The 56,597-nt window shown below is 71.8% G+C and carries 52 protein-coding genes (3 of these 52 only partly in view); 28 read left to right on the forward strand and 24 right to left on the reverse strand.

Features of this window, described 5'->3' with window-relative positions; genetic code table 11:
- Positions 1-17, forward strand: partial view of an ABC transporter permease gene (locus BLA60_RS02910; protein WP_075131073.1) — the 3' portion only. Its footprint begins 1,033 nt before the window's first position; the window shows 17 of its 1,050 coding nt (coding positions 1,034-1,050); its start codon lies off the left edge, out of view; it ends in the stop codon at positions 15-17.
- Positions 1-805, forward strand: partial view of an SMP-30/gluconolactonase/LRE family protein gene (locus tag BLA60_RS02915; RefSeq protein WP_075131074.1) — the 3' portion only. Its footprint begins 20 nt before the window's first position; the window shows 805 of its 825 coding nt (coding positions 21-825); the start codon falls outside the window, past its left edge; the stop codon is at positions 803-805. The genes BLA60_RS02910 and BLA60_RS02915 overlap by 37 nt, the downstream gene beginning before the upstream one ends.
- 25 nt (positions 806-830) lie before the next feature.
- Complete coding sequence (locus BLA60_RS02920) at positions 831-1,841, forward strand: LacI family DNA-binding transcriptional regulator (RefSeq protein ID WP_075131075.1); 1,011 nt, start codon at positions 831-833, stop codon at positions 1,839-1,841.
- A complete protein-coding gene (locus tag BLA60_RS02925) occupies positions 1,838-2,866 on the forward strand; it encodes a saccharopine dehydrogenase (protein ID WP_075131076.1) in 1,029 nt (342 codons plus the stop codon). Before BLA60_RS02920 ends, BLA60_RS02925 begins: the two co-directional genes overlap by 4 nt.
- The gene (locus BLA60_RS02930; RefSeq protein ID WP_075131077.1) at positions 2,859-4,022 is read left to right on the forward strand and encodes a saccharopine dehydrogenase C-terminal domain-containing protein; all 1,164 of its coding nucleotides are present in this window, start codon (positions 2,859-2,861) and stop codon (positions 4,020-4,022) included. The genes BLA60_RS02925 and BLA60_RS02930 overlap by 8 nt, the downstream gene beginning before the upstream one ends.
- Before the next feature lie 34 nt (positions 4,023-4,056).
- Positions 4,057-4,392: a cupin domain-containing protein gene (locus BLA60_RS02935; protein WP_075131078.1), complete on the forward strand. Its 336-nt coding sequence runs from the start codon at positions 4,057-4,059 to the stop codon at positions 4,390-4,392.
- A 729-nt stretch (positions 4,393-5,121) separates the two neighbouring features.
- On the forward strand, positions 5,122-6,510 hold the full coding sequence (locus tag BLA60_RS02940) for a S8 family serine peptidase (protein WP_084734572.1): 1,389 nt from the start codon (positions 5,122-5,124) through the stop codon (positions 6,508-6,510).
- 122 nt (positions 6,511-6,632) lie between these two features.
- Positions 6,633-7,022, forward strand: coding sequence for a tetratricopeptide repeat protein (locus BLA60_RS02945; RefSeq protein WP_075131080.1), 390 nt, complete (start codon positions 6,633-6,635; stop codon positions 7,020-7,022).
- On the opposite strand, the gene BLA60_RS02950 is transcribed toward BLA60_RS02945, so the two are convergent.
- The 11 genes from BLA60_RS02950 to BLA60_RS03000 form a co-directional block, all read right to left on the reverse strand.
- On the reverse strand, positions 7,019-9,037 hold the full coding sequence (locus BLA60_RS02950; RefSeq protein WP_075131081.1) for a cellulose binding domain-containing protein: 2,019 nt from the start codon (positions 9,035-9,037) through the stop codon (positions 7,019-7,021). The genes BLA60_RS02945 and BLA60_RS02950 overlap by 4 nt on opposite strands.
- Positions 9,038-9,319: 282 nt before the next feature.
- A complete protein-coding gene (locus tag BLA60_RS02955) occupies positions 9,320-10,021 on the reverse strand; it encodes a lytic polysaccharide monooxygenase auxiliary activity family 9 protein (RefSeq protein WP_245811793.1) in 702 nt (233 codons plus the stop codon).
- A gap of 111 nt (positions 10,022-10,132) precedes the next feature.
- Positions 10,133-10,723, reverse strand: coding sequence for a hypothetical protein (locus BLA60_RS02960; protein ID WP_075131083.1), 591 nt, complete (start codon positions 10,721-10,723; stop codon positions 10,133-10,135).
- Between the two features lie 81 nt (positions 10,724-10,804).
- The gene (locus tag BLA60_RS02965) at positions 10,805-11,827 is read right to left on the reverse strand and encodes an ABC transporter ATP-binding protein (protein ID WP_075131084.1); all 1,023 of its coding nucleotides are present in this window, start codon (positions 11,825-11,827) and stop codon (positions 10,805-10,807) included.
- Positions 11,805-12,785: an ABC transporter ATP-binding protein gene (locus tag BLA60_RS02970; protein WP_075131085.1), complete on the reverse strand. Its 981-nt coding sequence runs from the start codon at positions 12,783-12,785 to the stop codon at positions 11,805-11,807. Before BLA60_RS02970 ends, BLA60_RS02965 begins: the two co-directional genes overlap by 23 nt.
- Positions 12,782-13,642, reverse strand: coding sequence for an ABC transporter permease (locus BLA60_RS02975; RefSeq protein WP_075131086.1), 861 nt, complete (start codon positions 13,640-13,642; stop codon positions 12,782-12,784). The genes BLA60_RS02970 and BLA60_RS02975 overlap by 4 nt, the downstream gene beginning before the upstream one ends.
- Positions 13,639-14,565 (reverse strand): ABC transporter permease, encoded by a 927-nt coding sequence (locus tag BLA60_RS02980; RefSeq protein WP_075131087.1) that lies wholly within the window; start codon positions 14,563-14,565, stop codon positions 13,639-13,641. The genes BLA60_RS02975 and BLA60_RS02980 overlap by 4 nt, the downstream gene beginning before the upstream one ends.
- Complete coding sequence (locus tag BLA60_RS02985; protein WP_075131088.1) at positions 14,562-15,632, reverse strand: LacI family DNA-binding transcriptional regulator; 1,071 nt, start codon at positions 15,630-15,632, stop codon at positions 14,562-14,564. Before BLA60_RS02985 ends, BLA60_RS02980 begins: the two co-directional genes overlap by 4 nt.
- Positions 15,633-15,655: 23 nt before the next feature.
- Entirely contained in the window at positions 15,656-17,167 is a 1,512-nt protein-coding gene (locus tag BLA60_RS02990; protein ID WP_075131089.1) for an ABC transporter substrate-binding protein, read from the reverse strand.
- 18 nt (positions 17,168-17,185) lie between these two features.
- Positions 17,186-17,500 (reverse strand): hypothetical protein, encoded by a 315-nt coding sequence (locus BLA60_RS02995; RefSeq protein ID WP_245811794.1) that lies wholly within the window; start codon positions 17,498-17,500, stop codon positions 17,186-17,188.
- A 27-nt stretch (positions 17,501-17,527) separates the two neighbouring features.
- Positions 17,528-18,481, reverse strand: coding sequence for a DUF6772 family protein (locus BLA60_RS03000; protein ID WP_154814071.1), 954 nt, complete (start codon positions 18,479-18,481; stop codon positions 17,528-17,530).
- 316 nt (positions 18,482-18,797) lie between these two features.
- On the opposite strand from BLA60_RS03000, the gene BLA60_RS03005 reads away from it, so the two are divergent.
- Positions 18,798-19,967, forward strand: a complete 1,170-nt coding sequence (locus tag BLA60_RS03005) for a phospholipase D-like domain-containing protein (RefSeq protein ID WP_075131091.1) — start codon at positions 18,798-18,800, stop codon at positions 19,965-19,967.
- A 33-nt stretch (positions 19,968-20,000) separates the two neighbouring features.
- On the opposite strand, the gene BLA60_RS03010 is transcribed toward BLA60_RS03005, so the two are convergent.
- From BLA60_RS03010 to BLA60_RS03025, 4 genes are read right to left on the reverse strand one after another with little or no spacing between them, the layout of a single operon-like run.
- A complete protein-coding gene (locus BLA60_RS03010; protein ID WP_075131092.1) occupies positions 20,001-21,005 on the reverse strand; it encodes a 2-hydroxyacid dehydrogenase in 1,005 nt (334 codons plus the stop codon).
- Complete coding sequence (locus BLA60_RS03015; RefSeq protein ID WP_075131093.1) at positions 21,002-21,622, reverse strand: histidine phosphatase family protein; 621 nt, start codon at positions 21,620-21,622, stop codon at positions 21,002-21,004. The genes BLA60_RS03010 and BLA60_RS03015 overlap by 4 nt, the downstream gene beginning before the upstream one ends.
- A complete protein-coding gene (locus BLA60_RS03020) occupies positions 21,619-23,088 on the reverse strand; it encodes an FGGY-family carbohydrate kinase (protein ID WP_075131094.1) in 1,470 nt (489 codons plus the stop codon). The genes BLA60_RS03015 and BLA60_RS03020 overlap by 4 nt, the downstream gene beginning before the upstream one ends.
- Positions 23,085-24,569 (reverse strand): FGGY-family carbohydrate kinase, encoded by a 1,485-nt coding sequence (locus tag BLA60_RS03025; protein WP_075131095.1) that lies wholly within the window; start codon positions 24,567-24,569, stop codon positions 23,085-23,087. Before BLA60_RS03025 ends, BLA60_RS03020 begins: the two co-directional genes overlap by 4 nt.
- Before the next feature lie 181 nt (positions 24,570-24,750).
- Here BLA60_RS03025 and BLA60_RS03030 point away from each other — a divergent pair, with 181 nt between their 5' ends.
- Both BLA60_RS03030 and BLA60_RS03035 read left to right on the forward strand, forming a co-directional pair.
- Positions 24,751-25,542: a DeoR/GlpR family DNA-binding transcription regulator gene (locus tag BLA60_RS03030; protein ID WP_245811795.1), complete on the forward strand. Its 792-nt coding sequence runs from the start codon at positions 24,751-24,753 to the stop codon at positions 25,540-25,542.
- 93 nt (positions 25,543-25,635) lie between these two features.
- The gene (locus BLA60_RS03035) at positions 25,636-26,946 is read left to right on the forward strand and encodes a cytochrome P450 (protein WP_075131484.1); all 1,311 of its coding nucleotides are present in this window, start codon (positions 25,636-25,638) and stop codon (positions 26,944-26,946) included.
- Between the two features lie 10 nt (positions 26,947-26,956).
- Here the strand turns inward: BLA60_RS03035 and BLA60_RS46120 are convergent, their stop codons facing one another.
- Positions 26,957-30,274 (reverse strand): S8 family peptidase, encoded by a 3,318-nt coding sequence (locus tag BLA60_RS46120; RefSeq protein WP_084734574.1) that lies wholly within the window; start codon positions 30,272-30,274, stop codon positions 26,957-26,959.
- Positions 30,275-30,386: 112 nt separating this feature from the next.
- On the opposite strand from BLA60_RS46120, the gene BLA60_RS03045 reads away from it, so the two are divergent.
- Positions 30,387-31,931 (forward strand): N-acyl-D-amino-acid deacylase family protein, encoded by a 1,545-nt coding sequence (locus BLA60_RS03045; RefSeq protein ID WP_075131096.1) that lies wholly within the window; start codon positions 30,387-30,389, stop codon positions 31,929-31,931.
- Positions 31,932-31,983: 52 nt separating this feature from the next.
- On the opposite strand, the gene BLA60_RS03050 is transcribed toward BLA60_RS03045, so the two are convergent.
- The gene (locus BLA60_RS03050; protein WP_075131097.1) at positions 31,984-32,748 is read right to left on the reverse strand and encodes an alpha/beta fold hydrolase; all 765 of its coding nucleotides are present in this window, start codon (positions 32,746-32,748) and stop codon (positions 31,984-31,986) included.
- Between the two features lie 131 nt (positions 32,749-32,879).
- Between BLA60_RS03050 and BLA60_RS03055 the strand changes: the two genes are divergently transcribed.
- From BLA60_RS03055 to BLA60_RS46500, 9 genes are all read left to right on the forward strand, one after another.
- Positions 32,880-34,070, forward strand: coding sequence for an MFS transporter (locus BLA60_RS03055; protein ID WP_245811796.1), 1,191 nt, complete (start codon positions 32,880-32,882; stop codon positions 34,068-34,070).
- The gene (locus BLA60_RS03060) at positions 34,067-37,738 is read left to right on the forward strand and encodes a nitrate reductase subunit alpha (RefSeq protein ID WP_211288568.1); all 3,672 of its coding nucleotides are present in this window, start codon (positions 34,067-34,069) and stop codon (positions 37,736-37,738) included. Before BLA60_RS03055 ends, BLA60_RS03060 begins: the two co-directional genes overlap by 4 nt.
- Positions 37,738-39,354 carry a nitrate reductase subunit beta gene (narH, locus tag BLA60_RS03065; protein ID WP_075131099.1) on the forward strand — a complete coding sequence of 539 codons (1,617 nt, stop codon included), beginning with the start codon at positions 37,738-37,740 and terminating at the stop codon, positions 39,352-39,354. The genes BLA60_RS03060 and narH overlap by 1 nt, the downstream gene beginning before the upstream one ends.
- Positions 39,351-39,980 carry a nitrate reductase molybdenum cofactor assembly chaperone gene (gene narJ / locus BLA60_RS03070; protein WP_084734575.1) on the forward strand — a complete coding sequence of 210 codons (630 nt, stop codon included), beginning with the start codon at positions 39,351-39,353 and terminating at the stop codon, positions 39,978-39,980. Before narH ends, narJ begins: the two co-directional genes overlap by 4 nt.
- 17 nt (positions 39,981-39,997) lie before the next feature.
- Positions 39,998-40,708: a respiratory nitrate reductase subunit gamma gene (gene narI, locus BLA60_RS03075; RefSeq protein WP_075131487.1), complete on the forward strand. Its 711-nt coding sequence runs from the start codon at positions 39,998-40,000 to the stop codon at positions 40,706-40,708.
- Positions 40,709-40,838: 130 nt separating this feature from the next.
- Positions 40,839-41,159, forward strand: a complete 321-nt coding sequence (locus BLA60_RS03080) for a hypothetical protein (protein ID WP_075131100.1) — start codon at positions 40,839-40,841, stop codon at positions 41,157-41,159.
- A gap of 120 nt (positions 41,160-41,279) precedes the next feature.
- Entirely contained in the window at positions 41,280-41,450 is a 171-nt protein-coding gene (locus BLA60_RS03085) for a hypothetical protein (protein WP_211288569.1), read from the forward strand.
- Positions 41,451-41,651: 201 nt separating this feature from the next.
- On the forward strand, positions 41,652-44,456 hold the full coding sequence (locus tag BLA60_RS03090; RefSeq protein WP_075131101.1) for a carbohydrate-binding protein: 2,805 nt from the start codon (positions 41,652-41,654) through the stop codon (positions 44,454-44,456).
- 11 nt (positions 44,457-44,467) lie between these two features.
- Positions 44,468-45,631: a ThuA domain-containing protein gene (locus tag BLA60_RS46500; protein ID WP_154814072.1), complete on the forward strand. Its 1,164-nt coding sequence runs from the start codon at positions 44,468-44,470 to the stop codon at positions 45,629-45,631.
- A 41-nt stretch (positions 45,632-45,672) separates the two neighbouring features.
- On the opposite strand, the gene BLA60_RS03105 is transcribed toward BLA60_RS46500, so the two are convergent.
- From BLA60_RS03105 to BLA60_RS03115, 3 genes are all read right to left on the reverse strand, one after another.
- Positions 45,673-46,161, reverse strand: a complete 489-nt coding sequence (locus BLA60_RS03105; protein ID WP_075131102.1) for a TetR/AcrR family transcriptional regulator — start codon at positions 46,159-46,161, stop codon at positions 45,673-45,675.
- Positions 46,158-46,592, reverse strand: a complete 435-nt coding sequence (locus BLA60_RS03110) for an SRPBCC domain-containing protein (RefSeq protein WP_075131103.1) — start codon at positions 46,590-46,592, stop codon at positions 46,158-46,160. Before BLA60_RS03110 ends, BLA60_RS03105 begins: the two co-directional genes overlap by 4 nt.
- A 76-nt stretch (positions 46,593-46,668) precedes the next feature.
- Positions 46,669-47,565, reverse strand: coding sequence for an RNA polymerase sigma-70 factor (locus BLA60_RS03115; protein WP_211288570.1), 897 nt, complete (start codon positions 47,563-47,565; stop codon positions 46,669-46,671).
- A gap of 117 nt (positions 47,566-47,682) precedes the next feature.
- Between BLA60_RS03115 and BLA60_RS03120 the strand changes: the two genes are divergently transcribed.
- Positions 47,683-48,390, forward strand: a complete 708-nt coding sequence (locus BLA60_RS03120; protein ID WP_075131489.1) for an NAD(P)-dependent oxidoreductase — start codon at positions 47,683-47,685, stop codon at positions 48,388-48,390.
- Positions 48,391-48,404: 14 nt separating this feature from the next.
- On the opposite strand, the gene BLA60_RS03125 is transcribed toward BLA60_RS03120, so the two are convergent.
- Positions 48,405-48,851: a MarR family winged helix-turn-helix transcriptional regulator gene (locus BLA60_RS03125; RefSeq protein WP_075131105.1), complete on the reverse strand. Its 447-nt coding sequence runs from the start codon at positions 48,849-48,851 to the stop codon at positions 48,405-48,407.
- An 89-nt stretch (positions 48,852-48,940) separates the two neighbouring features.
- Here BLA60_RS03125 and BLA60_RS03130 point away from each other — a divergent pair, with 89 nt between their 5' ends.
- Positions 48,941-49,375 carry a nuclear transport factor 2 family protein gene (locus BLA60_RS03130; protein ID WP_075131106.1) on the forward strand — a complete coding sequence of 145 codons (435 nt, stop codon included), beginning with the start codon at positions 48,941-48,943 and terminating at the stop codon, positions 49,373-49,375.
- Here the strand turns inward: BLA60_RS03130 and BLA60_RS03135 are convergent.
- Positions 49,359-49,982 (reverse strand): DJ-1/PfpI family protein, encoded by a 624-nt coding sequence (locus BLA60_RS03135; protein WP_075131107.1) that lies wholly within the window; start codon positions 49,980-49,982, stop codon positions 49,359-49,361. The two genes, BLA60_RS03130 and BLA60_RS03135, sit on opposite strands and share 17 nt — an antisense overlap.
- An 81-nt stretch (positions 49,983-50,063) precedes the next feature.
- Between BLA60_RS03135 and BLA60_RS03140 the strand changes: the two genes are divergently transcribed.
- Positions 50,064-51,398 (forward strand): aminotransferase-like domain-containing protein, encoded by a 1,335-nt coding sequence (locus tag BLA60_RS03140; protein WP_075131108.1) that lies wholly within the window; start codon positions 50,064-50,066, stop codon positions 51,396-51,398.
- On the opposite strand, the gene BLA60_RS03145 is transcribed toward BLA60_RS03140, so the two are convergent.
- Positions 51,328-51,981 carry a hypothetical protein gene (locus tag BLA60_RS03145; protein WP_075131109.1) on the reverse strand — a complete coding sequence of 218 codons (654 nt, stop codon included), beginning with the start codon at positions 51,979-51,981 and terminating at the stop codon, positions 51,328-51,330. The genes BLA60_RS03140 and BLA60_RS03145 overlap by 71 nt on opposite strands.
- A 332-nt stretch (positions 51,982-52,313) precedes the next feature.
- Between BLA60_RS03145 and BLA60_RS03150 the strand changes: the two genes are divergently transcribed.
- Entirely contained in the window at positions 52,314-53,507 is a 1,194-nt protein-coding gene (locus BLA60_RS03150) for an NAD(P)/FAD-dependent oxidoreductase (protein WP_245811797.1), read from the forward strand.
- 58 nt (positions 53,508-53,565) lie between these two features.
- Positions 53,566-53,703, forward strand: coding sequence for a hypothetical protein (locus tag BLA60_RS42920; RefSeq protein WP_154814073.1), 138 nt, complete (start codon positions 53,566-53,568; stop codon positions 53,701-53,703).
- A gap of 4 nt (positions 53,704-53,707) precedes the next feature.
- Here the strand turns inward: BLA60_RS42920 and BLA60_RS03155 are convergent, their stop codons facing one another.
- A complete protein-coding gene (locus tag BLA60_RS03155; RefSeq protein WP_342744697.1) occupies positions 53,708-55,057 on the reverse strand; it encodes an MBL fold metallo-hydrolase in 1,350 nt (449 codons plus the stop codon).
- Between the two features lie 77 nt (positions 55,058-55,134).
- Between BLA60_RS03155 and BLA60_RS03160 the strand changes: the two genes are divergently transcribed.
- Entirely contained in the window at positions 55,135-55,923 is a 789-nt protein-coding gene (locus BLA60_RS03160) for a GntR family transcriptional regulator (RefSeq protein ID WP_075131111.1), read from the forward strand.
- A 16-nt stretch (positions 55,924-55,939) separates the two neighbouring features.
- Positions 55,940-56,597, forward strand: the 5' portion of a protein-coding gene (locus BLA60_RS03165; protein WP_075131112.1) for a sulfite exporter TauE/SafE family protein. Its footprint extends 134 nt past the window's final position; only the first 658 of its 792 coding nucleotides appear in the window; it begins with the start codon at positions 55,940-55,942; the stop codon falls past the right edge of the window.

A 56,597-nucleotide genomic window follows, 5' to 3' on the forward strand; every position in this document is an offset into this window, starting at 1 on the left:
CCACGACGGCACCCTGAGCGACCCCCGCCTCGACCACCCCGAGGGCGTCGCGATCCACCCCGACGGCAGCGTCTGGTGCGGCGGCGAGCGCGGACAGATCTACCGCGTCTCCGCCGACGGCACCACGCTGACGGAGGTGGCCAGTACCGGCGGGTTCGTCCTCGGGGTGGGGTTCGGGCCCGCCGGTCGGCTCTACGCCTGCGACCTCGCGCACCGCGCGGTGTTCGTGGTGGACACGGCGACCGGCGCCATCGAGCGGTTCACCGACGGCGGTCACCGGCCCTTCGTCGCGCCGAACTACCCGGCGGTGGCCGCCGACGGCACGGTCTACGTGTCGGACAGCAACGAGCAGGGCGTGCCGGGCGGCGGGGTGTACCGCTTCGCCCCCGACGGCACCGGCGGGCTGTGGACGACCGAGCCGCTGAACTTCGCCAACGGCCTGGCGCTGGCCCCGGACGGCTCGTCGGTCTACGTCGTCGAGTCGTTCCGGCCTGGGGTGAGCCGGATCCCGATCGGCGCCGACGGCTCGGCCGGTCCGGCGACGGTGGTGGCGACCCTGCCGGACACCGTCCCCGACGGCATCGCCTTCGGCCCGGACGGCGGGCTCTACGTCGGCTGCTACGAGCCGAGCCAGGTACTGCGGATCGATCTCGGCACCGGCGCGGTGACCACCGTGCTGGCCGACCCGACCGCGCACCTGCTCTGCCATCCGACGAACCTGGCGTTCCGGGGGACCGAGTTGTTCACCAGCAACCTCGGGCGGTGGCATCTCACGATCATCGAGGACTGGGACCCCGTAACCTAGCGCCCATCGTGGAGGGAGGCGGCGGTTGAGAGTCAGCATCACCGATGTCGCGAGACATGCCGGGGTGACCCCGGCCGTCGTCTCGCGGGTGCTCAACGGCGACCCGAAGCTCCAGGTCCGGGCCGAGACCAGGGACCGGGTGCTGGCCGCCGCCCGCGACCTGGACTACACCCCCAGCCACGCGGCACGGGCGTTGCGCCACAACCGGGCCGGCGCCCTGGGCTTGGCCGTGCACGACGTGGCGAACCCGCTGTACGGCGAGATCATCCTCGGCGCGCAGCGGGCCGCCGCCGAGGCCGGGCACGTGCTGCTGCTGGCCGACATCGACGGCCTCGCCCGAGGTGACGAGACCTTCCACCGGGCGGTGCACGGCGGCGCCATCGACGGCCTGCTGCTCCAGCGGGCCGGCACGCCCTCGGACCGCAAGGTGATCACCACGGCGAGCACCCGGATCCCGACCGTGCTGCTCAACGACCGCTCCGAGTCGCTGGCCAGTGTCGCGCTCGACGACGCCGGCGGCACCCGGCTGGCCACCCAGCACCTGGTCGACCTCGGCCACACCCGCGTCGCGCACCTGAAGGTCGGCGGCACCCAGCGGTCAGGGCAGCGCGTCCGGGGCTGGCGGGAGACCCTGACCAGGGCCGGCCTGTCGGCCGACCCGGGCTGGCTGGTGGCCGGCGGGCACACCGTGGACTCCGGCCTGGCCGGGATGCGGGAACTGCTCGCGGTGCGCCCGGCGCCGACCGGGGTCGTGGTGGGCAACGTGCTGGCCGCGATCGGCGCGCTCACCGCCGCCCGGGAGGCCGGCCTGCGGGTCCCCGAGGACCTGTCGGTGATCGCCTTCCACGACGTGACCTACGCCGGCCACCTGGTGCCGTCGCTGACGGCGGTGGCCATGCCGATGCGGGAGTTGGGCGCGGCGGCGGTGGCCCTGCTGCTGGAGCGCCTGGGCGGCGCCGACCCGCGCCACGTCGTGGTCCGGGACCCGGAGCCGATGCTGGTCGCGCGCGGTTCGACCGCCCCGCCGCCGGCATGAGCCGCCAGCTGTGGCTGCGGGCCGAGACCCGCGCCAGCGAACGCCGCGCGCCGATCACCCCCGGCGGCGTGGCCACCCTGATCGCCGACGGGCACACCGTGACCGTGGAGGACTCGCCGCGACGGGTCTTCCCGACCGACGCCTACGCCGAGGCCGGTGCCACGATCGCCGACGCCGGCAGCTGGGTCGGCGCCCCGGCCGACGCGGTGATCGTCGGCCTCAAGGAGCTGCCCGACGAGCCGGCTGAACTGCGCCACCGGCACGTGTTCTTCGGGCACGCCTTCAAGCACCAGCCGGACGCGGCGCGGCTGCTGGGCCGCTTCGCCGCCGGCGGCGGCACCCTGCTCGACCTGGAGTACCTGACCGACGAGGGCGGCCGGCGGCTGGCGGCGTTCGGCTACTGGGCCGGCTACGTCGGCGCGGCGGTCACCGTGCTGCTCCACCGGGGCCAGCTCGACGTCCCGCTGCGCCCGACCACCCGGCCCGAGTTGGACGCCCGCCTGGCGTCCACACCGGACGGCACGGGCGCGCTGGTGCTCGGCGCGCTGGGCCGGTGCGGTCGCGGCGCGACCGACGGGTTCCGTGCCGCCGGTCTGACCCCGACCCGCTGGGACCTGGCCGAGACCCGCGACCTGGACCGCGCGGCGCTGCTGGACCACGAGCTGCTGCTCAACGCCGTGCTGGCGACCGAACCGGGCACCCCGTTCCTCACCCCGGCCGACCTGGACCGGCCCCGGCGGCTGGCCGTGGTCTGTGACGTGACCTGTGACGTCGGGTCGCCGTGCAACCTGCTGCCGATCTACGACGCGGTGACCAGCTGGGAGGACCCGGCCGACCGGCTGCGGACCGACCCGCCGCTGGACCTGATCGCCGTGGACAACCTACCCTCGCTGCTGCCCGAGGAGTCCAGCGTCGCGTTCGCCGAGGACCTGCTTCCCCACCTGCGGGATCTCGACGGTGGGCCGTGGCGGCGCTGCGCCCGGCTGTTCACCGCCGCACTCGACGAGGAGTCCACGCATGGCTGAGCCCGTCCCGCCGACCGGCCGCGTCCACTGGCTTGGCGCCGGCCTGTCCACCGGCAGCGGCCTGCGGGTGCTGGCCGACCGGACGCCGGTGACGCTGTGGGGCCGCACCCGGGTCCGCGCCGAGCAGGGCGCCGAGCGCCTGGGCCTCACCGGTGGCCTGACCGTGCGCGGCCTGGACACCGAAGACCTGGACGACCAGCTGCGGCCGGGGGACGTGGTGGTGTCGATGCTGCCGGCCGGCGAGCACGCGGGGCTGCTGCGCCGCTGCCTGGACCGGGGCGCGCACTTCGCCTGCTCGAGCTACGTGTCCGACGAACTGGCCGCGCTGGCCGGGGACGCGGCCGCGCGCGGCCTGGTGGTGCTCGCCGAAGCGGGCCTGGACCCCGGGATCGACCACCTGCTGGCCCACCGGCTGGTCGCCGAGGCGGAGGCCGCCGTGGGCGCCGACACCGCCGCCACCGCGTCGTTCACCTCGTACTGCGGCGGGATCCCTGCGGTGCCCAACGAGTTCCGCTACCGGTTCAGCTGGGCGCCGCGCAGCGTGCTGACCGCGCTGCGCTCACCGGCCCGCTACGTCGAGGACGGCCACGAGCGGGTCGTCGACGAGCCGTGGACGGCCACCACCAGCCGGCTGGTCGGCGACGAGCGGTTCGAGGTGTACCCGAACCGGGACAGCGTGCCGTTCGTCGAGCAGTACCGGATGCCGCCGGCGTGGCGGCTGACGACGTTCGTGCGCGGCACCGTGCGGCTGGCGGGCTGGCTGGACGCGTGGGCCGAGGTGTTCCCGGTCCTGCGCGCCGGTGACCCGGCGGCCGTCGACGCCCTGGCCGCCCGGCTGGCGGCCGACCACCCGATGACCGCCGCCGACCGGGACCGCGTCATCCTGGCCGTCGGCCTGGACGTGCTGGCCGGCGACACGGCGTGGACGGGCGAGTACGTCCTGGACCTCGTCGGCGACGAGACCGAGACGGCGATGGCCAGGACGGTGTCGTTGCCGCTGGCCAGGGGAGTGCTCGACATCGTCGAGGGCCGGAGCGCACCCGGCCCGCACCGTGCCGTCGAATCCGGCGAGGACGTCGACCGGTGGCTGGAGTTCCTTGCCGGCCACGGCGTCACCGTCCGGGCCGGCGGGCGAGTGCCTACGAACGGTGATTGAATCGGTCACTGAGCCCGAGAGGGGAGCGAGTGCCGTGACCGATCACCCCCGCGTGACCCAGATCGAGACCCTGGGCGCGGAACTGCTGGACGAGGCCCGCCACAACCAGTCCCACCGCGCGGCCAGGACGATCATCAACGGCGTGGCGCAGCGCGCGACCCTGATCGCCTTCGCCCAGGACGCCGAGATGGCCGAACACGGCTCGCCGACCGCCGGCACCCTGCACGTTCTCGTTGGCCAGGTCCGCCTGCACACCCACGACGAGGAGTGGCTGCTCGACGAGGGCAGTCTGGCCAACCTCCCGCCGCAGCGCCACGGCCTGCGCGCCCTGGCCGACTCGGTGGTCCTGCTGACGATTGCCCTGCGCTGAGGATGTGCCGACCGGTGGTTCGGAGGTGGGTTGATGGCTTACCCCGTCCATCGACCAGGTGCGAACCCATGCGTGGTTCCCGCGTAGCTCTTTTTCCGGACCTCGTGCCAGTCCCCATGATCGGATTTGTCTCCCGGATTACCAGGAACGGTCAGGGCCTCGTCGATTTTCCGTGATCGTCCGGCATCGTCCTGGCATCGGACGGTCAGCGGGAAATCTGTCCGGGAGACACAAGAATGCGCCGACTGTCCACAGTGGTCACTTTCGGCGCCACCCGCCACGGCACGACGCTGTCGGGCATCGCCACCCTCGCCGACCGGTTCGGGCCGCTCGGTGTCGCCGGCCCGCTGATCGGCGACGCCGCCTCTCGGCTCGGCGTTGCTCACCGCCGCGACCGTCCGCAACCTCACGCTCCAGGACGACTGCCCGATCGACCTGTCCGCACCTGTCCATGTCGTACTGCCCCGGCCAGCGGGCACGTGCGCCGGGCACCCCGACCGGACCGTTCCGCGCCGCCCTGTCCGCCGACCCTGCCGGTCGTCTGAAAGCGACTGGTACGGGTGGCGGCGGTACATACGGCTGATCGGCCGTTGTCCTTCCCAGATCGTTGCCCATCGCCGCGCTATTCCGTTGGATTGAGAATTGGTGACCAACCGGTCGCCGGCCGAGTGCCCTTGACCACGAGCAGCGTCCGGGCTCGTGCCCTGCACACGAGGAGTTTTGTTCGGCATGAGAAGTTCATCAGTTCGTGCGGCCGGCAGATTCGCCGCCTCCGCATTCGTCGCCGTGGCCACCGCCGCGGTGAGCGTCGGCATCGCCGCGCCGGCCCAGGCCGCCGAGGGCCAGATCCTGGGCACCAACGCCGCCGGTGTCATCGCCGACAGCTACATCGTCGTGTTCAAGGACGATGTCGCCGTGTCGGCGTCCGCGACCGCCACCAAGTACGGCGCGAACGTCCAACACACCTACGACGCCGCCCTGAACGGCTACGCCGCGACCATGTCGGAGGCGGCGGCGAGGAAGACCGCGGCCGACCCGGCCGTGGCCTACGTCGAGCAGAACCGCGTCATCAGCGCGGTCGGCACGCAGCCCAACCCGCCGTCCTGGGGGCTGGACCGCATCGACCAGCGTGACCTGCCGCTGGACAACAGCCACACCTACCCGAACACCGCGCCGGGCGTGACCGCGTACATCATCGACACCGGTATCCGCACCACGCACAGCGACTTCGGTGGACGGGCCTCCTGGGGCACCAACACGGTCGACTCGAACAACACCGACTGCAACGGCCACGGCACGCACGTCGCCGGGACCGTCGCGGGCACCGCGCACGGCGTCGCCAAGGAGGCGAAGCTGGTCGCGGTGAAGGTGCTCAACTGCCAGGGTTCGGGCACCCTCGCCGGTGTCGCGGCGGGCATCGACTGGGTCACCGCGAACGCCGCCAAGCCGGCCGTGGCCAACATGAGCCTCGGCGCGTCGGGCACCAACGCGTCGCTGGAGAACGCGGTCCGCAACTCGATCAGCTCCGGCGTCGTCTACGCGATCGCCTCGGGCAACTCGAGCGCGGACGCGTGCAACTTCACCCCGGCCCGCACGCCGGAGGCGATCACCGTGAACTCGGTGGACAGCAACGACGCCCGTTCGTCGTTCTCGAACTTCGGCACGTGCACCGACATCTTCGCCCCGGGCCGGGACATCACCTCGGCCTGGAACACCAACGACACCGCCACCAACACCATCAGTGGCACGTCGATGGCGACCCCGCACGTCGCGGGTGTCGCGGCGCTGTACCTGGGCGCCAACCCGTCGGCCACCCCGGCGGCGGTCCAGACCGCGCTCAAGGACGGCGCCAGCAAGGGCAACGTCTCCAGCCCGGGCAGCGGCTCGCCGAACAACCTGCTCTTCAACGGCGAGGGCGTGGACCCCGACCCGGAGGACCCGGGCGAGGACCCCGACCCCGAGCCCTGTGAGGGCTACGAGGCCTGGAGTGCCACCGCCATCTACCTGCTGGGTGACACCGTGGGCCACAACGGCCACGCGTGGCTGCTCGCCAACTGGTTCTCCATCGGTGAGGCCCCCGGCAGCTCCACCTCCTGGCTCGACCTGGGTGCCTGCTAGCACCTGAACACCACCTCGGGGCCGGCGCGGACGTGCCGGCCCCGAGGTGTGTCCGAGGCGGGTCGGCGGAATGATCCGGGCCTCCCGGCGGTTGCACGGGGTGCCGTGAGAGGAGGCCCACGATGACCGACAACACCTACCCCAGCCAGGTCGCGGCGGATCGCTGGGCGAGCGCGCTGCACCTGTTCGACCAGGCGCACCCCGAGACCGCCGCCGAGCGCTGGGAGCGCGCGGAGCTGCTGTTCGAGGCCAGGGACTACACCGCCGCGGCCAAGGCGCTGGCCGAGGTCGTCGCCGAGTACCCCGACCAGACCGGGCCCCGGCTGCTGCTGGCCCGCGCCTACTACCACTCCGCGCAGCTCGGTCGGGCCGAGGAGCAGCTGCGGGAGATCGTCGAGCGCGATCCCGTCGAGCACTACGCCCATCTGATGCTCGGCCGCACCCTGCAGCGCAGGGGCCGCCACGACGAGGCGGCCCGCTGGCTGCGGATGGCCGAGGCGTTCGGCGCCTAGGAACAGAGCGTCCCGTTGAGGGTGAACGCCGCGGGCGGCACGTTCGGGCCCTGGTAGGCCCCGACGAAGCCGGCCGTGGTGCTCGCCCCGGGCGCCAGCACGTGGTTGCCCTCGACGCTGGCCACCTGGACGGTCGTGCCCTGCTGGGTCCACGTCCCGTTCCAGCCGCTGTCCACCCGCTGCCACGACGTCGGCCAGGTGAAGCTCAGTGCCCAGGTGTCGATCGGCGCAGTGCCGGTGTTGGTGACCGTGACGTCGGCGACGTAACCGTTGCCCCAGTTGGTGGTCTCGGCGAACCGGACCGCGCAGGACGACGTCGCCGGGGTGGTCGTGCGGAAGCTCAGTGGGGGAGATGCCCAGGACACCCGCCCGGCGCCGTCCCTGGCCAGGATGTTGACGGTGTAGCTGGTGGCCGGGTCCAGGTTGGTGACGGTGAAGCTGGTGGCGGTGGTCTCGCCCCACTGCTCGCTGGTGGTGCCGAACTGGCGGTGGATCTCGTACTTGACGCCCGCCGGGCCGGCCGGCCAGCTCAACGTCACGGCGTCGTCGGTGATCGTGCCGGCGCTCGGGCGTGCGGGCGCGGCCGGCGGGGTGGTGCTCGACCGGGGGCGCAGTACGAGCGTGGTCAGTGAGTAGGGCGCCAGGGTGACCTGGCCGGCGGTGCCGGTGGTGGTGGTGATGGCGTCGTCGCCGTTGCCGTAGGTCAGCACGGTGGCGCCGGCGGCGGGGGTGTAGCCGGCGTAGTCGAGCGTGACGTCCTTGGCCGAGTCGGGGTCCTCGTTGACCAGCAGCACCGACAGGCCGCCGTCGGTGCGCCGGGAGGCGTGCGCCTTCACGAGCGGGTCGGACGCGCTCGCGCCGACGAGCTGGTCGCCGGGGCCGGCGAAGCGGGAGAGCATCGCCAGTGCGTGGTAGGGCGCGAACGGCGTGTTGAGTGCCGGCTGGCAGGTCGTGCCGTCGGCGGTGCAGTTGCCGCTGGAGAGCAGGCCGAAGTCGTCGTAGTCGGTCTGGCCGGCGATCGTGCGCACCTGGCCGAGTCCGTTGTGGACGTTCCACCAGTCGGTGGTGAACACCCCGCCCGCCATCAGCGTGGCGTACGCGTCGGCGGCGAACAGCGCGCCGGGCTGGGTGTTGCGTCCGTAGGTGGTGTTCAGCTCGGTCATGGCGATGCCGATGTCCTTGCCGGCGTACTGGCGAGCCTGTTCGCGGACCATCCGCAGCGCGGGGGCCAGCCGGTCGGTCTTGGGCAGCACCTCGGCCCCGGAGTCGCCGGTGGGGTACCAGTGCACGATGCCGAAGTCGATCTCCGGTCCGGCGACGGAGAGCACGACCTCGTTCCACGGGCCGGCGTCACCCTCGGCGGTGATCCCGTCGGGCCACTCGCCGGGGGTGGTGAGCACCGCGCCGATCTTGATGGTCGGGTCGACGGCCTTCATCGCCCGCGCGTAGTCGCGGACCAGGGTGGCGTACTGGTTCGGGCTCTTGTCCGGGTGGTCGTCGGCCTCCCACTCGGAGCCGTAGTGGCCGTTGCCGTACAGCTCGTTGCCGATCTCCCAGTACTCGACGTCGTAGTCGTTGTCGATGTTGGCGTGGCGCACCCAGTCGGCGGCCTCCTGCGGGGTGGCGGTGCCGTAGTTGGCGGTCACGATCGGGCGTGCGCCCGCCCGTCGTACACCGGCCATGAAGTGGGCGAAGTCCGTGTTGGGGGCGACGTAGCCGCCGGGTGCGGTGTGGTCGTACCAGTGGTAGATGTCGGAGTAGGAGCCGCCGGGGTAGCGCATCGCCTGGACCCCGGCGTCGCGCATCAGGTCGGCGACGGCCGGGGTGCCGAGTTCGGCGTCCCAGATGGCGTGGTTCACGCCGAGGGCGAGGTCGCTGACGTGTTCCAGGCCGGCGCGGGTGTTGACCTCGACGTCGACGGTGTCCGCCTCGGCGAGTGCGGCCGGTGGTCCGGTGACCAGGGTGGCGGCGGCCAGGGCGCTGGCCAACAACGCGGCACGGTGCGATCTTTTCATGGTCACCTCGTCGACTACGGCGTCTGGGAGCGCTCCCAGAGTGGCGCCGGTTCGCCGGCCTTGTCAACGATCGGAGTGTTCTTTGGGGCAAACGGTGGAGTTCCGCTGCTCCCCGCGTGCCCGCCCACGGCGCCGGGTTCGCCAGCCCGCCGGGCGTGACCTGCCCACGCGCCGCACCCCGTCCCACGCCCTTGGCCGTTGGGCATCACAGGTCGCGGAACGGGGTGCGGCAACGTTCTTGGCGGACAATCTCCTGTCGGACGGTGGGAACGGCCGGGACGGCTAGAAGGTGACCTGCCCGTTGCCGCCGTCGAAGACGACGTCCGAGCAGCCGTAGAACGTCTCGGTGCTGTCCGAACGGGTCCACACGGAGTAGATGATGTGCCGCCCGGACAGGCCCGAGGGCAGTTGGGCGTTCCAGTAGTAGTGGCCCTCCTCGCTGCCGGTCGCGCCGGACTGCGGCGGGTTGACCACGCTGCTGAACGGTGTCGAGACCAGGTTGCTCCAGCGCAGCGGCTGGCTGGGGTTGTAGGAACTGTTGGTGATGTACAGGTCGAAGCGGCCGGGGTGGTGGGCCCACTTGTTGTAGCGCACCTGGATGGTGGCGCCGGAGGTCAGGTGGGTCACCGGCCAGTCGGCGCGGGCGATGTCGAACCCGTTGAAGTTGTAGATCTGCGCGGCCCCGCTGCACAGCCTGCCGTCGGGGATGAAGCCCTGGGTCCGTCCGGCGCCGTCGGAGCGGAGCACGGCGAACCAGTTGTAGAACGGCGTCGCGCCGCTCTGGTTGAACGCGGCCTGGCAGGCGGCGTTCTGCGGGATGATCTGGCCGGTGCTCGCCCGGCCGTCCTTGTAGCACAGGTAGGTGCGCGACCCGGGCATCAGCGCGGCGCCGTGCGCACTGGACACCCCGGCGCTCACCAGGCTCAGGAGCAGACCGGCCACCGAGGCGACGACGCCGGCCAGCGCGAACTTCCGTTTTCTCACCATGCCTCCTTCAGCGTTGAAAGAGCGGTGGGAGCGCTCCCAGTTCGACCTGTCGGATATTCAGTTGGGAACCGTGCGTGACGGTTTCGGGACCGCTCCCAAATTCCTTGATCAGTCCTCGACGAGATCCTGGAGATCCTGCGCCACGTCCGGGTCGACGTAGTCGCGGAAAGCCAGGGCGGCGTCGCGGAACGGCTGGGGGACAACCGATCGGATACGTTCGACGTAGTTCGCGTCGGGGTCGTCGAGCAGGGACCGCTCCGGCAGGACGAGCGTGTCCGGGATCCCGAGGCGCACCGCCACCGGACCGGTCTCGCGGATCGAGTCCGGCCACACCAGGCCGGGACCCACCGCCGCGCACATCCGGTGCGCGTACACCACGGTGACCTCCTCGACCGAGGTCGCGTCGACCGGCTCGTGCCCGAAAACCTCGGTGGCGCAACGCAGTTCGTGACCGTCGGGGCTGACCCGGCGGGTGGCGCCGGACGCCGGGTCGTGCCCGGCGTGCTGGTCGTCGCCGGCGTTCAGGTCGGCGTCCGGGCGTTCGAGGGCGGCGACCACCCGCCGGCCCAGTTGCTCGTCGAGCCCGTCCCGGGTCACCAGCAGCGCGCCACCGGCCGCGAGCACGACGGCCAGGACCGCGACCGCGGCGACGACCGCCCACCGCATCGCGGGGCGGCGCTGCGCGTCGACGGCGGCCATGTCCTCGATATTCGCACCTGACAGGCGCTTACCGCCAGTGTCGAAACTGTTTCGGAGGGTTGTCCGCAAGCGGCGCCGGACTCAGCGTGCCGGATCGGCGATCCCCAGTCCGTCCAACCCGGTCGCCACCGACGCGTAGTGACAGGCGACCGGATGGCCGACCCCGCGCTCCTCCAGCGCCGGCACCTCGGTGTCGCACCGTTGCTCCGCCCGCCAGCAACGGGTGTGGAACCGACACCCGGCCGGCGGCCGTGCCGGGGACGGCACGTCACCGCGCAGCACGATCTCCTCGCCGCCCCGGTCGCGCCAGTCGTCCACGCTCGGCGCGGCCGAGAGCAGCGCCTGCGTGTACGGGTGGGCGGGGGAGGAGTAGATCTGTTCGGTCGCCCCGGTCTCCACGACCGTCCCGAGATGCATCACCGCGACCCGGTCGGCGAAGTGCCGCACCACACCGAGGTCGTGGGTGATGAACAGGTACGCCACCCCCAGCTCGTCGCGCAGCTTTCCCAGCAGCGCCAGGATCTGCGCCTGGATCGACACGTCGAGCGCGGACACCGCCTCGTCGCACACGATCAGCCGGGGCCGCACCGACAACGCCCGCGCGATGCAGATCCGCTGCCGCTGCCCGCCGGAGAACTGGTGCGGGTGGCGCGCGGCGTGCGCCGGGTTGAGCCCCACCCGTTCCAACAGCTCCGCGACCTCGGCGTCCCACCGCTCGCGCGCCACGATCCCCGGGTGGATCCGCCACGCCTCGGTGATCAGCTCGCGCACCGTCATCCTCGGGTTGAGCGAGGCGTACGGGTCCTGGAAGACCAGCTGCACCTCGCGGCGCATCGCCCGCAGCTCCCGGCGGTCCATCGAGGCCAGCGACCGCCCGGCGAACCGGACCTCACCGGACACCGGCGCCAGCAGGTTCACCACCGACCTCGCCACCGTGGACTTCCCGCACCCGGACTCGCCGACCAGGCACACCGTCTCCCCGGCGCCGACGGTGAGGTTCACCCCGTCGACCGCGCGGATCAGGCCGCGCCGGCCGAACACCCCACGGCGGGTGCGGTAGCCGGCGACCAGGTCGACCAGCTCAAGCACCGGCTGCTCGGTCATGGGCCAGCACCTCCTCGGCGAAGTGGCAGGCGCTGGTCCGGCCCGAGGGCAGCGGGCGCAGCGCGGGGGTCTCGGTGCGGCAGCGCTCCCGCGCGAACGGGCAGCGCGGGTGGAAGGCGCACCCGCTGGGCAGGGCCGTGAGGTCCGGCGGGTTGCCGTCGATGGGCCGGATACCCCGCCGGCCGGTGCGCGCCGACGGGCTCGCCGCCATCAAACCCAGCGTGTACGGGTGGGCCGGCGTGCCGTAGACCTCGGCGACCGTCCCGGACTCGACGGCCTGCCCGGCGTACATCACCACCACCGACTGGGCCGTGCGGGCCACCACCCCGAGGTCGTGGCTGATGATGATCATCGCCAGCCCAGCCCGCTGCCGCTCACGCAGCAGCCGCAGGATCTGCGCCTGCACCGTCACGTCCAGGGCGGTCGTCGGCTCGTCGGCGATCAGCAGCCTCGGCTCCAGGGCCAGCGCCATCGCGATCATCACCCGCTGGCGCATGCCGCCGGAGAACTCGTGCGGATAGGCCTTCGCGCGTTCGGCCGCGTCCGGGATACCGACCTCGGCCATCGCCTCGACCGCCCGCCCGGTGGCCACCGCGCGGGACGCACCGCGCCGCCGGCGGAACACCTCGGCGATCTGGTACCCGACGGTCAGCGACGGGTTCAGCGCGGAGAGCGGGTCCTGGAAGATCATCGCCAGTTCCTCGCCGCGCAGCCGGCGCAGCTCCTCGGGAGCCAGGTCGAGCAGGTTCACCCCGTCCAGGCTGATCTCCCCCTCGACCACCCGGGCCTGCGCCGGCAGCAGCCCCATCACCGCCAGCGAGGTGATGCTCTTGCCGCTGCCGGACTCGCCGACCACCGCCAGCGTCTGTCCCTTCCCGACGGTCAGGGACACGCCCCGCACCGCCCGCAGCTCACCGAAGGCCACCTGGAGCCCGGACACCTCGAGCAACGCGCTCACCTGGCCGCCACCTCCTTCGCCGGGGCCGAACCGTCACCGGCGCGGTCACCGAGCAGGCCGATACAGATGACCACCAGCGTCAGCGCGATCCCGGGAACCGCGGCGATCCACCACGCGCTGGCCAGGTAGTCGCGGCCGTTGGCGATCGTCGACCCCCAGGACGCCTGGTCCAGCGGCACGCCGAGGCCGAGGAAGCTCAACGCCGCCTCGGCCACCATCGTCAGGCCGACCTGGACGGTCGAGGCGACCATCAGCGGCTGCACGCACGACGGCAGGATGTAGTGCACCAGGATCCGCAGGTCACTGGCCCCCATGACCTTCGCCGACTCGACGAACTCCCGCCCCCGGGTGGTCAGCGCCGAACCGCGCACCACCCGCGCGAAGATCACCCACCGGGTCACCGCCAGCGCGACGATCACGTTGGTCAGACTCGGGCCAAGCGCCCCGGCCAGCAGGATCGCCAGCAGGATGCTGGGGAACGCGAGCTGCATGTCGCCGATGCGCGAGATCACCGCGTCCAGCCAGCCACCGTAGTAGCCGGCGACCAGGCCAAGCACCAGGCCAACCAGACCGCCGACGACGACCACGGTGATCCCCACCAGCAGCGACACCCGCGAACCGGCGATCACCTGGCGCAGCACGTCCCGGCCGTTCTGGTCGGTGCCGAACAGCGCGAAGCTGCCGTCCGAGGCCGTGCTGAACGGCGGCAGCAGCCGGTCGCCGACGCGGGTCGCGACGCTGTCGTAGGGCAGCAGCAGCGGCCCGAGCACGGCGATCAGCACGAACAGCCCGAGCACGGTCGCGGCCACGGCCGGGCCGACGCCCAGGCGCCGGCGCACGGCGGACCTCTCGCTCATACCGTCTCCAGCGTGACTCGGGGGTCCAGGGCGAAGTAGAGCAGGTCGACCACGAGGTTGAGTCCGATGTAGAACACCGCGATCAGGATGATCGCCGCCTCGGCCACCGCGTAGTCCCGGTTCTGGATCGACTCGATCATCAGCGAACCGATGCCCGGCCAGGCGAACACCTGCTCGATGATCACCGCGTCGGCGATGAAGTTGCCCAGGATCAGTCCGAGCACGGTGATCACCGGCGTGAGCGTGTTGCGCAGCACGTGGATGTTGAACACCACCCGCTCGGACAGGCCCTTGGACCGCGCGGTGCGCACGTAGTCGCGTCCGAGCTCCTCCAGGGTGCCGTTGCGCACCAGCCTGGCCAGCCACCCCAGGAAGGGCAGGGCGAGGGTGAACGCCGGCAGCACCAGCGCCAGCGCCGAGCCGTCCGCGGTGGCCGGCAGGATGTTCAGCGTCCGGGAGAAGATCAGCACCAGCATGATGCCCACCCAGAACGCCGGCAGCGCCTGCCCGGTCAGCGAGAAGTACGACACCGCCCGGTCGGCCAACTTTCCCTTGTGCCGCGCGGCGTACACGCCCAGCGGGAAGCCCAGCGCCAGGGTGAACAGCAGCGCGAAGCCGGCCAGGGTGATGGTCGCCGGCAACCGGTCGAGCACCGCGGCGAACGCGTCGCCGCCCAGCCGCCACGAGTCGCCGAAGTCCAGCCGGACGATCTCGCCGAGGTGCCGCGCGTACTGCGCCAGCAGCGGGTCGCTCAAGCCCATCTCGTCACGCTTGGCCGCCAGTTCCTGCGCGGTGGCCTGGCTGCCGAGGATCAGCGCGGCGGGATCGCCGGGGATGACCCGCAGCACGAGGAACACGATGGTCACCGCGCCGAACAGCAGCAGCACGGCCTGCGCCAGCCGGCGCACGAGGTAGCCGATCACGTCACCAGCGCCTGTTCGTCCCGCCGGCTCGACGTGCGCACGACGAGCTCGGCCGGCAGCCGCCGCTTGTCCGCCCGGTCATGGTCGTCCTGTCCTCTCATCCGGCTGACCAGCAGGTCGACCGCCGACGTGCCGATCTCCGCCGCCGGCAGCGCGACGGTGGTCAGCGACGGGTTGAGGTAGGCGGCGAACGGGTGGTCGCCGAACCCGCCGACCAGCACGTCCTCGCCGACCCGCAGGCCAGCCTCGGTGAGCGCCCGGTACACCCCGAGCGCGAAGTAGTCGTTGCCGACCATGAACGCGTCCGGCAGGTCGCCGCCACGCACGATGTCCTGCGCCAGGTGGTAGGCGTCGGCCGGCTCCCAGGGCAGGGCCAGCGACGCGCGCCGCCGGGTCGGCACCGAACGCACCCGGTCGGCCCCGGCCGGCAGCCCGGCCTCGGTGAGCGCGCGCAGGAAACCGGCCGTCCGGTCGGCGACCGGGGAGATCGGCAGGTCCTCCTCCAGCAGGCACACCGTGCGCGCACCGGCCTCGACCAGGTGCCGCGCCGCGGTGTACGCGCCCAGTTCGTAGTCGACCCCGATGCAGTCCAGGTCCAGCCCCGGCAGGTCCCGGTTGAGGCACACCAGCGGGATGCCCGACTCGGGCAGCCGCTCCCAGTGCTCGCCGTCGCCCTGCACCGCCGGCACGATCAGCGCGCCGTCCACGCCCCAGCGCAGCAGCGTCTGGGCCGCGGTCTGGTCACCGTCCGGGCTCTCCTCGTTGACCAGCAGCATCAGCGAGTACCCGTAGCCCCGGCCACGGTGCTCGATCGCGCTGATCAGCCTGGCGTAGAACGGGTTGGACGGGTTGGTGATGACCAGACCGATGGTCATCGCCGAGCCGAGGACGAGGGAGCGTGCCATCGGGTTGGGCACGTACCCGAGGCGCTGGGCCTCGGCCTTGATCCGTGCCCTGGTGGCCTCGCTGACGCTGTCCTTGTCGGTCAGCGCGCGGGAGACCGTGTTCACGGACACCCCGAGCGAACGCGCGATGTCCTTGAGCGTGACCCGCCGAGAATCCACCATTGACCCTCCCTCGTCCCGGATGCTCAGCCGACGGTGACGCCACGCAGGTCGGGCTGGTTGCTCGGCGCCGGCTGGAAGTTCCGCACCGTACTGCGTAGCCCGTAGGTACTGATCAGCGCGGCCGGGAAGATCCCCACGGCGTCCTCCCAGATGATCTTGCACGCCTGCGCGTACAGGTCACCCCTCCTCGCCTGGTCGGAGTCCTCGTGGGCTTGGCGCAGGATGTCGTCCAGCGCCGGGTTGCGGTAGCCCATCCGGTCGGCGGCCGAGTCGTAGAGCCGGCCGAGGGTGAAGTCCGCGTCCCCCGTGGTGACCGTGTTGGTCTGGAGGTCCATGTCGAACTCCTTCTCGTTGAGCCGGCGCAGCCACTCCGCCTTCTCCACGTTCTGCGCCTCGACCGTGACGCCGATCTTGGCCCAGTCGGAGATCATCGCCTGGGCGAGCCCGTCGGCCAGCGGCCCGGTGTCGCTGAACCACATCAGCGACGTGCGGAAACCGTCGCCCAGCCCGGCCTCGGTCAGCGCGCGCTTGGCCGCCTCCGGGTCGTGGGCGTAGGGCTGCTGCTCGGCGTGGCCGAACGCGGTCGACGGGATCGGTGAGGTCATCACCTCGGCGCCGTCACCGAACAGGTTCTTCACGATCCCGGCGACGTCCACCGCCTGCCACATGGCCCGCCGGACCCGGGGGTCGTCGAACGGTGCCTTGCCGCAGTTGAACCAGTTGAAGTAGTAGACGTAGCTGGGGACGGTCTCCAGCGTGATGCCCTCGACGCCCTCCAGCTCCCGCAGCTGGTCGGGCGGCACCGGCCACAGGATGTCCAGGTCGCCGGTGCGCAGCGCGGTGATCTGGCTGGAGGTCTCCGGCAGGTAGGGCAGCGAGACCTCCTTGAGCTTGGGCTTGCCGCTCCAGTGCTCCACGGAGGTCAGCGCCAGCTCGTCGGCCGGGGTGAACGACTCGACCTTGAACGGTCCGCTGCCGACGGGCTTGGCGAAGAAGCCCTCGGTGTTCATCGTGGCCGCCGGCAGGATGAACATCAGCGACAGGTTGACCAGCATCGTGCCGAGCGGTCGCTCGGTGGTGATGGTGAGCGTGGTGTCGTCGCTCGCCTCGACCGAGGACACCGTGGCCCACAGCGCGGACTGGGCGGTGTTGGCCGCCTTCACCCGCTCCAGCGAGGCCTTGACGTCGGCCGCGGTCAGCGGGGTGCCGTCGTGGAACTTCACGTCGCCGCGCAGCGTGAACACCCACGTGTTGTCGTCCGGCTGCTCCCACGACTGCGCGACCGCCGGTTCCAGCTCCTCGCCGTTGCGGCGGATGAGCGTGTCGTAGATGAGCCGGCCGGCCAGCAGCGACGCCTCGTCCACACTGGACGGACCGTGCGGGTCGAGGTCGTTGATCGGCTGGCTGAACGCCGCCCGTAACGCTGTCTGGGCCGCGGTTTCGTCACCGCCGCCGACGCTGCAGGCGGCCAGGTAGGTGCCTGCCAGTCCGATACCGCTGATCTTGAGGAAGCTACGCCGGTTGTACCTGGTCACTGTGAGTCCTTCCACTGCTCAGTCCTTGAGCGTGAGGTAGATCAGCACCTTCGCTGATCGGTCTGCCCCCTCGACGGACCCCCGAATCCGCAACCACTGCCCGAACTCGCGCACCGGCCAGGACACCAGTCCCTCGCCCTGCGCGGTCTGCTCCTGGCCTTCGGCGTCGCACCAGTGCAGGCCGTCCGGGGACACCTGCGTGGTGAACACCACCTTCGTGTCCGGAGTGGACGACTCGAGCACCCTGACGAACCAGCGTGCCTCGGCGGCCCACCCGGTCTCGTACGGCTCGGTGGTGAAGTCCCCGGTCAGGACGGTGTAACGCTCGAGCACCGCTGCTTGCGACTGTCGCATGAGGACCTACCAATCCACCGAGACGAGCACCGAGTCCAGGAACAGGAAGTTCCGGACACCGGTGTGGGTACGGGCACTGACGTAGAAGTTGAGGAGGTTGTCCAGCGAGTCGTAGCGCTCCTCGTACACCGGCACCGGGACGTCGCGCAGGTCGTACACGCGGTCGTTGACCTGGAGCTCGATGTTCTTCCGCGCCTCGGTGTCGATCTGCCAGCGCAGGTAGTGCCAGTTGACCTTGGTCGGAACCTCGTTGTAGCAGAAGGACTGCGACTCGCCGATCTGGCGCCAGTCCTGCGGGTTGGGGGCGGTGAAGTCGTCGGTGGCGGCGAGCTTGGCCTTGCCCTCCAGGTGCTCGCGCGGGGTCGGCTCCGGTACCACCGGGTACATCCAGCGCCGGGTGAACTGGTTGTCCAGATCGGTGTTCTGGTACCGCATCACGGTGTGGTACCGCTCGCCCCGGTCGTCGCAGATGTCGGTGGCGATGGTGAACGCGCCGAACTGCTGCTCGGAGGGGTGGATGTTGCCGTCCCAGTCGCCGGCACCGGCCTGGGTGGACGCCCCGTTCTCCTCGGAGGCGGCCTCGGCCTTGTAGGTGAAGTAGGTCTCGAACTGGACGCGGCCCTTCTTGGCCATGGTGAGCCGGCGGATCGCGACCGCGGTGTGGCCGGTGACCGGCCGGGTGGCGACCTTGAGGGCGTAGGTGCCGGTCATGGCGCCGTGGGTGCCGACGTCGAAGAAGGTGCACGAGCTCAGCTGCGGGGGGCGGAAGTCACGCATGTGGTCGTCGACGGTGTCGAGGTTGCCCTCGCCGTCGTGGTTGCCGATCAGCTCGGTCCAGCCGTGGGTTCCGCTGTTGAACTGGTCGAACACGAGGATGCGGGACAGCGGGTTGTACCGGGACAGCACCGGGTCCGCGTCGAGCATCGCCCGGCGCAGGTGCCCGGCGATGGCCGTGTCCATCGTCGTGTCAGAGGTGGGACTACCCAAGGTGTCAGCTCCTGATGAAGATAGGGGCGCCACACGGGGATGAACGTTCACGTGAGCGCTAATTGAAGTGCCGTGAACGTTAACTGCGGATTGCCAGCCTGTCAAAGACCACTTCGGACTGAACCGGTACGGAGAAGCTACGCCCCCTTGACGACCTCGCGACAGCGCACGTAACGTGCTGACAATCACCTCAAGTAACGTTAACTTGAGGGCTCAACTATGCGCGCGTCGCGCGCTCGGCAACCCCACGTACCCCGGTGCGCTCCTGCCCGGACGAAAGGGAAAACTCATGCGTGTCACAGGTTTGCTGCTGTCCGCCGCCGTCGTCGCGACCCTCGCGGTCGTGCCGTCGGCCGGCTCGGCGGTCGCCGACAACACCGACCGCCCCTGCCGGGACGCCCCGGCGGTGCCGGTACGCACCGGCGCGGTGTTCAACGACCCGGTGGGCGGTGACCCGACGGCGATCGTGCGCCAGATCTGCACCCTGGTCCAGCAGGCGCCGGCCGGTTCACGGATCCGCATCGCCCACTTCGTCGTCTCCGGCGACGCCGGAGCCGACTTCGCCACCGAGCTGATCGCGGCCAAGCGCCGAGGTGTGGACGTCCAACTGGTACTCGACGGCTGGCAGGACGACACGCCGGCCGCGGAGTCCCTGCGCGCCGAACTCGGCACCGACGAGTCCCGGGCCTCGTGGCTGCACGTGTGCTCGCGGGTGTCACCGGAGGGCAACACGTCTTCGTGCATCGGGACCAAGGGACAGCACAACAAGTTCTACCTGTTCTCCCGGACCGGTGGGGCGTCGGACGTCGTCGTACAGTCCTCGGCGAACTTCACCGACCTGAACTCCCGGACGTACTGGAACAACGCGACCACGCTGGTGGGCAACAAGAAGCTCTACCGGGCGTACAACGAGTACTTCGAGGACCTGGCCGCCGAACGGGCCACCGACGACTACTACCGCACCGTCAGCTCCGGGATGGAGGGCGGAATGGTCCGCGCGTACTTCTTCCCGCGCGCCGAGGGCGACCACGTGACCGAGATCCTGGACAAGGTCGACTGCCGAGGCGGGACGAAGATCCAGATCGGCATGTCGGAGATCGACGCGTACCGGATCGGGATCGTGCGACGGCTGGTCGAGCTGTCCGGTCAGGGTTGTGTGGTCCGGGTGGTGCACGGGCTGGTCGACCAGGTCGTGCTGGACACGCTGGCGGCCGATCCGACCATCGAGGTCCGCGCGCTGGAGTCGTCCGACGAACTGCCGGGCCGCATCCACTCGAAGTACTTCCTGATCGACGGCCGGTACGACGGCAAGCCGGGACGCTGGGTGTTCACCGGCAGCCCGAACTGGAACCACACCTCGTTGCGCCGCAACGACGAGGCGATGATCCAGACCAACATCCGCGTCGTTCACGACGCCTACTCGGCGAACTTCGAGCACATGTTCGCCAGCGCCGTCTGATTCGTGGCGTGGTGGTGTCCACCGCCGGATCCGTCACACCGCGTTGACCACGGGCTCCCCCCGCAGAAACCGCGCCGCGTCAGCCGCGACCGTGTTCGCCGCGTTGTGCGCGGTCTGCCGGCTGGCGCCGGCGAGATGCGGTGTGACGACGAACCCGGGGGTACGCAACAACCGCGAGTCAGCGGGAACCGGCTCCCTCGGGAACACGTCAACCGCCACCGCGAACAGGTGACCGGAGTCCAGCGCATCGCAGGCGGCGTCGTAGTCGAGCAGCCCGCCCCGGGCACAGTTGACCAGAATCCCCCCAGCCGGCATCAGCGCGATCTCGGAGGCGCCGATCAGCCCACGGTTGTCCGCGGTCAGCCGCGCGTGCAGCGACACCACCTGGGACCGGCCCAGCAGTTCGGGCAGGGGAACGGACTCGACAGCCGGATCCGACAGGTACGGGTCGTGAACGAGAACCTCGGCGCCGAACCCCCTGAGGATCGCCGCGACGCGCCGGCCGATGGCGCCGTGACCGACCAGCCCCACCGTCGCCCCGGCGAGTTCCAGGCCGACCTGGTCGTAACGGTAGTAGTCCCCGCGCCAGACGCCGGTCCGGAGCTCCTCGTGGGTGGCGGGGATACGCCGTGCGGCCGCGAGGATCAGCGCGATGGTGTGCTCGGCGGTCGCCTCGGCGTTGCGGCCGGGGGCGTTGGTCACGGTGACGCCATGGCGCCGGGCGGCGTCGAGGTTGACGTTGACCGGGCCGCCCCGGCCGACGCCGAAGAAGCGGAGGTCGGGGCAGGCGGCGAGGACGCGTTCGGTGAGGGGGGCGAACTGGGTGACGCAGACGGCGACACCGTCGAGCGCGGCGATGAGGTGGTCCTCGTCGCCGCTGGCCTCGTCCACTTCGGCGATGGCGCGGAAGGGTTCCACGGGCCAGGGGAGTTCGAGGGAGGTGATCTCGTGGCCCGTGCCCAGGTGGCGGTGGAGTGCGTCGACGAACAGGGAGCTGCGGACGAACAGGTCGCCGGCGGCCAGGATGCGGACGGTCATGCACTCTCCTCGACGGGACGGTTGAGTTCGATGAGGGCCGCTGGGCGGCGGGATCCGTCCCAGCGCAGGGTGGTGAGGGCGCAGTTCCCGACGGCGGGGAACACCCTGCGGTAGTGGCGTAGGGGTAGGTCGAGCAGGTGACAGACCAGCAGCCGCAGGAGGGTGGAGTGGCTGATGACGAGGATCCGCCCGTCGGGGTGGATGGTGGCGAGTTCGGTGAGGCAGGCGGCGGCGCGGTGGGCGGCGTCGGTGGGGTGTTCGCCGTCGGGGAAGTGGTTGTCGACCGGGTTTTCCTCGAAAGCTGTTCTGATGTGGGGAAAACGGGCGGTCATGTCGGCGGCGGTGAGACCTTCGCCCTGGCCGAAGTCGATCTCGATGAGGCGGTCGTCGGTGTGCGGGGGCAGGCCGGTGGCGGTGGCGGCGGGGGCGCCGGTGTCGCGGCAGCGGGTGAGCGGTGAGGTGTGCAGGGCGGTGAGGCCGGCGGTGGCGGCCCAGCGTCCGAGCCGGCGGGCCTGGTGGTGGCCGTGTTCGGTGAGCGGGACGTCGGTGCGGCCGGCGTAGCGGTTGGTGGCGTGCCAGGTGGTTTCGCCGTGGCGGACGAGGACGAACTCGGTCACGGGTGGCTCCTCGCGGTGGCGTGGTCGGCCAGTTCGGTGGGGAGCCAGCCGTGGCGGTGGAGGGCGTCGACGAGGGTGCGGTAGCCCTGCGCGAGGACGTCCTGGTGGTCGGGGTTGGGCAGATAGGTGTCGTGGTGGTGGGTGTGGTGGCGGGCGGCGTCGGTCAGCGGGCGGCCGTTGGCGCGGGCGAGCAGGGCCATGCCGGCGGCGGGGTCGGCGTCGTGGGGGACGTGGACGGGCCGGCCGAGGGTGTCGGCGCGGAGCTGGTTCCAGTAGCGGCTGCGGGTGGCGCCGCCGGTGAGGCGCAGGGTGCCGTGGGTGGGGGCGCCGAGCAGGTCGAGGTAGTCGAAACAGAGCCGTTCGGTGAAGGCGACGCCGCGGAGGATGGCCAGGTAGTCGTCGAGGTGGTCGCGGGGTCGGCCGGTGGTGATGGCGTGCGCGTCGGGTGCGGCGAAGGGGAAGCGTTCACCGGGGGAGACGAGCGGGTAGGTGGCCAGGGTGGTGTGGGGGCGGGCGGCGGCCTGGGCGTCGAGTTGGGTGAGGTCGTGGTCGCCGAAGTGGGCGGTGAGCGCGCCGGCGCCGACGCTGGACGCGCCACCGGGCAGCCACAGGCCGTCCGGGTGGCGGTGGGAGTAGACGACGCCGAGGGGGTCGTGGAGGCGCTGCGGGGTGACGCCTTTGACGACGAGGGTGGTGCCCAGCACGGTGTTCCAGGAGCCGGTGTCGATCGTTCCCGAGCCGACCAGCGCGGCGCAGCCGTCGGTCATGCCGGCGACGACGGGGGTGCCGGCGGGGATCCCGGTGGGGCTGTCGGCGGGGATCGTGCCGACGGTCGTGCCGGGGCGGACCACGGTGGGGAGGGTGTCGGGGGGGACGTCGAGGGCGGCGAGCAGTTCGTGGGGCCACTGTTCGGTGTCGAGGTCGTAGCCGGTCTTGAGGGCGTTGCTGGAGTCGGCGGGGGTGATGGTGCCGGTGAGTTTGCCGGTGAGGAAGTCGGCCTGGTGGGCGAGGGCGGCGGGACCTCGGGTGGTGGCGAGCAGCCGCAGGAGTTTGGGCAGCGCCCAGGACGGCTGGGGGCGGTAGCCGAGCCGGTCCCAGAGTGAGGTGCCGGCGTGGCTGGCGCGGAGGGCTTCGGCGGTGGCGCGGCCGTCGTCGTACATGAGGCCGGGGGTGAGGGGGTTTCCGGTGGTGTCGGTGAGCAGGATGGTGCCGGACGTGGCGCACAGCGCCACACCGAGGACCGGTTGGTCACCGAGGACCGCGGTGACCTGTCGGGTGGCGTGGGTGAGGGCGGTCCACCACTGGTGGGGGTCCTGTTCGTGGCGGTTGCCGTCGCGGTGGCTGTGCAGCGGATGGCTGCCGGTGGCGAGGATGGTGCCGGTGTGGTCGGTGGCGACGCAGCGGACGCTCTGGGTGCCGACGTCGATGCCGAGCGAGATCTCGGCCGGGATGGCGTTGGTGGTCATGGTTGGTGTTTCGCGTGTTGGGTCCAGCCGGGGGTGGTGGTGGCGCGGAGTTGTTGGAACAGGTCGTAGCGGTGGGTGTGGTGCTGGTGGCGAGTGGCGTCGGGGTGGTGGGTGCCGGTGATGCGGACGTGGTCGTTGGCCGCGGCGGTGATGGTGGGGTAGGTGCCGGTGGCGACGAGGCCGGTGAGGTGGGCGCCCTTGGCGCCGACCTCGGTGTCGGTGGAGGTGGCGACCGGCAGGCCGGTGACGTCGGCGATGAGTTGGCACCAGAAGGGGTTGCGGGCGCCGCCGCCGGTGACGCGGAGTTCGGTGAGGTCGGTGCCGGTGTGGTCGAGGCAGTCGCGGATGACCATGGTCAGTCCGTCGAAGACGGCGCGGGCGACGTGGGGGCGTTGGTGTTCGAGGGTGAGGCCCCAGAAGGTGCCCCGGGCGTGCGGGTTGAGGAAGGGGGCGCGTTCGCCGGCGGGGGACAGGTAGGGCAGCAGGAGGGGGTCGTCGGGGCGTGGCGGGGCGGATTCGGCGAGGTCGGCCAGGTCGCGCGGGTGGTTGAGGCCGAGCAGGGCGGTGGCCCAGTCGAGGACCTCGGTGCCGGCGAGGGTGGGGTAGGCGCGCAGGACGTCGGTGGCGGTGTCGAGGGCGACGGTGAGGCCGGCGGGGGTGCCGGTGGTGTCGGGGCGGTCGCGGACGATCTCGGTGCACAGGGTGGTGCCGAGGATGGTGGCTGCCTGGCCGGGTTGGGTGGCGCCGGCGCCGAGGGCGGTGGCGGCGATGTCGTAGGGGGCCAGGACGACGGGGGTGCCGGCGGGGAGGCCGAGTTGGTGGGCGGCGGTGGCGGTGAGGGGGGCGGCGCGCTGGTGGGATGGGGTGAGGTCGGGGAGCAGGCGGGCGGCCCAGTCGAGGTCGTGCAGGGCGAGCAGGTCGGGGGAGTACCGGCGGGTGGTCGCGTCGAGGAAGGGGGTGGAGGCGTCGGAGAGGTCGGCGGTGAGGCGGCCGGTGGCCTGGTGGTAGAGCCAGCCGCCGCAGTAGAGGGCGGTGGCGGAGTCGCGCAGGCGGTCGGGGTCGTGCCGGTCGAGCCAGGTGAGGATGGCGTGCGGGAGGCCGGAGAAGCCGAGGGATCCGTTGATGCGGAAGGCCTGTTCGGTGACTCCGGTGTCGCGCCAGGTCTCGACGATGGAGGCGGCGCGGCCGTCGGACCAGAGGATCGCCGGGCCGGTCGGCTGGCCGTGGGCGTCGACGAGCCAGCAGCCGTCGCCCTGGGCGGTGATCGCCAGGAAAGTGATGTCCTCGTTGACGGTGGACAGTGCGGTGCGGACGGCGGTGGTGGCGGCGTCCCACACCGAGCGCATGTCCTGTTCCGCCCAGCCGGGATGGGGCCGGTGAACGGTGGTGGGTTGTCGGGCGACGGCGATCTCGGTGCCGTCGTCGTCGAAGACGACGGCCTTGATCATGGAGGTGCCGGCGTCGATCGCCACGGTGGCCATGGGTCGCTCCTTCCCGGTGCCCTGCGGTAGGGCTAGCAGAGCGTGTGCGGGTGGGCCGCGCAACCGCGGTGGGGTTTCCCTCACGGGTTGGCAGGTAGATCACGTTAATGTCGTTGCTGAGCGCCCTGATCAGGGCAATGTCGCTGTGATAACTTCACATTTCCTAACACGAGGAGGGGCGGTGGGGAGCGAGCGGGCGGCGGTGCGGGTGGCGCGGCGTGATCGGGTGCGGGAGCGGGTCGGTGCGGCGGGGTTCGTGCGCGCGGACGTGCTGGCCGAGGAGTTCGGGGTCAGCCTGATGACGATCCACCGGGACCTGGACGCGTTGCAGGCCGAGGGTTGGTTGCGCAAGGTGCGGGGCGGGGCGACGAGCGTGCCCTCGGCGGTGTTCCACGGTGACGTCGCGGCGCGGATGGCGACGGCGCCGGAGGTGAAGCGGGCGTTGGCGGCGGCGGCACTGGAGTTGGTCTCGCCGGGCGAGACGGTCATGGTGGACGAGTCGACGACCTGCCTGCACCTGGCGCAGCGGCTGGCGGAGCGGGTGCCACTCACGGTGATCACGCACTTCCAGCCGGTGATCGGGATGTTGGCCGGAGTGCCCGGAGTGACGTTGATCGGGCTGGGCGGCGAGTACTTCCCGGCCTATGACGCGTTCCTCGGCCTGTACACGGCGGAGGGCGTGACGAAAGTGCGCGCGGACACGGTGTTCCTGTCGACGACCGCGGTGTCACGGGGCCGGTGCTATCACCAGTCGCAGGCGACGATCCAGGTCAAGCGGGCGATGATGGAGGCGGCGTCGCGGCGGGTGTTGCTCGTGGATCACTCGAAGTTCGTGCGGCAGGGGTTGTACGCGTTGGCGCCGCTGACCGATTTCGACCTGGTGTTGGCGGACGAGGGGTTGCCGGCGGCGCAGCGTCGGCGGATCCGGGACGCGGGTGTGCCACTCACGACGGTGCCGGTCCCGGTACGGTAGTGGTACTCGCGTGTACCGCAGTGATTGGGGGAGCCCGTGACCATCTCCAAGCCCGTCAGGCAGACGCGGACCCGGACGCCGTCGCGGTCCGCGGTGGTGGACCGGGTCGGGACACTGGCCAAACCGGCGGTGCGGTGGGGGGTGCAGCACGGCCTGACGAAGTTGGCGCTGCGGGCCGGCGCGCTGCGCGGAGACCTGCAGTCGCGGCTGTTCCACGAGGCGGCGACCTCGCCGAACCTGGCCCTCGGCGGGCTGTTCGACGAGATCCGGGCGGCCGGGCCGCTGTACCGGGGCGGTTTCGCCTACCTGACGACCCACCACGCGGTGGTCCGGGAGGTGCTGACCAGCAACGACTTCCGCGCCGGGATCACCCCGGGCACCGGGATGCTCGCGCGGCTCAACCAGTGGGCGGCCGTCGAGGTGATGAGCCCGATGGCACCGCCGTCGCTGCTGGTCACCGAACCGCCGGACCACACCCGGCTACGCAAACTGGTGACCAGGGTGTTCACCGTGCGGGCCGTGGAAGGGCTGCGGGCGCGCACCGAACAGATCGCCAACGAACTGCTCGACCAGCTCGACCCGAGCGATCCCGTGGACCTGGTCGACACCTACTGCGGGGTCCTGCCGGTGACGGTCATCGCCGAGATCCTCGGAGTACCCGAGGACCAGCGGCCCCGGATGCACGCGCTGGCCAACGCGGCGGCACCGAGCCTGGAGATGGGGTTGGGCTGGCGGCAGTTCCAGGACGTCAACAACGCCCTGGCGGGATTCGACAACTGGTTGACCGGGCACCTGGACAACGTTCGTGCCGAGCCGGGGGACAACCTGCTCAGCCAACTGGTGGCCGCCCGTGAGGACGGTGTCGGCCTCACCGATCTGGAACTGCGGGCCACGGCCGGACTGGTCCTGGGCGCCGGCTTCGAGACGACGGTGAACCTGCTGGGCAACGGGATCGCGTTACTCCACGACAACCCTTCGCAGTTGGAGGTGTTGCGGGACGATCCCTCGGTGTGGCCCAACGCCGTCGACGAGATCCTGCGGATGGATCCGCCGGTGATGCTGACCGGGCGTACGTGTGCGCGGGACACCGAGGTGGCGGGGGTGCGGGTTCCTCGGGGAGCGGTGGCGACGCTCATCCTGGCCGGCGCCAACCGTGACCCGGAGGTGTTCGACAACCCGGCTCTGTTCGACGTTCGTCGGGCCAACGCTCGGGAGCACATCTCGTTCTCCGCCGGGCGTCACTACTGCCTTGGCGCGGCGTTGGCCCGGATGGAGGGCGAGGTGGGGTTGCGGACGTTGTTCGAGAGGTTCCCCGGGTTGCGCCTTTCTGGTGGGGCGGTACACCGGTCCTCGCGGATCCTTCGCGGGTACCGGCATCTGCCAGGAGTTCTCCGGCCTGCCTGAGTTTGTCGGGTCAGCGGCTGCGGTAGGCGCGGATCACCGTCTGGGTCACGGAGTTCCCGTTGGCGTCCGTGGCCTGGGCACGTAGTGACACCTGGCGGGCGCCGGACGGGTGGGCGATGTGCGCGGTCGCGGTGGTGGGGCCGTCGAGGGTCGCCGGCGCCCGTTCCCAGGTGCGGCCGTCGTTGAAGGAGACGTCCACGGTCAACGCCGTCAGGCTGCTGTTCTCGGGTGAGCCGGCGGGCCATTCCACGGTGACCGGCAGCTGGATCTCCCGTGCGCGGACGACGTTGTTCTCGTCCAGGTCCGGTGGGGCGTAACGGATGGCCATCAGCGGTAGGCCAACGCCGCCCTTGCCCTTTCCGGTTGTCCCGTCGGGCGGGCGTACGGAATGGAAGGTCCATTCGCACCTGACGGAGGTGGACAGCCGGGACAGGCCGTCGCGGTCGGCGGTGGCGATCAGTCGGTAGACAGCCGGTTCCGGGCCAACGTCGAAGGACCCGGCGCCGGGTAGTTCGGTGCGGCCCAACTCCGTCTCGCCCTGGTACAGCACCGTTGAGCCGGAGTTCACCACCGAGACCCCCGACCGGCCAAGGCCGGCGTCGGTGAACAGGGGGATGTCGAGAGCGAGGGTGTCGGCCGAGCGGACCGCCGAGGTGGCGTCGGGGGAGTAGCCGGGGCCGAACACCGCCGCGTTCCACGCCTCGGTGGTGAGCTGGCCCGGGTGGTGGTCGACCGGGGCGCCGGTCAGTACCGACTCCGTGTGGATCTGCTTGCGGCGTAGCGACCACTGTTGCAGCTCGCCGGACCAGCTGACGCCCTCGTCCACGTTGTGGAACTCGGTGCGTTCCAGGGGGAGGGCGAAACCGAAGCCGAAGCCGTTGGCCGCTCCGGTGCGTTGGTCGCGGGCGATCCACATCTTCGTGCCCAGCTTGCGGTTGGCCTGGGCGTGGTTGCTGGTGCGGACCTGCGCCAGGTCCCGGTCGACGATGTGGCGGGAGAAGCCCGTTGGCACTGATCCGTGGTCGAACCAGGACAGGTGATAGGCCACCGTGCTCTCGCGGAGCTCACCGTGGTCGTCCGGCACCGCCCACACCCCGCCCAGCGCCGCCACGAGTTCCTCCTCGCCCACCGGGGCGCCGACCTGTCCGATTCCGATGCGGTCGAACGTGTCGCCGAGGACACCGGTGTTGAGCAGACCATGCGGCAGCGAACGGCTGTAGGCCACCGCCACCGCTTCGGGCACCACGTCCTCGCGGTCGAAGGTGACCGATACCGGGTCCGCGTCGCGGGCGTCGAGGACCACGGTGGTGTCGGCGTCCACGGTGACGGTCGGGTGCACGACCTTCGCCGAGTCGTACAGGTCCGTGCCGGGGCGTGGGGTGCTGATGGCGCCGTCGACGTGGTAACTGCCGGCCCGCACGCGCAGGGTGCCGGCGCCGCCGACACCGGGGACCGGGCGGAACCGGTAGCGGTCAAGGCCGTAGACGAACGAGAAGTGTGCGTCGGTGGGCGCACCGGTCGCGTCGAGGGTGCGCAGGGTCAGGTCGTAGGACTCGGGTTCGCGGTCGACCGCGACAGGGGTGGTCGTGGTGGCGCCGGTGTCGTCGGTCGCCACGACGTGGGCGCCGAACACGCCTTCGGCGGCGGGCAGGGCCGTGTTCGCGGTGATGCGCACCGGGGTGTGGCCGTGGGCGGGGACGGTCACGGTCGTCGCGGAGAGGGTGAACAGGCCGGCGGGGGGCGGTTGGTCGTCCGGGCCGACGGTCGGCAGGGTGAGGGTCAGGGTGCGGGGGCGGTCACCGGTGTTGCGGTAGGTGATGGTGCGGGTGAGAGTGGGGTCGTCGTCGTGTGGCCAGCTGGCGCGGCCAAGGGACACGGCCGCTGGTTCGGTGAGGACGGTCTGGTCGACGGCGTTGGCCACGTCGACCCGCCCGGCGCCCTGGGCGTCGACGGGCGTGTCAGCGAGGCGGGTGGCCGAGGCCAGGAGCGCGGCCTTGAGCTGGGTGGCGGTCCAGTCCGGGTGGCGTTGGGCGAGGATCGCGGCCGCTCCGGCGACATGCGGGGTGGCCATGGACGTGCCGCTGAGGGAGACGTAGCGGTCACGCCGCTCCCCGAGCTGGGAGAAACGGGAGCGGGCCGCCACGATGTCCACGCCCGGCGCCACGATCTCCGGTTTGAGGGCGGCGTCGCGCACGCGAGGACCACGGGCGGAGAACCCGGCGATCGAGTCCTCGTCGTCGACGGCGCCGACGGCCAGGGCGGCGTCGGCGCTGGCGGGGGAGGACACGGTTTCGGCGCCGTAGCTGCCGTCGTTGCCGGCCGCCACCACGAACAGCGTGCCGTGCTCGGCGGACAGCCGGTCGATCGCGATCTCCAGCGGGTCGTCGTCGGCGGTGTCCGGGCCGCCCAGGCTCAGGTTCACCACCCGCGCCCCGGAGTCGACCGCCCACCGCATGCCGGCCAGGATCGCCGACTCCGGGCAGCCGTTGGGGCCGCAGACCTTGCCCACCAGCAGGTTCGCGCCCGGGGCGACGCCGGTGTTGGTGCCGTTGGACGCGGCGCCGGTGCCGGCGACGGTGGAGGCGACGTGCGTGCCGTGCCCGTCGGTGTCGCGCACACCGCGCCCGCCGGTGAAGTTCTTCGTCGCGGTGATCCGGTTCCGCAGGTCGGGGTGGGTGTGGTCGACGCCGGTGTCGAGGACCGCGACCGGCACCCCGGCGCCGGTGAACCCGGCCGCCCACGCGGCCGGCGCGCCGATCCGTGGGACGCTCACGTCCAGCAGGGGGTGACGCAGCCCGTCGAGCCACAGCCGCCCGGTGCCCCGGCGCGCGGACCAGAACTCGGCGGTCGACTCCTTGGGCTGGCGCACCGCCACGGCGTCCACAGTGGACAGCGTGGTGTGGATCGTGGACGCGTCCAGCTGGGCGGTCGAGCCCTGCACGATCAGCGGCAGATCAGCGCTGTCCCGGTCGCCGAAACCGTCGCGCAGCAACCCGGACACGTCGAACAGCCGCTGGTCCAGGCGCCCGGCGCGCACCGAGGCCCACGCGTCGGCCGGCACCACCAGCAGCGAGTCGCGGGTCTGGGTGGTGGCGAAGTGGATCCGCTCGCGGCCCGGCGCAGGGGTCACCGCAGGAACCAGGCGCCCACCGGTCCGGCGTACCGACACGTGATCGCCCGTCACCAGCGTCACCGCGCCAACGAACTCGCTTCCGGGCGAGGCGGGGCCAGGCTCGGCGGACACCGGAACGGGTGTCAGGAACGCCGCCGTCACCGCCGCTGTCACCGCCGCCGTGAGCACCGTGAACAACCTGCGCGCGACCGGCATGGCGGCCTCCCGGGTTCGGCGAGTCGTGTGATTCCAACAAAACCGCTCGTCACCGCCACGTCAAGAACCCGATGATCACACTCAGCGGCGAAAAGATGGGATCGTTCGACCCATGACTGCACTGGCTCTCACCGGCGGCCTGGTCATCGACGGCACCGGCGCTCCCGGCCGGCACGAGACCGTGCTCGTCGACAACGGCCACCTCACCGGGCTCACCACCGGGGAGCCGCCGGCGCACGCGCGCCGCGTCGACGTCACCGGCCGGGTCGTGTGCCCCGGGTTCGTCGACCTGCACACCCACTCCGACCTGACCCTGCTGTCCGATCCGCGCGGCCTGAGCAAGATCCACCAGGGCGTCACCACCGAGGTCGTCGGCAACTGCGGGCTGGGGGTCACCGGCCCCGAACGCGCCGACCTGCGCGCCGCGGTCAGCTACCTGGACCTCGACCCGGCGGTGCGCTGGACCTGGCGCGACCTACCCGGCTACCTCGACGCGCTCACCGCCGCCCGCCCCGGCCTCAACGTCGCCGCCCTCGTCGGGCACCTCGTGCTGCACGCCGGGGTGTGCGGGTTCACCGACCGCCCGGCCACCGCCGCCGAACGCGACACCATGGCCGGGTTGCTGCGCGAGGCACTCGACGCCGGCGCCGTCGGCCTGTCGACCGGTCTGATCTACGCGCCGCTGCCGTTCGTGCGCGACGCCGAACTCCGGGCGCTCGCGGAGGTCACCGCCTCGGCCGGCAAGGTGTTCACCTGGCACGTCCGCAGCTACGACGACGGGCTGGTCGACTCGGTCGCCCAGGCCGTCGCCGTCGCCCGCGCCACCGGCTGCCGCACCCAGATCTCCCACCTGGCCGCCGTCGGGCGCCGCAACTGGGGTGCGGTGCGCCGCGCTTTGGACCTGGTCGAGGAGGCCAACGCCGCTGGCTGCTCGGTCGGCGTCGACATCTACCCCTACCTGCACGGCAACGCGCCCCTGGCCCAGTTGCTGCCCGCCTGGGCGCAGGAGGGCGGGCCCGCCACCTGGGTGCCGACCCTGCGTGACGCGGCCGTGCGGGCCCGGATCCGCGACGCCTGGACCGACCGGCCCACCACCTGGGACGAGGTCACCGTCAGCTGGACCGCCCACCCCAACCCCGCCGTCGGCCGCACCATCGCCGACCTGGCCGCCGGCCGCGACGGCGACGACGTGGTGCTGGACCTGCTGGCCGAACTGGGCACCGGGGTGATGATGACCGCCGGCGGGCGCAGCGAGGACGACCTGCGGACCGTGCTCGACCACCCCGACGCCGTCGTCGCCTCCGACGGGCTGGCCCTGGACCCCGGCGGGGTGACCGGCGCCGGTGTGCCCCACCCGCGCAGCTACGGCTGCTTCCCCCGCTACCTCACCCGCTACGCCACCGACCTGCCCGACGCGATCCGCCGCTGTACCTCCGCGCCCGCCGCGCGGGCCGGCCTCACCGACCGGGGGGTGCTGCGCGCCGGCGCCCCCGCCGACCTCGTGGTGTTCGACCCCGCCCGCCTCGGCGACCCCGCCACCTTCACCGACCCCCACCAGTTCGCCACCGGCATCGACCTGGTGCTGGTCAACGGGGAGGTCACCGTCGAGAACGGCGGGCACACCGGCCGGCGTGCCGGGCAGGTCCTGCGCACCTGACCCCGCGGTCGTCGGTGGCCACCCCGCCCACACCGGGAACGACCGGGGAGGGTCAGCCGGCCAGGAACTCGATCAACGCCGAGTGGAACTCCGGTTCGCGTACCGTGCCCAGATGATCCCCCGCCACCACCCGCAACTCCGCGCCCGGGATCGCGTCGGCCAGCGCCCGAGGGCGGCTGGCCAGATGGTCGTCGCGGCCCGGTAACACCAGTGTCGGCGCGGTGATCGCGTCCAGCGGGATCGGCTGGTCGTGCAGTACCGAGGCCTGCGCGGCCAACGCCACCCGGTCCCCGCGCAGCGCGTCGACGAACCGGCGGAACCCCGCCGCCGCCGGTGACACCGCCGCCGGGTCCTCGGCCAGCAGCGCGTCGCGCAGCGGCTCGCGGCCCACCGCCCGGGTGTCCACCCCGCCGCACGCCACGACACCCTCACCCACGCCGCCGACCACCAGCCGCCGCACCCTCGGATCGCGGGTGGCGGTGATCAACGCGACCACCGCGCCCATCGAGTAGCCCACCAGGTCGTAGTCGGCCGGGCCCACCAGCTGGTCCACCAGCGCCACCAGGTCCCGGGCCATGCGCGCCTCGCCGTAGCGGGCCGGGTCGTGCGGCTTGTCCGAGCGGCCGTGGCCCCGCGCGTCCAGTGCCGCGACCCGCCGCCCCGCCGACACCAGCGCGTCCACCACCCCCGGTCCGACCCAGTTGGTGCGGTGGTCGGCGATGAACCCGTGGTGCAGCACCACCAGCGGCAGCCCGGGATCCCCGTCCCACTCCTGGTAGTACAGCGACACCCCGTCATCGGCCTCGAACATCGGCATAGCGGTCACCCTAACTCGCTGGTCAGCGCCCCGGGATCGGTGATCTCGCCGGTCGCCTCGACATGCGGCCCGCCTGGTCGGGGATCAGGATGAGGGCTCGGAGCGCAACCACCAGGGTGAGGAGTCAGGCGATGAGCCGTCGTGCGCTGATGCTCACCCTGGCCACCGTCGGGTTCGCCGTGAACTTCTGGGCGTGGGCGCTGATCAGCCCGCTCGGCCCGCTGTTCAAGGGCGAGCTGGACCTCGACTCGTTCGAGGAGGCGCTGCTGGTCGCGGTGCCCGTGGTCGTCGGCTCGCTGGGCCGTATCCCGGTCGGGGCGCTCACCGACCGCTTCGGCGGTCGGGTGATGTTCCCACTGGTGTCGGCCGCCACGATCCTGCCGGTGCTGTTCATCGGCCTGGTCGGCCACGGGTCGCTGGCGGCGCTGCTGATCGGCGGGTTCTTCCTCGGGGTCGGCGGCACCGCGTTTGCCGTCGGCGTGCCGTTCGTCAACGCCTGGTTCCCGCCCAGCCGCCGCGGCCTGGCCATCGGGATCTTCGGCGTCGGCATGGGCGGCACCGCCATCAGCGCCCTGACCACCGTCAAACTCGTCGACGCCGGGACCGTGGCCACCCCGTTCGTGGTCACCGCGACCGTGCTCGCCGTCTACGCCGTGGTCGCCTGGCTGCTGCTGCGCGACGCCCCCGACCGGATCGTGCCCATCGCCTCACTGGGCACCCGCCTGGCCCAGACGCTGCGGCTCGCGGTCACCTGGCAGGCCTCCGCGCTCTACGCGGTCGCCTTCGGCGGCTACGTCGCGTTCTCGGTGTACCTGCCCGCCTACCTCAAGACCGCCTACGGGCTCACCCAGGCCGACGCCGCGAACCGGATGGCCGGGTTCGTGGTCGTCGCGGTGATCATGCGCCCGGTCGGCGGGTGGCTGTCCGACCAGCTCGACGCCGTGCGGGTGCTGGTCGTGTGCCTGGCCGTGGTCACCGCCGGCGCCGCCGTGCAGTCGTTCACCCCGCCGCTCATGCCGCTGGGCACCATCGCGTTCCTGTCCATGGCCGCCGCCCTGGGCGCCGCCAGCGGCGCGGTGTTCGCCCTGGTCGCGCTGCTCGCCCCGGGCACCAAGGTCGGGTCGGTCACCGGGGTCGTCGGCGCGGCCGGTGGCCTCGGCGGCTTCGTGCCGCCGCTGGTGATGGGCGCGCTCTACGGCGCGTTCGAGTCCTACGCGCTTGGCCTGGCCGCGCTGGCCGTCGTCGCCCTCGTCTGCGTCGTGTTCACCGCGACCACCGTGCGCCGCGCCGTGCCCACCCACCAGGAGGTTCCGACCCCGTGACACAGGTGAACCCCACCCAGGGTGGGCTGGCCGACGCGCTGGTCGCCACCCGCCGGTTCTTCACCCGCGCCCAGATCTCCCCGGACCGGCGCGCCATGTACCGCACCGGCGGGCGCGAGGCCGACGTGTTCTACCGCGACCGGTGGAGCCACGACAAGGTCGTGCGCTCCACCCACGGCGTGAACTGCACCGGCTCCTGCTCGTGGAAGGTGTACGTCAAGGACGGCATCATCACCTGGGAGGCCCAGCAGACCGACTACCCGTCGGTGGGGCCCGACCGGCCCGAGTACGAGCCGCGCGGCTGCCCCCGGGGCGCCGCGTTCTCCTGGTACACCTACTCGCCCACCCGCGTGCGCTACCCCTACGTGCGGGGCGTGCTGCTGGAGCTCTACCGCGAGGCCAGGGCCCGCACCGGTGATCCGGTCGCGGCGTGGGCCGAGATCGTCGAGGACCCCGAACGGGCGCGCCGCTACAAGTCCGCGCGCGGCAAGGGCGGGCTGGTGCGCGCCACCTGGGAGGAGGCCGCCGAGCTGGTCGCCGCCGCGCACGTGCACACCGTCAAGGCCTACGGGCCCGACCGGGTCGCCGGGTTCTCGCCGATCCCGGCGATGTCGATGGTGTCCTTCGCCGCCGGCTCCCGGTTCGTGTCGCTGCTCGGCGGCACGATGCTCTCGTTCTACGACTGGTACGCCGACCTGCCGGTCGCCTCCCCGCAGGTGTTCGGTGACCAGACCGACGTGCCCGAGTCGGGGGACTGGTGGGACGCCGGCTACCTGATCATGTGGGGCTCCAACGTTCCGGTCACCCGCACCCCCGACGCGCACTGGATGACCGAGGCCCGCTACCGGGGCCAGAAGGTCATCGCCGTGGCCCCCGACTACGCCGACAACGTCAAGTTCGCCGACGAGTGGCTGCCCGCCCGGCCCGGCACCGACGGGGCGCTGGCCATGGCCATGGGCCACGTGATCCTGCGCGAGTTCTTCGTCGACCGGCAGGTCCCCTACTTCACCGACTACGTCTCCCGGCACACCGACCTGCCGTTCCTGGTGCGGCTCGACCCGTGCGGTGAGGCCAACAAACCCGGCAAGTTCCTCACCGAGGCCGACCTCGACCGCGAGCCCACCGAGCACGCCGCGTTCAAGACCGTGCTGCTCGACGCCGCCACCGGCGGGCCCGTCGTACCCGGCGGCTCACTCGGGTTCCGCTACGGCGAACAGGGTGCCGGGCGCTGGAACCTCGACCTCGGCGACGTCACCCCGCTGCTGACCCTGGCCGGCGAGCAGGCGGAGAGCGTCGAGGTGCGGCTGCCCCGGTTCGACGGGCCGGGGCACCTGTGGCGCGGGGTGCCGGCGCGGCGGGTCGACGGGCACCTCGTCACCACCGTCCACGACCTGATGCTCGCCCAGTACGGCGTGCACCGCCCCGGCCTGCCCGGCGTGTGGCCCGGCGGCTACGACGACCCCGACCAGCCCTACACCCCCGCCTGGCAGGAACCGATCACCGGCGTGCCGGCCGCGACGGCCGCGCGGATCGGCCGCGAGTTCGCCGACAACGCCGAGCAGACCCGCGGGCGCTCCATGATCATCATGGGGGCGGGGGCCAACCACTGGTTCCACGCCGACACCATCTACCGCGCGTTCCTCGCTCTCACCACCCTCACCGGCTGCCAGGGCGTCAACGGCGGCGGCTGGGCCCACTACGTCGGGCAGGAGAAGTGCCGTCCGGTCACCGGCTGGTCCCAACTCGCGTTCGCCCTCGACTGGACCCGCCCGCCCCGGCAGATGATCCAGACCGCCTACTGGTACCTGCACACCGACCAGTTCCGCTACGACCAGTTCGGCGCCGACACCTTCAGCTACACCAACTCCACCGGCAGCCTCGCCGGCCGCACCGTCGCCGACCTCATCGCCCAGTCCGCGCGCCTGGGCTGGATGCCCAGCTACCCCACCTTCGACCGCAACCCCCTCGACCTCGCCGACGAGGCCGACGCCGCCGGCCGCGACCCCGCCGACCACGTCGTCGACGAACTCACCGCCGGGCGGCTGCGTTTCGCCTGCGAGGACCCCGACGTGCCCCAGAACTTCCCGCGCGTGCTCAGCGTGTGGCGGGCCAACCTGCTCGGCTCCTCGGGCAAGGGCAACGAGTACTTCCTCAAACACCTCCTCGGCACCGACCACTCGCTGCGCGCCGACGAAACCCCACCGGCCGCCCGCCCCCAGGACGTGGTGTGGCACGACCAGGCACCCGTCGGGAAGCTGGACCTGCTGCTGTCACTGGACTTCCGCATGACCAGTACCACCATCTACTCCGACGTGGTCCTGCCCGCCGCCACCTGGTACGAGAAACACGACCTGTCCACCACCGACATGCACCCGTTCGTGCACTCGTTCAACCCCGCGATCGCCCCGCCGTGGCAGACCCGCACCGACTGGGCCGCGTTCCAGACCATCGCCGAGTCGTTCAGCGCCCTGGCCGCCGAGCACCTCGGCGTGCGCCGCGACGTCGTCGCCACCGCCCTGCTGCACGACACCCCCGACGAGCTCGCCACCCCCCACGGCGTGGTCCGCGACTGGAAACGCGGCGAGTGCGACCCCGTCCCGGGCCTCACCATGCCCCGGCTGACCGTCGTCGAGCGCGACTACCCCGCGCTGGGGGCGCACATGTCGGCACTCGGGCCGCTCACCGAGAAACTCGGCGCCGCCACCAAGGGCGTCACCTTCCGCCTCGGCGACGAGGTCGAGTACCTGCGCCAGCACAACGGCACCATCCGCGGCGGCCCCGCCGACGGCCGCCCCTCCCTCGTGCGGGACGTGCATGCCTGCGAGGCGATCCTCGCGCTGTCCGGCACCACCAACGGCGCCCTCGCCACCCAGGGGTTCACCACCCTCGAACAACGCACCGGCACCCCGCTGGCCGACCTCGCCGCCGAACACGCCGGCACCCGCATCACCTTCGCCGACACCCAGAACGCGCCCGTGCCCGTCATCACCTCACCGGAGTGGTCCGGGTCCGAGTCCGGCGGACGTCGCTACTCGCCGTTCACCATCAACGTCGAGCGCCGCAAACCCTGGCACACCCTCACCGGCCGTCAACACTTCTACCTCGACCACGACTGGATGGCCGAGATGGGCGAAGGTCTGCCCGTGTTCCGCCCGCCGCTGGACATGACGGCCCTGTTCGGCGAGCCCGAGATCGGCACCACCGGCGCGCTGGGCGTCGCCGTGCGCTACCTCACCCCGCACTCCAAGTGGTCCATCCACTCCGAGTACCAGGACAACCTGTTCATGCTCAGCCTGTCCCGGGGCGGCCCGTCCATCTGGATGTCCACACGCGACGCCGAGAAGATCGGGGTGGCCGACAACGACTGGATCGAGGCCGTCAACCGCAACGGGGTCGTCGTCGCCCGCGCCGTCGTGTCCCACCGCATGCCCGAGGGCACCGTGTACATGTACCACGCGCAGGACCGGCTCATCGACGTGCCGCTGACCGAGACCACCGGCCGGCGCGGCGGCATCCACAACTCGCTGACCCGGCTGCTGGTCAAACCCAGCCACCTCATCGGCGGCTACGCCCAACTGTCCTTCGCGTTCAACTACCTCGGGCCCACCGGCAACCAACGCGACGAGATCACCGTCATCCGCCGCCGCGCCCAGGAGGTCACCTACTGATGAAGATCATGGCGCAGATGGCGATGGTGATGAACCTCGACAAGTGCATCGGCTGCCACACCTGCTCGGTGACCTGCAAACAGGCCTGGACCAACCGTTCGGGTGTCGAGTACGTGTGGTTCAACAACGTCGAGACCCGCCCCGGCCAGGGCTACCCCCGCACCTACGAGGACCAGGACCGCTGGCGCGGTGGCTGGACCCTCAACGCCCGGGGCAGGCTGCGTCTGCGGGGCGGCGGGCGGCTGCGCAAACTGCTCACCATCTTCAGCAACCCCAAGCTGCCCGCCCTCGACGACTACTACGAACCCTGGACCTACGACTACGACACGCTCATCAGCGCCCCCGCCCAGCAACACACCCCCGTCGCCCGGCCACGGTCCCTGATCAGCGGCAAACCCACCGGGATCACCTGGTCGGCGAACTGGGACGACGACCTCGGCGGCGCCCCCGAACTCGCCCGGCACGACCCGCTGCTGCGCGGCATCGAGGACAAGGTCCGGTTCGAGTTCGAGCAGACCTTCATGTTCTACCTGCCCAGGATCTGCGAACACTGCCTCAACCCCTCCTGCGCCGCGTCCTGCCCGTCGGGCGCCATCTACAAACGCAGCGAGGACGGCATCGTGCTCGTCGACCAGGACCGCTGCCGTGGCTGGCGGATGTGCGTGTCCGGCTGCCCCTACAAGAAGGTGTACTTCAACCACCGCACCGGCAAGGCCGAGAAGTGCACCTTCTGCTTCCCCCGCGTCGAGGTCGGTATTCCCACCGTCTGCGCCGAGACCTGCGTCGGGCGGCTGCGCTACATCGGCCTGGTGCTCTACGACGCCGACCGGGTCCTGGCCGCCGCGTCCACCCCCGACGAGCACGACCTGCTCGACGCCCAGCGCGACCTGCTGCTCGACCCGACCGACCCGCACGTGCGGCGTGAGGCCGAACGCGCGGGCATCCCCCACGACTGGCTCGACGCGGCCGCCCGCTCACCGGTCCACGCCCTGATCAACACCTACCGGGTGGCGCTGCCCCTGCATCCCGAGTACCGCACCATGCCGATGGTCTGGTACATCCCGCCGCTGTCACCGGTGGTCGACGTCGTCCGCGACACCGGCCACGACGGCGAACACCACACCACCCTGTTCGCCGCCATCGACGCCCTGCGCATCCCCGTGGACTACCTGGCGCGGTTGTTCACCGCCGGTGACCCCGAACCGGTCAACCAGGTCCTGCGCCGGCTGGCCGCCATGCGTTCCTACCTGCGCGACATCAACCTCGGCCGCGAGCCGGACGAGTCCATCCCCGACGCCGTCGGCATGACCGGCGAGGAACTCTACGACCTGTACCGGCTGCTGGCCCTGGCCAAGTACGACGAGCGCTACGTCATCCCGCCGGCCCACGCCGAACAGGCCCACGGCCTGGAGGAGCTCGCCACCGAGTGCAGCCTCGACTACGAGGGCGGCCCCGGCATGGGTGGCTCCGGCCCGTTCGGCGAAACCTCCGGCGGCCCCACCCCCATCGCCGTGGAGAACTTCCACATGCTGCGCGACCGGCAGAAGGCCGACCGGGTCAACCTGCTCAACTGGGACGGGCGGGGAAATCCCGTCCCGCCGAAGGACAAGCCGTGACCGACACCGCCACCGCGTGGCAGGTCCAGTCCCTGCTGCTCGGCTACCCCGACGCCGCGCTGCTGGAGCGGCGCCCGCTGCTGCGTGCCGCCGTCACCACCCTGCCCACCCCTGTCGGCACGCCGCTCGGCGTGTTCCTCGACCACCTCGACCGCACCCCGCCGATCCGGCTGGCCGCCGACTACGTCGCCACCTTCGACCACCGCAAACGGTTCAGCCCCTACCTCACCTACTTCGCCTACGGCGACACCCGCAAACGCGGCATGGCGCTGCTGCGGTTCAAACACGCCTACCGCGCCGCCGGCCTCGAACTCGACGACAGCGAACTGCCCGACCACCTGGCCGTGGTCCTGGAGTTCGGCGCGACCGACGCCGCCACCCGCGCCACCGCCCACCGCCTGCTCACCGAACACCGCGCCGGCCTCGAACTGCTCCGCCTCGGCCTGCGCGACACCGACTCGCCGTGGGCGCCGGTCCTCGAGTCCGTGTGCGCCACCCTGCCGCCGCTGGGCCGCCGCGAACACGACACCGTCGCCCGGCTCGCCGCCCAGGGCCCGCCCGAGGAGGAGGTCGGCCTGCAACCCTACGGGCCGCCCGAACACATGCCCCGGAGGGGAACACGGTGAACAGCACCCTGGACATCATGCTGTGGGTCGTCGTGCCCTACGTGTCGATCGCCGTGTTCGTCGTCGGTCACGTCTGGCGCTACCGTTACGACAAGTTCGGCTGGACCACCCGGTCCTCCCAACTCTACGAGAACCGCCTGCTGCGCCTGGGAAGTCCGCTGTTCCACTTCGGGATCCTGCTGGTCGTCCTTGGTCACGTCGCCGGCCTGCTGATCCCCGAGTCGTGGACCGAGGCGGTCGGCGTCAGCGAAACCGCCTACCACGCCGTCGCCGCGTCGTTGGGTATCCTCGCCGGCCTGTGCACCCTCGCCGGCGCCGCGATCCTCGTCTACCGCCGCCGCACCGTCGGCCCGGTCTTCTCGGCCACCACCCGCAACGACAAGGTGATGTACGTGCTGCTGGTCGGCACCATCGTCCTCGGCCTGGGCACCACCATCCTGGGAAACCTCACCGGAGACCCCCACAACTACCGCGAAACCGTGTCCCCGTGGTTCCGGTCACTGTTCTACGCCGACCCCCAACCCCAGCTCATGGCCGCCGCCCCGCTCGGATTCCAACTGCACGTCATCGCCGCCTGGATCCTGTTCGCGTTCTGGCCCTTCAGTCGCCTGGTCCACGTCTTCTCCCTGCCTCTGGGCTATCTCACCAGGCCTTACATCGTCTACCGCTCCCGCGACGACCAACTCGGCAACCGACGGCCCCGCCGGGGCTGGGAACGCGTCGGCTGATCACCGGGTCGTGTCGGGTGTTCGCCCGACCCCGTCCGCCGGACCGGCTTCCTATGCTCGGTCACACCAGATGACGTGAGCTCTGTGTCTGGGGGATCGGGTCTTGATCAGAGTCGACGTCGTTGACAGCATGCCCATCTACGTCATCGGTCTTGAGGTGAGCCTGGTGCGCCACGGCGTCACCGTCCGCCCCCGCATCACCGGACCGGACTCGGGGCGCGCCGACGTCTTCCTGGTCAACCCGGACGCCGTGGGCGACGACGCGCGGGTGCCGGACTTCGTGGCCGGTCTGACGTCGCTGGCCCCGGTGCTGCTGCTGGTCCCGTGGCCGCCTCCGCCGACGTTGGACGCCTGTCTGGCCAGGGGTGCGCGCGGGGTGATCCACCGGGCCGCGGACGCCACGACGGTGCTGGCCGCGGTCCGGACCGTCGTCGAATCCTGCGAGTGCTGACACCGGGGTGACGCCGACCCCGTCACTGTCCACAAAGGAGATCTGACGGCCCGGTCGGGTGGACCGGGTGTCATCGTCCCGCAGGTCCCGCCGGAGCCCGCCTTCCACCACATCCAGTCGGTGCACTACATCGACTCCAGCGGCAGGATCCGCGAGGGCATGCCGCTGCTCGGCGGGCTCGCCGACCGCGCCAAGGGTCTCACCGCCGACGCCTTCGCCCCCGCCAGTGACGGCATCCGCGACCACCTGATGAACAACTACCTCACGGCGTTGCGGAGCAACGTCGGCTGAGTCCGGAACCGGTTCCGGTGAGCTCTTGCCTTCGCCTGTCCGGACCTGCCATGCTTTGTTGCACTACGCAACAAAGCATGGTCAGCCGCCTCCCTGCTCGCGGCGGTGTCTGGGTGACGAATCGCGCTCGCGCACGTCCGGGTCCGCCGCCACCTCGTCATGCCCACGCCCAGGGAGCGGCTTGCTCACCTGAGGAGAACCATGACGCACAGAGAAGTGCGGTGGCGTTCCCTGCTCGTCGTGGCCACCATGGCGACCGCCATGGCCGCCGCGGCGCCCACCGCCCAGGCCGGCTCGGTCATCCCTCCCGGGGACTACCAGCAGGTGTCGCTGGCCAGCGGATCGGCGGAGCTGGGGGAGCCGATGTCGCTCGCGGTGCTGCCCGACCGCTCGGTCGTGCACACCGCCCGCGACGGCACGGTCCGGGTCACCGACCCCGCCGGCACGACCAGGACCGCCGGCAAGCTCACCGTCTACACCCACGACGAGGAAGGCCTGCAGGGCGTCGCGGTCGACCCCGGCTTCGCCACCAACCGCCAGATCTGGCTGTACTACTCGCCTCGGCTGTCCACCCCGGACGGTGACGCGCCGACCGAGGGCTCCCAGGCGGACTGGGACCGGTGGAAGGGCGAGCTGTACCTGTCCCGGTTCACCCTCAACGCCGACCAGACCCTCAACCTCGGCAGCGAGAAGATCGTCCTGCGGGTCGCCAACGACCGTGGTCAGTGCTGCCACGTCGGCGGCGACATCGACTTCGACGCCGCCGGAAACCTCTACCTGACAACGGGTGACGACACCAACCCGTTCCAGTCCGACAGCTACAGCCCGATCGACGAGCGCACCAACCGCAACCCGCAGTTCGACGCGCAACGCAGCTCCGGCAACACCAACGACCTGCGCGGCAAGGTACTGCGGATCACACCCCAGGCCGACGGCACCTACACGATCCCCTCCGGCAACCTGTTCGCCCCGGGCACCGCCAACACCCGCCCCGAGATCTACGCCATGGGCTTTCGCAACCCGTTCCGGATGAGCGTGGACAAGGCGACCGGCATCGTCTACCTGGGCGACTACGGCCCCGACGCCGGCGGCACCAACCCCAACCGGGGCCCGCAGGGCCAGGTCGAGTTCAACCGGATCACCGCCCCCGGCAACTACGGCTGGCCCTACTGCACCGGCACCAACACCAGCACCGAGACCTACAACGAGTACACCTTTCCCAGCGGGCCCTCCGGCGCCAAGTACAACTGTGCCGGCGGCCCGGTGAACAACTCCTTCCGCAACACCGGCCAGGGCACCCTGCCGGCCGCCAAGCCCGCGTGGATCCGCTACGGCGGTGACGCCGGCACCCCACCGGAGTTCGGCGGCGGCTCCGAGTCGCCGATGGGCGGCCCGGTCTACCGCTACGACCCGAACCTGAACTCCTCGGTCAAGTTCCCGCAGTCCCTCGACGGCCGCTACTTCGCCGGCGAACTGGGCCGCAAGTGGATCAGGGCCATCGAGGTGACCGGCAGCGGCGGGGTCGGCGACATCGGGATCTTCCCGTGGACCGGCACCCAGGTCATGGACATGGCCTTCGGCCCGGACGGGGCGCTCTACGTCCTGGACTACGGCACCGGCTCGAACAACCAGGCCCTGTGGCGGGTGGAGTACCTGGCCAACTCCGACCGCAACCCGGTCGCCAAGGCCGCCGGCACGCCGACCTCGGGCCAGAGCCCGCTGACCGTCGCGTTCTCCTCGGCCGGCAGCCTCGACCCCGAGGGCGGCGCGCTGTCCTACCGGTGGACCTTCGGCGACGGCGCCACCTCCACCGCCGCCAACCCCACGCACACCTACACCGCCAACGGCAGCCGCACGGCCACCCTCACCGTCACCGACCCCGCCGGGCTCACCGGATCGGCGAGCGTCCAGATCACCGTCGGCAACACCGCCCCGACCGTCGACCTCCGCGTGCCGGGCAACGGGCAACCGTTCTCCTTCGGTGACACCGTGCCCTTCCAGGTGACCGTCACCGATCCCGAGGACGGCACGATCGACTGCACCAGGGTGAAGGTCACCTACCTGCTCGGTCACGACCAGCACCAGCACCAGATCACCTCGAAGACCGGCTGCACCGGCTCGATCGCCGTGCCGGTCGACGGCGAACACCACCCGGCGGCCAACGTCTACGGCGTGTTCGACGCCGAGTACACCGACCGCGGCGGGCTCACCACCCACACCCAGCGGGTCCTGCAACCCCGGCACCGCCAGGGCGAGCACTTCTCGTCCCAGCAAGGGATCCAGCTCGCCTCCCACGGCAACGCCGAGGGCGGCCAGACCGTCGGGTTCACCGACAACGGCGACTGGATCGCCTACACCCCGTACTCGCTGGCCAACGTCACCTCGATCTCCGCGCGGGTCTCCTCGGCCGGTCCGGGCGGGCGGATCGAGGTGCGGGCCGGCTCGGCCACCGGCACCCTGCTCGGTTCGGTCGCGGTGGCACCGACCGGCAGCTGGGACACCTTCGCCACGGTGTCGGCGAGCCTGACCCCGACCCGGAGCAGCAGCCTGTATCTGCGGTTCACCGGCGTCACCGGGCAGGGAAACCTGTTCGACCTCGACGCGTTCACCCTCGGCACCGGCTCGGGGTCCACAGTGGAGGGTGAGGCGTTCACCAGCCAGTCCGGTGTGCAGGCCGCCGGACACGCCGGCGCCAGCGGCGGCTACACCCTCGGCCACATCGACAACGGCGACTGGGCCGGCTACGCCGGCGTCACCACCGCCGGGGCCAGGACGTTCACCGCCAGGATCTCCTCGGCCGGCGCCGGCGGCGTGATCCAGATCCGCTCGGGATCCCAGACCGGCACCCTGCTCGGCTCGGTCACCGTGCCGGTGACCGGCGGCTGGGAGAACTTCCAGACCGTGTCCACCGCGTTGAGCGCGAACGCCAGCGGCCCGCTGTTCCTGTCGTTCACCGGCGGCGCCGGCTCGTTGTTCGACATCGACACGTTCACCATCTCAGGTTGAGGAGGCAGACCATGTCCAACGACCTCACCCGCCGCGCGGTGCTGCGCGGCCTCGGCGCCCTCGGCGCCGGCGCCGGCGGTCTCGCGCTGTTCCCGGCGGTGGCGTCCGCCGCGCCGCTGAACAGGGTGCTCGTGTTCAGCAAGACCGCTGGCTTCCGGCACGACTCCATCCCCGCCGGCATCGCCGCCGTGCGGCAACTCGGCACCCAGAACGGGTTCGCCGTCGACGCCACCGAGGACGCCGCCGCGTTCACCACCCAGAACCTGGCCCAGTACCAGGCCGTCGTCTGGCTCTCGACCACCGGCGACGTCCTCAACGCCACCCAGCAGACCGCCTTCGAGTCCTACGTGACCGGGGGCGGCGGCTACGTCGGCGTCCACGCGGCGGCCGACACCGAGTACGACTGGGCCTGGTACGGCGGCTGCGTCGGCGCGTACTTCGCCTCCCACCCCGCCCAGCAGCAGGCCACGGTGATCGTCGAGGACAGAACCAACGACTCCACCGCCCACCTGCCGGCGACCTGGAGCCGGTTCGACGAGTGGTACAACTACCGCACCAACCCGCGCGGCACCGCGAACGTCCTGATGCGCCTGGACGAATCGACCTACAGCGGCGGCAGTATGGGCTCGGACCACCCGATCACCTGGTGGCACGACGTCGGCGCCGGTCGCGCCTGGTACACCGGCCTCGGCCACACCACCGAGTCCTACGCCGACCCGAACTTCACCCGCCTGCTGTTGGGTGGCATCCGGGTGGCGGCCCGCGCGGTCCCGTCCGATCCGGGTGACGTCGAACTGGCCAGGGGCCGTCCGGTCAGCGTGTCCAGTGTGGAGGCCGGCACGTCCCACAACGGCGCCAACGCGGTCGACGGGAATCCCGGGACGCGCTGGAGCAGCGCCTTCGCCGACCCCCAGTGGATCAGTGTCGACCTGGGCAGCGTGCGGCGGGTCAACCGGGTGCGCCTGACCTGGGAAACCGCCCACGCCCGCGCCTACCGGGTGGAGATCTCCACCGACAACACCACCTGGCAGACCCTGCACTCCACCACCACCGGCGACGGCGGCACCGACGACATCGCGCTGAGCGCCGACGCGCGCCACGTCCGGGTCACCGGCACCCAACGCGCCACCCAGTGGGGCTACTCCCTGTGGGAACTGTCGGTGCTGGGCGTCTGACACGCCGGCCCGGTGGCGGGCGTCCTGCTCGCCGCCGGGCCCTACCGGAACGGGGTGAAGGCCGCCCGCCAGGTCTCGTCCAGGTCGGCGCCCGGGGGGAAGCGGTCCGCCATCTCCAGGTCCACCAGGCCGTGGGCCAGGGCCCACAGCGCCCGCGCCCGGTGCTCGCCGCCCGCGACGGCGACGATCTGGGCGGCCGCGGCGGCCTCGACCGACGCCGGGATCACGTCGCGGCGCAGCGGGCGGCGGGTCGCCAGTTCGTAGAGTCCCGGGTGGGTCAGGGCCCACTCCCGGTAGCGCGCCATGATCGCGAGCAGGTCGGTGCCGGCCGGCGCGAGCGCGGTGGCCATGACGCGCAGGGCGCGCTCCTGCAGGCCGGCCTCGATGTCGTCCTTGCCCGGGACGTGTTTGTACAGGGACGGGGCCCGGATCCCCATCTCCTGGGCGACCCGGCGCATGGTCAGCGCCTGCGCGCCCTCGGACTCCAGGAGGGATTCCGCCACGTCGAGGATCTCCTCCCGGCGGGTCACGCCGCGACCCGCTCCGCACGCGCCCGCAGCGCCTCGTTCATCAGGCGGAAGCCGGCCTCGGTGTTGGCCAGGGTCGAGGCGAGGACCGGCACGAGCACACCGGTGAACGTCTCCTCCTGGGTGAGCCGGGTGCCGCCGGGGACGGCCTCGAGGGTGAACCGGTGGCGGCCGTCGAACAGGCCAGGGACCAGGAGCCTGCCCAGCCATTCCACCGTCCGGTCCCGCTCGACGACGGTGACCGTCGGGCGGAAGGTCATGCCCTTGGACCCCGGCGGCGTGATGCGGACCGCCAGGCGCTCGCCCACCGCCAGTTCACCGTCCAGGGACGGCATGAACGGGTTCCACTCGGGGAACGTGGCGGTGTCGGTGAGCTGGGCCCACACGACCTCGACGGGGGCGTTGATCTCGGTGGTGACGCTGATCCTGCGCATGGCTCCCACTCCTGTGGCTAACGCTGTTAGCTCGACAGTAAGCTAACGTTGTTAGCCTGTCAAGGACGGGCCGAGGTCAGCCGACCGGCCGGTCGCGGGCCAGCGTGGTCTCGCGGTCCAGGCGGGAGAGCTTGTGGGGGTTGCGGACGTAGTAGAGGCCGGTCACCACCCGGTGGTCGAGCCGGACCGCCACGACGCTGTCGATGTCCCCGTCCCGGCGCACGATCAGTGCCGGCCAGCCGTTGACCTGGGCCGGTTCGGCGGTCACCGCGCCGCCCAGCCAGGCGGTGCCCCGGCTGAGCAGACGTGCCACCCGCGCGGCACCGGTGACCGGGCGCGGGGTCGCCCTGGCCACCCCGCCGCCGTCGCCGAGGAACACGACGTCGGGGGAGAGGATGTCGAGCAGGCCCTGGAGGTCGCCGCTCTCGACGGCCCGACGGAACGCCTCCAGGGCCTCGCGGGTCTCGGCGGGGGACACCGTGCCCCGGGGCCGGCGGGTGGCCACGTGGGTGCGGGCCCGGTGGGCTATCTGGCGGACGGCCGCCGCGTTCTTCTCCACGGCCAGGGCGATCTCCTCGTAGGGCACCGCGAACACCTCGCGCAGCACGAACACCGCCCGCTCGGTCGGGGTGAGGGTCTCCAGCACCAGCAGCATCGCCATCGACACGGTGTCGGCCAGTTCGACGTCCTCGGCGACGTCGGGGGTGGTGAGCAGCGGCTCGGGCAACCACGGGCCCACATAGGACTCCCGGCGCCGGCCGACGGTCCGCCACCGGCGGATCGCCTGGCGGGTGGTGATCCTGACCAGCAGCGCCCGGGGGTCACGCACCACCGCCAGGTCGACGGCCGCCCACTGCAGCCACGTCTCCTGCAACACGTCCTCCGCGTCGACCGCCGAACCCAGCATCTCGTAGGCGACGGTGAACAACAGGTTGCGGTGGGCGACGAAGGCCTCGGTGGCGGGGTCGCTCATGTCGGGCTCCTGTCTGCCGGCTCCTCCACCAGTGGCCCGAACCGGCTGCCCTGTGACGGTGACGTGCGTCATAGCGCCACCTCGTCACAGGACCGGGGCCGCCGGCCACTGGTGTCCGTGCGTATCACCGTCTTCGGCGCCAACGGTCCCACCGGGCGCCTGCTCACCGGCCAGGCCCTCTCCGCCGGCCACCAGGTCACCGCCGTCACCCGTCAGCCGGCCTCGTTCCCGTTGACCCACGACCAGCTTGGGGTGGTCGGGGGCGACGTGCTCGACCCGGAGGCCGTCGACGCGGTCGTGGCGGGGCGCGACGCCGTGTTGTCGACGCTCGGCGTGCCGCCGGCGAGGGGCCCGATCACCACCTACTCCCAGGGCGCCGGCACCATCGTCGCCGCGATGGAGCGGCATCGGGTGCGGCGGCTGGCGGTCGTCAGTTCCAGCGGGGTCGACCCGCACCCGTACTCCGACGCCGGGTTCCTGTTCAACCGCGTCCTGCTGCCCTACCTGACCCGCGTGCTGGGCAGAACGCTCTACGACGACATGCGGCGGATGGAGGACCTCGTCGCCGCCAGTGACCTCGACTGGACGGTCGTGCGCCCCAGCGGGCTGTTCCACCTGCCGGCCGTCACCGACTACACCGTCACCGAGGGCCACGCCGACGGCCGGTTCACCGCCCGCGTGGACCTCGCCGCCTGCCTGCTCGCCCTGGCCGAGGGCAACGGCCACCTACGCACCGCGGTCAGTGTGATCACCACCGTCGACAACCCCACGCTGCTCGGGTGGATCCGCGCGGGGTCGGCCACCTCGGGCCGTGGGCCAGGGTGATCGCCTGCCGCTGGTCAGGTGGTTCGCCGGTCGTGGTGGTCGAGCAGCCGGGACAGCAGGTCGGTCAGCGTGTCCCGGTCCTCGGGGGACAGTGGCGCCATCAGCGTGTCCTGGGTGCGGGTGAGCTGCTTGTCCAGCCGGCGGAGTTGCCGTTTGCCGGCGGTGGTGAGCGAGACGATGTTGCGTCGTCGGTCGGTGGGGTCCGGGGTGCGTTCGACCAGGTGCTGTTCGGCCAGTTCGTTGGTCGCGGCGACCATGTCGCTGAGGTGGATGCCGCTGCGCCGGCCCAGCTCGGCCTGGCTCGCGGGGCCGTGTTCCTCCAGTGTCGCCAGGAGGCGGTAGTGGTAGCCGCGGGCGCCGACGGCCGAGAACCCCTCGCCCACCAGGCGGTGCGCGTGCTGGGCGGTCTGGGTGAGCAGCCAGCTGGGCAGGCTGGTCCACCGGCCGGTCGGGTTCTCCATGGCGCGAGTCTAACGACTCGTTGGCCACCCGAACGACCCATGATATCGTTCGGAGCATAAACGTTAGTCGCCCAAACGTTAGGATCGTCATGAGCACCCAGGAAACCCTGATCCGCGCCCTCGCCGACCGCGCCGAACTGACCGACCTGGTCGCCCGCCACAGCCTGTGGGTCGACGAGGCCCGCTACGACGAGACGGCCCGGCTGTTCACCGAGGACGTCGTCGTCACCTCCCCGCGTGGCCAGGCCCGGGGCATCGCGGAACTCGTCGCCCTGGTGCGCTCGGGCCACGACCGGTACGCCGCCACCCTGCACAGCAAGTCCAACCTCGTCATCGACCTGCACGGCGACACCGCCACCGTCCGCGCCCACGACCTCGCCGTGTTCGTCATCGACGACGACACCGAATCCATCGCGGCGGGCGTCCACCACTACACCGCCCGCCGCACCCCGGACGGCTGGCGCTTCGACAGCCTCGTCGTCAGCCCGCTGGCCCTCACCGAGGGGCTCACCCGAGCGCTCTGACGGGGTCGAGGAGGTAGGGCGCGACGTTGCGCAGCGCGCGGTCGAGGTAGTCCTCCTTCTCGCCGACCGGGGCCACGTAGTGCATGGCCTCCTTGGCGGCGTCGAGGCCGTGCAGCCGGGCGATGGTCCAGGTGGCGAGGTAGGTCGAGGCCAGGCAACCTCCGGCCGTCGCGAGGTTGCCGCTGGCGAAGAACGGTTGCTCCAGCACCTCGACACCGGCGGCGACGACCCACGGCCTGGTGATCAGGTCGGTGCAGGCCGGGACGTCGGCCAACAGGCCGAGCCTGGCCAGGACCAGGGTTCCCGAGCACTGGGCGGCGAGCAGTTGCCGCCTCGGGTCCAGGCGGCGCAGGGTGGCCATCACGGCGGGGTCCTCGACGACCTCGCGGGTCCGCCGGCCACTGCCGACGATGACCGCGTCCGCCGCGCACGCCTCGTCGAGGTCGATCATCGCGTCGATGACCACGCCGTTCATCGACCGCACGCGCGGTGTCGGGCACGCGATCGACACCCGCCAGCCGGGAGCCTGGACGCGGTTCAACACGCCGAGGGCGATGAGGGAGTCGAGTTCGTTGTAGCCGTCGAACGTCAGGATCGCGGTGTGCATGCTGGCTCCTTCGTCGTCGGGGCCGACGGTACGACCGGCAATCTGTGACAGTCCAATAATTGTCCTGCTTACAATCGCGCGGTGCGGACCCCGAAGTACAAGGCCGTCGTCGACGCGATCGCCGCGGACCTGCGGGCCGGTCGCCCGCCGGCGGGCACCCGGTTGCCCACCCACCGCGCGCTGGCGGCCCAGCGGGGCATCGCCGTGGTGACCGCGTCCCGCGTGTACGCCGAACTCGAGGCGATGGGCCTGGTGAGCAACGAGCAGGGCCGGGGCACGTTCGTCCGCGAGCCGTCGGCCGGCCTCGGCCACCTCGACCAGGGCGCGATCGCCGAGGACGTCGTCGACCTGCGGTTCAATTCCCCGGCGGTGGCCGGACAGACCGACCTGCTGCGGCAGGCCCTGCGTGACCTCTCGGTCGCCGGCGACCTGGACGCGTTGCTGCGCTACCAGCCGCACCGCGGGCGCCCCGGTGACCGCGCGACGATCGCCCGGCACCTGCGGCGGCGCGGGCTCGACGTCGCCGGCGAGCGGGTCGTGGTCGTCGGCGGCGCCCAGCACGGGCTGGCGGTGACCTGCCTGGCCCTGCTGCGGCCCGGGGACGTGGTCGCGGTGGACGCCCTCACCTATCCGGGGTTCGCCGTGCTGGCGCGCACCCTCGGGCTGGACCTGGCGCCGGTGCCGGCGACCCCGGCCGGTCCGGACCTCGACGTCCTCGACGAGGTGTGCCGGCGGCGACCCGTCCGCGCGATCTACACGATGCCCACCCTGCACAACCCGCTCGGCTGGGTGCTCGACGAGTCCCGGCGCGGCCGGCTGGTGGCGACCGCCCGCCGGCACGGCGCCCTGGTCATCGAGGACGGGTCCTACGCCTACCTGGTCGACGACGCGCCGCCACCGTTGGCGACCCTCGCGCCGGACCTCACCGTCCACGTGTCGGGGCTGTCGAAGAACGTCGCGCCGGGCCTGCGCGTCGGTTTCCTCGTCGCGCCGCCGGAACACCTGCCGTCGCTGGAACGCGCGATCCGCGCGACGACCTGGCACACCCCGGCCCTGACCACCACGATCGCCTGCCGCTGGCTCGACGACGGCACCGTCGACCGGCTGGAGACCCACAAGCGCGCCGACGCCCGCCGCCGGCAGGCCATCGCCGGCGAGGTGCTGTCCGGTCTGCCGACCGTCGGGCACCCGTCGTCGTACCTGCTGTGGCTGCCACTGGCCCAGGGCTCCCGCCCGGACCGCGTCGCCGCTTCGCTGGCGCGACACCAGGTGGCGGTCTCGACGGCCGAACCGTTCGCGACCACCCCGGTCGCCCCACAGGCCCTGCGGCTCGCGCTCGGCTCGGTCAGCCTCCCGGACCTGCGGGGCGCCCTGACGACCGTGCGCCGGGAGGTCGAACTCGACGCCCACCGCTGACCGGGCGACCAGCGCGCGCGGCCGTGAGCGCGGCCGCCTGGTAGGGCGGCAGCGACGCCCCCTCGGTGACCACCTCGACGGGCCAGAGCAGCCGCGCCTCGACGTTGAGGGTCGAGGTGAGGGCGGAGTAGGCGCCGAGCACGTCCGCGCCGGGCGTCACCTCCACGACGTAGAGCCAGGTGCCGTGATCCGGATCGTCGACCGGCACCCGCCAGGTGCGGTGCACCCGGCGGCCGCCGTGCCGGGGCGCCTGCGCGAGGATCACCTCGTCGGCCCGGCCGGGGTGCGGGGCGGCTGGTGGAGCGGCCACGAAGTGGAACGCCGGCGGCGGTACCCGCGCCACCTCCGGCACGGCGTCCAGATCCGGGTCGCCCGGGTCGTCGAGCACCGAGCGGATCCGCTCGCGCTCCCCGGCGGTGATGCCGACGTTCTCCATGGCCAGCCCGAGCAGCATCGCCGACTCGGCCAGGACCTCCTCGCCGACGGAGTAGTGCACCCGCACCGCGTCGAGGACCGTGTCCGACAACCGGCCGGCGAGCCACCCGCACACCTCGGTCAGCGTCGCGTACGTCCTGGCATCCACTGGCCACACCCCCGCGGGTAGTTTCGGTTTCCCGTCCTACCAGGAGGTGGCGATTCATGTGTCAGCGGACCACGTGCCGTTCGTGTGGCAAACCGACGTTCGTTGGCTGCGGCCTCCACGTCGAGCAGGTGCTCGGTGACGTCCCGGTGAGCAGGCGGTGCTCCTGCGAGCCGAAGTCGGGCGGCGGTCTGCTCGCCAGGCTCGGGGGCCTGTTCACGTCCCGCTGAGTCACCCCTGTCCTCCGCTAAATGTCCGGACATGGACCTTGAGTTCTCACTCATTGGAACCTAGGGTTCTGGATGTCCGGACGTTCGGATCTGCGGAGGTCGCACGTGGCGAGCGAACAGCACCGGGTCGTGATCATCGGCGGCGGTAGCGCCGGCATCTCCGTCGCGGCCAGGCTCCGACGCGCCGGAGAACGGGACATCGCCCTCATCGACCCCGCGACCACCCACTACTACCAGCCACTGTGGACGCTCGTGGGCGGCGGCCGCGCACCGGTCGAGAGCTCCGCCCGGCCACAGTCCACCCTCATCCCCCAGGGCGTCGACTGGCTCCAGGTCGCCGCCGTCGGCGTCGACCCGGACAACCGGACCGTGCACCTGGACGACGGCCGCTCGGTGACCTACGACGTGCTCGTGGTGTGCCCGGGAATCCAGCTGGACTGGGCGAAGGTGCCCGGCCTGCCCGAGGCGGTCGGCCGCGACGGCGTGTCGAGCAACTACGGCTACGAACTCGCCCCGGCCACCTGGAAGTTCATCCGCGACCTGCGCTCGGGGACCGCCGTGTTCACGATGCCCGCCGGCCCGATCAAGTGCGCCGGCGCGCCGCAGAAGATCGCCTACCTCGCCGCCGACTACTGGCGCGAGCAGGGCGTGCTCGACCGGATCGACGTGCACCTCGTGCTGCCAACGCCCGGCATGTTCGGGGTGAAGGAGTTCTCCGACGTGCTCGACGGCGTGGTCGCCCGGTACGGGATCACCGTGCACTTCCAGAGCGAGGCCGTCGCCGTCGACACCGGCAACCGCGAGATCACCGTCGTCGACCACGCCGCCGGGGACACCGAGACACGCCTGCCCTACGACCTGGCGCACCTCGTCCCGCCGCAGAGCGCCCCCGACTGGCTCAGCGGGTCGGTCCTCGCCGGGCCCACCGGCTACGTCGAGGTCGACAAGCACACCCTGCGGCACACGCGGCACCCGGAGGTCTTCGCCCTCGGCGACGCCGGCTCCACACCGAACTCCAAGACCGGCGCGGCCGTGCGCAGGCAGGCCCCGGTGGTGACCGCGAACGTGCTGGCGGTACTGGCCGGTCGGGAACCGACCGCGCGCTACGACGGCTACGCGTCCTGCCCGCTGACCACCTCGCGCCGGACCATGCTGCTGGCCGAGTTCGACTACACCATGCGGCCGACGCCGAGCATCCCGCTGATCGACACGGTGAAGGAACGGCGGGACATGTGGTACCTCAAGCGGTACGGGCTGCCCGCGCTGTACTGGCGGTTGATGCTGCGCGGACGCGCCTAGCCGTCCCACGTACTGGGCGCCCTTGCGGGTCGGGTGCCGCGCTGGCCACGCTGTCCGGGTGACCCGAACTCCCGTCGTGGCTCCCACGGCGACCGTTCGCCCGCCGCGCCCGTCCCCGGTGTCGCGGCTGCGCGCGTTCGTCGCCCGGGTCGCCCGTGCGGTACGCGGGGCGCACTCGTCGGGCGTCCCGTTCTGAGTCCTCAGCCCGTCGCGAGCCCCGAGGCCACCGCGTTCGCGTAGTCGTCGTCGACGAGCACGACCTCGTGCCCGGCGCGGGCCAGCAGGCTCGCCGCGATGCTCGCCCGGAAACCCGCCGCGCAGTGCACCCACAGCGGGCCGGCGGGCACCTCGTCGAGGCGCGTCAGCAGCGAGTGCAACGGAAGGTGGCCTGACCCGGGGATGTGGCCGGCCGCCCGCTCGTCCTCGCGCCGCACGTCCAGCACCACCGCGTCCGGTGACGCCGCGAGATCGGCGAAGGTCGCGGTCGGGTAGGTGCGCAGCGCGTCCGGCTCGGCGAGATCGGCCGGTGTGCCCACCGAGGCGCCGGCCAGCCGGTCGATGCCGATGCGCACCAGCTGGCGCTGGGCCGCCCGCACGTCCTGCTCGGTGCGCCCGATGACGGTCAGCGGCGTGCCCCAGGGGATGAGCCAGCCGAGGTAGGTCGAGAACTGGGTGCCGAGCGCGATGCCGACGGTGCCGGCGACGTGCTCGGCGGCGTAGGCCGTGCGGTCGCGCAGGTCCACCACCCACTCGCCGGCGTCGATCCTGGCGCGCAGCTCGGCCGCGTCGACCGGGCGCGGGTCCGACAGGTCCGGGGCGTCCGGTCCCTGACGGTTGCGGGCGCCCATGTGCGCGTAGTAGGCCGGGTAGGCGGTGAGGTTCGCGATCAGGCGAGCCACGAAGGTGTCCTCGTCGGGCTCGGTGAGCGCGTCGTTGCGCCGCCGCTCGCGCTCGATGGTGCTGGCGTCCCCGCCGGTGGCCGAACCGGTGGAGCAGAAGCTGCCGAACCCGTGGGTCGGGTGGACCGACGCGTCGTCGTCCAGCTCCTCGGCCAGGCGCCGGGCGGAGCGGTACTGGGCCCTGGTCAGCTCCTCGGTGCGGGCCGGGTCGACCAGGTCGGTGCGCCCGACGCTGCCGAACAGCAGCGAGCCGCCGGTGAACACGGCCGGCGGGGTGCCGGGGGAGGAGATCACGTAGGACAGGTGGTGGTCGGTGTGCCCCGGCGTGGCCAGCACACGCACCAGCATCGACCCGACGGTGCGCTCGTCACCGTCGGTGACCGGGTCGCGTTCGAAGGTGACGTCGTCGGCGGCGGCCACCAGGTAGCGGGCGCCGGTACGCTGCGCGAGGGCGTGGCCACCGGTGACGTAGTCGTTGTGGATGTGCGTCTCCACCACCAGCTCGCACACCACGCCCAGGCGGGCCAGGACGTCCTCGACGCGGTCGATGTCCCGCTGCGGATCGACCACCACGGCGACCCTGCCGTCGTGGGCGACATAGCTGCGATCGCCCAGTTCGGTGGTCTCGATGACCTCCACCCGCAGACCCACGATGCTCACTCCTTGCCGTCTCGTTCATAATGACCGTACATTAGGTTTCGTCATCTCGGAAAGTGGGAGGTTGTGTCGTGGGGTCGAGGCCGCTGCGCCGGGAACGCGGGACGACGCTGTGGGTCCAGCTGCTCGCCGACCTGCGCCGACGCCTGGCCGAGGGCGAGTTCACCGACGCGTTCCCCGGCGAACTGGCGATCGCCGAGGACTACGGCGTGAGCCGGCACACGGTGCGCCAGGCGCTCGGGGAGCTGCGCGCGGACGGCACCGTCACCGCCGCGCGCGGACGGACACCGCGCGTGTCGACCACGCCGGAGATCCAGCAGCCGCTGGGCACCCTGTACAGCCTGTTCGCGGCGGTCGAGGCCACCGGCGTGCGGCAACGCAGCGTCGTCCACGCCCTGGACACCAGGGCCGACGGCGTGATCGCCGCGCGGCTCGGCCTGGAGGAGTCCACGCCGCTGGTCTACCTCGAACGCCTGCGCCTGGCCGACGGTGAACCCCTGGCCGTGGACCGCGCCTGGCTCCCCCACGACCTCGCCGCCCCGCTGCTCGACGTCGACTTCAGCCGCACCGCGCTCTACACCGAGTTCGCCGACCGCTGCGGCGTGCGGCTGACCAGCGGCACCGAGCACCTCCGCGCGGTGATCCCGTTCCGGGGAGAACGCCTGCTGCTGGGACTCGACGATGACCCGCCGTCGGTCGCCGCGTTCGCGATCGACCGCCTCGGCCGCGCCGGCGGCCGCCCCGTCGAGTGGCGGCACACCGTGGTGCGCGGTGACCTGTTCAGCGTCACCGCCGAACTCCCCACCGGCACGGGATTCCAGGTCCTGGCCAGCACCCCGCGCCCGGCGTACTCGGCATGAGCGGCGTGGCCGCGTGATGGTCCTGCTCACGGCCGTGCTCGGCCTGCTGATGGGTGTCGTGATCGGCGGCCTGGGCGGTGGCGGCGGCGTGCTCACCATCCCGGCCCTGGTCTACGTCCTTGGCCAGTCCGCCCACGACGCCACCACCGGCAGCGTCGTCATCGTCGGCGTCACCGCGCTGGCCGGCGTCCTCACCCGGCTGCGCGGCGACTCGATCGACTGGCCAACCGCCCTGGCCTTCGGCGTGGTGGGGCTGCCGACCGCCTACCTGGGCACGCTGCTGAACGGCACCGTCGGTCAACCGGTGCTGCTGCTGTCCTTCGCCGGTCTGACCATCGTCGCGGCGGCGGCGATGCTCGCCGACCGCCGCCGCTCCGCGCCGCCGGTGGTGCCGGACACCGGTGGCACCACCGTCATCACCCGCACCCGCCCCACCGTCGACTTCGCGCTGCGAACCCTGGTCTGCGGCGGCGCGGTCGGCTTCCTCACCGGTTTCCTCGGGGTGGGCGGCGGTTTCCTGATCGTCCCGGCGCTGGTCCTGGCGATGCGTCTGCCGATGCGGGTCGCCGTCGGCACCTCACTGCTGGTCATCGCCATCAACTCGGCGGCGGCGCTGGCCGTCCGGCTGGGTGACCTGGACGTCGACTGGTCGGTGATCGCGCCGTTCGCCGTCG

This window comes from Actinophytocola xinjiangensis (assembly GCF_001921215.1).
In the GTDB taxonomy this organism is placed as follows: Bacteria; Actinomycetota; Actinomycetes; order Mycobacteriales; family Pseudonocardiaceae; genus Actinophytocola; species Actinophytocola xinjiangensis.

Bases quoted from the DNA above. Each gene is read 5' to 3' on its own strand.
- BLA60_RS02950 (WP_075131081.1), bottom strand. From the start codon at position 9,037: ATGAAAAGATCGCACCGTGCCGCGTTGTTGGCCAGCGCCCTGGCCGCC.
- BLA60_RS02965 (WP_075131084.1), bottom strand. From the start codon at position 11,827: ATGACCGAGCAGCCGGTGCTTGAGCTGGTCGACCTGGTCGCCGGCTAC.
- BLA60_RS03080 (WP_075131100.1), top strand. From the start codon at position 40,839: ATGCCCATCTACGTCATCGGTCTTGAGGTGAGCCTGGTGCGCCACGGC.
- narH (WP_075131099.1), top strand. From the start codon at position 37,738: ATGAAGATCATGGCGCAGATGGCGATGGTGATGAACCTCGACAAGTGC.
- BLA60_RS02975 (WP_075131086.1), bottom strand. From the start codon at position 13,642: ATGAGCGAGAGGTCCGCCGTGCGCCGGCGCCTGGGCGTCGGCCCGGCC.
- BLA60_RS03045 (WP_075131096.1), top strand. From the start codon at position 30,387: ATGACTGCACTGGCTCTCACCGGCGGCCTGGTCATCGACGGCACCGGC.
- BLA60_RS46120 (WP_084734574.1), bottom strand. From the start codon at position 30,274: ATGCCGGTCGCGCGCAGGTTGTTCACGGTGCTCACGGCGGCGGTGACA.
- BLA60_RS03020 (WP_075131094.1), bottom strand. From the start codon at position 23,088: ATGACCACCAACGCCATCCCGGCCGAGATCTCGCTCGGCATCGACGTC.
- BLA60_RS03090 (WP_075131101.1), top strand. From the start codon at position 41,652: ATGACGCACAGAGAAGTGCGGTGGCGTTCCCTGCTCGTCGTGGCCACC.
- BLA60_RS46500 (WP_154814072.1), top strand. From the start codon at position 44,468: ATGTCCAACGACCTCACCCGCCGCGCGGTGCTGCGCGGCCTCGGCGCC.
- narI (WP_075131487.1), top strand. From the start codon at position 39,998: ATGCTGTGGGTCGTCGTGCCCTACGTGTCGATCGCCGTGTTCGTCGTC.
- BLA60_RS02940 (WP_084734572.1), top strand. From the start codon at position 5,122: ATGAGAAGTTCATCAGTTCGTGCGGCCGGCAGATTCGCCGCCTCCGCA.
- BLA60_RS03115 (WP_211288570.1), bottom strand. From the start codon at position 47,565: ATGAGCGACCCCGCCACCGAGGCCTTCGTCGCCCACCGCAACCTGTTG.
- BLA60_RS03050 (WP_075131097.1), bottom strand. From the start codon at position 32,748: ATGCCGATGTTCGAGGCCGATGACGGGGTGTCGCTGTACTACCAGGAG.
- BLA60_RS03000 (WP_154814071.1), bottom strand. From the start codon at position 18,481: ATGGACACGGCCATCGCCGGGCACCTGCGCCGGGCGATGCTCGACGCG.
- BLA60_RS03125 (WP_075131105.1), bottom strand. From the start codon at position 48,851: ATGGAGAACCCGACCGGCCGGTGGACCAGCCTGCCCAGCTGGCTGCTC.
- BLA60_RS02925 (WP_075131076.1), top strand. From the start codon at position 1,838: ATGAGCCGCCAGCTGTGGCTGCGGGCCGAGACCCGCGCCAGCGAACGC.
- BLA60_RS02930 (WP_075131077.1), top strand. From the start codon at position 2,859: ATGGCTGAGCCCGTCCCGCCGACCGGCCGCGTCCACTGGCTTGGCGCC.
- BLA60_RS03135 (WP_075131107.1), bottom strand. From the start codon at position 49,982: ATGCACACCGCGATCCTGACGTTCGACGGCTACAACGAACTCGACTCC.
- BLA60_RS03025 (WP_075131095.1), bottom strand. From the start codon at position 24,569: ATGGCCACCGTGGCGATCGACGCCGGCACCTCCATGATCAAGGCCGTC.
- BLA60_RS02960 (WP_075131083.1), bottom strand. From the start codon at position 10,723: ATGGCCGCCGTCGACGCGCAGCGCCGCCCCGCGATGCGGTGGGCGGTC.
- BLA60_RS03005 (WP_075131091.1), top strand. From the start codon at position 18,798: ATGCGTGTCACAGGTTTGCTGCTGTCCGCCGCCGTCGTCGCGACCCTC.
- BLA60_RS03110 (WP_075131103.1), bottom strand. From the start codon at position 46,592: ATGCGCAGGATCAGCGTCACCACCGAGATCAACGCCCCCGTCGAGGTC.
- BLA60_RS02985 (WP_075131088.1), bottom strand. From the start codon at position 15,632: ATGGTGGATTCTCGGCGGGTCACGCTCAAGGACATCGCGCGTTCGCTC.
- BLA60_RS02945 (WP_075131080.1), top strand. From the start codon at position 6,633: ATGACCGACAACACCTACCCCAGCCAGGTCGCGGCGGATCGCTGGGCG.
- BLA60_RS03055 (WP_245811796.1), top strand. From the start codon at position 32,880: ATGAGCCGTCGTGCGCTGATGCTCACCCTGGCCACCGTCGGGTTCGCC.
- BLA60_RS03130 (WP_075131106.1), top strand. From the start codon at position 48,941: ATGAGCACCCAGGAAACCCTGATCCGCGCCCTCGCCGACCGCGCCGAA.
- BLA60_RS03010 (WP_075131092.1), bottom strand. From the start codon at position 21,005: ATGACCGTCCGCATCCTGGCCGCCGGCGACCTGTTCGTCCGCAGCTCC.